The organism is Bradyrhizobium jicamae (genome assembly GCF_001440395.1).
In the GTDB taxonomy this organism is placed as follows: domain Bacteria; phylum Pseudomonadota; class Alphaproteobacteria; order Rhizobiales; family Xanthobacteraceae; genus Bradyrhizobium; species Bradyrhizobium jicamae.
Window position 1 is genome coordinate 118,734 of the sequence record NZ_LLXZ01000191.1, and the last position, 57,671, is coordinate 176,404.

The window sequence follows — 57,671 nt, forward strand, 5'->3', positions numbered from 1 at the left end:
TCTTTCTTCGCGTCGAGAGATGGATTGCTTCGCTGCGCTCGCAATGACGGGTTAGCGACGCCTACTTCACCAGCGGACAGCCGGAATCCTTCGCGGCCGGAAACGCCTTGTCGCCCGGCACCACGGCGAGCTGCTTGTAATAGTCCCACGGCTTCTTCGAATCCGCGGGCTTCTTGACCTCGAACAGATAGAGGTCGTGCACCATGCGGCCGTTTTCCAGCACCTTGCCGCCTTGCGCGAAATCGTCGTCGACCGGAAGCTCCTTCAGCTTCCTGGCCACCGCCTCGGTGTCCTTGGTGCCGGCGGCCTTCACCGCCTTCAGATATTGCAGCGTCGCCGAATAGGTGCCGGCCTGGATCATGTTCGGCATGCGGCCGGTACGCTTGAAGAAGCGTTCGCCGAGATTGCGGCTCCTGGGGTCGCGATCCCAGTAATAGCCTTCCGTCAGCACCAGGCCTTGCGCGGCGTCGAGCCCGAGGCCGTGCACGTCAGCCAGTGTCATCAGCAGTGCGGCGAGCTTCTGGCCACCCCTGACGATGCCGAACTCGGCCGCCTGCTTGATCGAATTGTTGGTGTCGAGACCGGCATTGGCGAGCCCGATGATCTTCGCCTTGGAGCTCTGCGCCTGCAGCAGGAAGGACGAGAAGTCCGACGCGTTCAGAGGCGTGCGGACCGAGCCGAGCACCTTGCCGCCCTTTTGTTTGACGAAGTCGCTGGTGTCTTTTTCCAGCGCATAGCCGAAGGCATAATCCACGGTCAGAAAGAACCAGGTGTCGCCGCCGGATTCAACCAGCGCGCCACCAGTGCCGACCGCGAGCGCGTGCGTATCGTAGGCCCAGTGGAAGCCATAGGGCTGGCAGGCGTCGCCGGTCAGCCGCGACGTCGCCGCGCCGACGACGATATCGATCTTCTTCTTATCCCTGGAAAGCTCGTGGATCGCCAGCGCGACCGAGGACGTCGTCAGCTCCGTGATCATGTCGACGTTTTCAACGTCATACCAGCGCCGGGCAATGGCGACGGCGAGATCCGGCTTGTTCTGGTGGTCGGCGGAGATGACTTCGATCTTGTGGCCGAGCACCTCACCGCCGAAATCCTCGACCGCCATCTTGGCCGCCTCGAACGACCACTTGCCGCCGTAATCGGCGTAAACGCCGGATTGGTCATTGAGAATACCGATCTTGACGCCCTGCGCCGACGCCGGCGCGGCAAGCAAGAGACCACCCACTGCAACGGCGGCCAACAATCCCGACTTCATTTTTTTCTCCCGGAATTTTTTGTCAGAGGAACGGGGGCGACATTATTCAATAACCCCGCGGGTGCCCATCCATTTCGGATAGGCCAAAAGTATTGGGAACTTTGAAGCGGGGGCACGCCAGAACCTGTCCGTCGTTCCGGGGGCACAGAGCGCGCGCCCGGAATGACGAGAGTGAATTCACACCGCAGCCGGCTTCTTGCCCTTCCCGTCCGCGAGATTGCGCACGATGACGTAGAAGATCGGCGTGAACACCAGTCCGAACAGCGTCACGCCCAGCATGCCAAAGAACACCGCGACGCCGACCGCCTGACGCATCTCGGAGCCGGAGCCCGACGAGATCACCAGCGGCAGCACGCCGAGGATGAAGGCGAACGACGTCATCAGGATCGGCCGCAGGCGTAGCCGGCAGGCTTCGATGACAGCCTCCAGCCGCGCTTTTCCTTCGAGCTCGATATCGCGAGCGAACTCGACGATCAGAATGGCGTTCTTGGCCGCGAGCCCCACCAGCACCACGAAACCGATCTGCGTGAGGATGTTGACGTCCTGCCCCATGATCCGCACGCCGACGGTAGCAGCGAGCAGGCACATCGGCACGATCAGGATGACGGCAAATGGCAGGCTCCACGAACCATATTGCGCCGCCAGTACGAGATACACGAACAGCACGCAGATCGGGAAGACGAGGAGACCAGTATTGCCGCCGGTAACCTGCTGATAGGAGAGATCGGTCCATTCGAACGCGAAGCCGGTCGGCAGTGTCTCGTCCGCCACCCGCTTCATGGTGTTGATGGCGGTTGTCGAACTGGTGCCCGGCAGGGTGTCGCCCTGCAATTCGGATGCGGGATAGAGATTGTAGCGCGCGACGCGGTCGGGGCCCGATACATCGCGGAAGCTGACGACGCTGCCGAGCATCACCATGTCGCCGGCGGCGTTGCGGGTGCGTAGCCGCGCCAGATCGGACGTCTCCTTCCGGAACGGCAGATCGGCCTGCGCGGTCACGTGGTAGGTGCGGCCGAACAGGTTGAAGTCGTTGACATAGGACGAGCCGAAATAGGTCTGGATCGTGTCGGTGATATTGGCGATGGGAACGCCGAGCTTCTGCGCCTTGACGCGATCGATATCGACAAACAGTTGCGGCGTGTTGGCGGAAAACGGCGAGAACACCTGCGTCAGCCCCGGCGCCTTGCGCGCCGCGCCGACCAGTTCGTCGGTCGCCGCCGCCAGCATTTCCGAGCCGCGGCCCTGGCGATCCTGGATCCGCATGGTGAAGCCGCCGCCGGTGCCGATGCCCGGCACCGCGGGCGGCGGGATGACGATGATGAAGGCGCCCTGGATGCTCGCCAGCCGCTTGCGCAGCTCGCCGGCAATCGCCGTCGAGGACAGCCCCTTCTTGTGGCGCTCCTCCGGATCTTCGAACACGGGGAATAACGCGGCCGCGTTGCTCGCCTGCGTACGGGTCGCGCCCGAGAAGCCGGCAAACGCCGCGACGCGAACGATGCCGGGCGTATCCAGCGCAATCCGCTCGATCTCGCGGACCACCTCGGTGGTGCGCGCCAGCGAGGCCGCGCCCGGCAATTGCACGGAGACGATGACGTAACCGCGATCCTGCGCCGGGATGAAGCCCTGCGGCGTGGTCATCAAGAGCCATCCGGCGCTGCCGATCAGCGCCGCATAGATCACCAGCATCACCACCGCGTGGTGGATGACGAAATCGGCGGCGCGGGCATAGCCGTGTGCCAGCCGGTCGAAGCCGCGATTGAACACACCGGTAAAGGCGTCCCAGCCGCGGGCGATGAAATTCCAGCGCGCCGGCGGCCTCTTGTCCGCATGTGGCTGCAGGATCAGCGAGGCCAGTGCTGGCGACAGCGTCAGCGAACAGAAGCAGGAAATCGCGGTCGCGACTGCGATCGTCACCGCAAACTGCTGGAAGAACTGCCCGGAGATGCCGCCGAGGAATGCCGTCGGCACGAACACCGCGCACAGCACCAGCGCGATCGAGACCAGCGCGCTGCCGACCTCGTCCATGGTGCGGAGCGCGGCGTCGCGCCGGCTCATGCCATGCTCGAGATGGCGCTCGACATTCTCGACCACCACAATGGCGTCGTCGACCACGATTCCGACCGCCAGCACGAGGCCGAACAGCGTGAGATTGTTGATCGAGAACCCGAGCGCCGCCATCACCGCAAAGGTGCCGACCAGCGAGACCGGAATGGCGATGATCGGGATGATCGCCGGGCGCCAGCCCTGCAAGAACACCAGCACGACGATCACGACCAGCGCCATCGCCTCGTAGATCGTCTTGATCAGTTCGCTGACGGATTGCGCAATGAATTCGGTCGGGTTGTAGCCGATATTGTAGTCGAGCCCTTTCGGGAAGCTGGTCTTCAACCGCTCCATGGTGTCGGAAATATTCTTGGCGGTCGCCAGCGCGTTGGAGCCCGGCCGCTGCGTCACCAGCATGGCGACGGCGGATTTTCGCAGTAGGAAGCTGTTGGTCGAATAGGCCAGCGCGCCGAGTTCGATCCGCGCGACGTCGCGCAGCCTGACCGTGCGCCCGTCCGCGCCGGCCTTGACCACGATCTCCTCGAACTGTTTCGGGTCTTTCAAACGGCCGGTAAAGGTCAGGTTCGGCGAGAAGGCGCGGTCGGAAATCGGCGGCTCCGCGATCTGGCCGCCCGCGATCTGCACGTTTTGCGAGCGGATCGCCGCGACCACCTCGGCCGCGGTCAGTCCCAGCGAGGAGATTTTCTCGGGATCAAGCCACAGCCGCATCGAATAATCGCGCGCGCCGAATATCTGGATGTCGCCGACGCCGTCGAGCCGGAGCAACTGGTCGCGGACCTGCAGCAGCGCGTAGTTGGAAATGTAAAGCTGGTCGAACGTGTCGTCCGGCGACAGCATGAACACGACCATCAAGATGTCGGGGCTGTTCTTGCGGGTGACGACGCCGTTGCGCTGCACCTCCTCGGGCAGACGCGGCTGCGCGATCGCGACGCGGTTCTGCACCAGCACCTGGGCCTTGTCGAGATCGGTGCCGAGCTTGAAGGTAACGGTGATCGTCAACTGCCCGTTCGAGGTGGCCTGGCTGTAGAGATACAGCATGTCCTCGACGCCGTTGATCTCCTGCTCGATCGGCGCTGCGACCGTGTCGGAGACGGTCTGCGCCGATGCGCCCGGATATTGCGTGGTGACCGTCACCGTCGGCGGCACCACTTGCGGATATTCCGAGACCGGCAGCGTGGTGTAGGCGATCGCGCCGACAATCAGCAGCACGATCGACAGCACCATCGCCAGGATGGGCTGGTTGATGGAGAGACGGCCGAGATTCATGTCTTGCCACCGGCCGGCTTGACCTCGGCCGTATGTGGGTTGACTTTCGCCCCCACCCGCGCCCGCTGCAGGCCGTCGATGATCACGCGATCTTCGGCCTTGAGGCCGTCGCGGATCACGCGCAGCCCCTCATCGAGCGGCCCAAGCACGACTTGCCGCTCCTCGACCGTGTTGTCGTCCTTGACGACGAAGACGACCTTGCGCGACTGGTCGGTCGCAATAGCCGTATCCGGCAACAGCAAGGCTTCGTAGGGCGAGCTGCCGATGATCCGGACGCGGCCGAACTGGCCGGGAAGGATCGAAAGATCCTTGTTCGGAATGACCGCGCGGCTGCGCAGCGTGCCGGTCGAGGCGTCGAGGCGATTGTCGAGGAAATCCATCTTGCCGTCATGCGAGGGCTTGGTCTCGCCCGTCAGCGTCACCTGCACCGGATTTGGCGTATCGCGCGAGCTCGGCCGCTTGCCTTCAAACCAGAGCTTGCTGTTGCGCTGGTAGGTCGCCTCATCGACGTCGAAATAGATGTAGATCGGATCGAGCGAGACGATCGAGGTCAGTAGCGTGGCGCCGCCCTCGGAGCCCTGCACCAGATTGCCCGGCGTGACGAGATGCCGGCTGACGCGGCCGGTGATCGGCGCCATTACGTGGGTGAATTCGATATTGAGCTTGGCGGCCTTGAGCGCGCCCTCGGCCTGCATCTCCGCTGCGCGCGCCGCCTGCAGCGTCTGGCGGCGTTGATCCACGATGGAATCAGACACGGCTTGTGTCTGGTTCAATGTCAGCGCGCGGTCGAGTTCGCGCCTGGCAAGCTCCCCCCTCGCGCGCGCGTCCGACAACTGGCCGTCGGCCTGCTCGGCGACCGCCTCGAACGGACGGGCATCGATCACGTAAAGCAGATCGCCTGCGCGCACGATGGCGCCGTCGCGGAATTCGACCGATGTCACGAAGCCGCCGACGCGGGCGCGGACCTGGACTTCCTGCACCGCCTCGAACCGGCCGGTGAATTCATCCCAATCCGTCACCGTGCGTTTCACCGGCTGCGCCACCGTGACCGCCGGCGCCGGTGGAGCCGCCTGTTGCGCCGGCTTGTTGTCGCAGGCGGACAGCCCCAGCGCGAGTAGCGGGGCTAACCACCTGAAATGGCGTAGTGAGTGAATGCTGATGTTGGCCGGTGCGGCCGGACTTTCCAATTGCTCGGTCGTGCTCAATCCCATCTCTCCTGCACTCACTACATCCTGATCGATGGAAGCGGCTGCCGTGGAACCTTGAAGGCGGAGGCCACAGATGTGATCGGTTCCCAGTCTCGTCAAGAACCCGGCGGGATCAAGCACAATCGTTATGCACCCTGGTAGACAACGCCCTGCGCGACGCGATTTCATGCTTTCCGCACTGCGGTGAAGGCGGGATCCGTTGCGACGAAGCGCCAGCTAACCGTCGCCTGATGACGAAAACGTGACAGATACAGGGGCATCTCGCAGCCCCGCCCTCTCGTCATTCCGAGAGAGCGACGGGGATGCTCATTCGCAGGATGGGTGGAGCCAACGGGTCGCGCGAACGCGCGCCCGATGACAGGCTCCGCGATACCCATCAGCACCGGTGCGCATGGCGATGGGTATCGCTGCGCTCCACCCATCCTACGAAACGTGCCCGCATCATCTTCGGGCATGACGCCGCGAATTTCCTCCGCTAACCTTGCTGGCCAAGGCCCGCGACAAGGGCCGGAAAATGTCCGGGGAGGACAAGCGTGTACAGAGGGCGTGTCGTGTTCGGCGCCATGGATGAGGTCGTGTTCGGGCGGCCGGCGTCCGAGGCGCTCGTCGAGCAGTTGAACCGGCTCGGCGCTACACGCGCCTTTCTGATGGTCAGCGGCACCCTCAACCGCCAAACCGATGTGATCGACAACATTCGCCGCGCGCTGGGGCCGCGCTGCGCCGGCACCTTCGACGCGATGCCGCCGCATACGCCTCGCTCTGCCGTCATCGCCGCGAGCGAACAGGCCCGCGCCGCTGACGCCGACCTCATCGTTACCATCGGTGGCGGCTCCATCACCGACGGCGCCAAGGCGGTGCAGCTTTGCCTTGCCAATGACATCCGTAAGCCCGAAGACATCGACCGGATCAAGGCCGGTCGCGGCGGCTCGCCGCAATTGGCCTCGCCGACCGTGCGCCAGGTCAGTGTGCCGACGACGATTGCCGGCGGCGAGTTCTCCGCCACCGCCGGCGTCACCAACGAGAAGACCCGGGTCAAGGAAGGGCTGCGCCATCCACTGATCATGCCGCGCGCGGTGATCCTCGATCCCTGGCTCAGCCTGCACACGCCGGAATGGCTGTGGCTCTCGACCGGCATCCGCGCCGTCGACCATTGCGTCGAGGGCGTCTGCTCGCGCGAGGCGCACCCTTATGGCGACGCGCAGGCGCTGAGGGGCCTGTCGATGCTGGCGCAGGCATTGCCGCGGGTAAAGGCGGATGCCAAAGACCTCGACGCGCGCATGGATTGCCAGATCGGAACCTGGCTTTCGACCGGACCATTGGCTTCGGGAGTGCCGATGGGCGCCAGCCACGGCATCGGCTACGTGCTCGGCGCCGAGTTCGGCGTTCCGCACGGCTACACCTCCTGCGTGATGCTGCCCTCGGTGATGCGCTGGAACAAGACGGTGAATGCCGAACGTCAGGCGCTGGTCGCGGCCGCCATGGGGCACCCGAACGAGGACGCCGGCGGCGTGCTCGACCGCTTCATTCGCAGCCTCGGCATGCCGCGCAGCCTGCGCGACGTCAAAGTCGGCTCTGAGCATTTCGACCGTATCGCGGAGGCCGCGATGGCAACGCCCTGGGTGCCGCGCAATCCGCGCAAGATCGAGGGACCGGCGCAGGTGCGCGAAATTCTGGACATGGCCGCGTAGGGAGAGCGAACTCGAGATGTACACCGGCAAGCACGTTCATCTTCGCCCGCTGCAGCCCGCGTTCATCATGGCGAGCACCGGCGAAACCGTTACCTATCGCGAACTGGACGCCCGCTCGAACCGGCTGGCGCATCTGTTTCGCCGTCGCGGCCTCAAGCGGCTCGACCACTATTCGATCTTCATGGAGAACAACAGCCGCTACTTCGAAGCCTGCGGCGCCGGCGAACGCTCGGGCCTCTATTACACCTGCGTGAACTCCTATCTGACGGCGAGCGAGCTCGCCTACATCCTGACCAACAGCGAATCGCGCGTCCTCATCACGTCCAGGGAAAAACTCGATGTGGCGCGCGAGGCGCTGAAGGAATGCGCCAAGGTCGAACTCTGCATCGTTGCCGATGGCGAAGGCGAAAGTGATCGCATCGTCGGCCTGCAAGAGGTAACGGCCAGCTTGCCGCACACGCCGATATCAGACGAGTGTGTTGGCACCGCGATGCTTTATTCCTCCGGCACCACCGGCCGCCCGAAGGGGATTCTGCGCCCGCTGCCGGAACTGCCGGCCGATCAGCAATTGCCGCTGTTCGATTTCCTGGTGAAGATCTGGCAGTACCGCGAGGGCATGATCTATTTGTCGCCGGCGCCGCTCTACCACTCGGCACCGCAGGCCGCCGTCAACCTCACGATCAAGATGGGCGGCACCGTCATCATCATGGAGCGGTTCGATCCCGAACATTATCTCGAACTGATTCCGAAATGGGGCGTGACGCACACCCAGCTCGTGCCGACGATGTTCTCGCGCATGCTGAAACTGCCCGCGGAAGTGCGCAATCGCTACGACCTCTCTTCCCTCGAGATTGCGATCCACGCGGCGGCGCCCTGCCCTGCCGCCGTAAAGGACGACATCATCAAATGGTGGGGCCCGATCATTCACGAATATTATGGCGCCACCGAAGGGCTCGGTTTCACCTCCTGCGACAGCGAGCAATGGCTGGCCCATCGCGGCACTGTCGGCCGAGTGCTGCTCGGCGACCTGCATATTCTCGACGAGAACATGAAAGCGTGCCCGGTCGGCACGGCGGGCACGGTGTGGTTCAAGACCGCCACGCCGTTCGAATATTTCAACGATCCGGTCAAGACCCAGGAGGCCCGGTCGGCCGATGGCACCATGAGCACGGTCGGCGACGTCGGCTATGTCGACGATGACGGCTATCTCTATCTGACCGACCGCGCGACCTTCATGATCATCTCCGGCGGCGTGAACATCTATCCGCAGGAATGCGAGAACCTGCTGATCACCCATCCCAAGATCGCCGATGCCGCGGTGTTCGGTGTGCCCAACCCGGATCTCGGCGAGGAGGTGAAGGCCGTGGTGCAGCCGATGCCGGGCGTTTCGCCGGGGCAGGAACTGGCCGACGAGCTGATCGCCTTCTGCAGCCAGTCGCTGTCGCGCCAGAAAGTGCCGCGCTCGATCGATTTCGAGGCGGAACTGCCGCGGTTGCCGACCGGCAAGCTCTACAAACGCCTGCTACGGGATCGCTACTGGGGCAACAAGACGTCGCGGATCGTCTGAAGATGCGACGATGTGAGATGCCCAGCGCAAACGTCGCGATATCACGTGGTGCGGTGCATCATCGGGTGAGGCATTTTGGCGCGAGCCGCGCGCGGCTGCACTGCAACGAGCCCGCCGGCTTCGCGGAAAACGGGCCAGACGGCGCGCACGTTCCGCCGCACGGATTTCGATTACGCCGAATTGCCAACTTCAGCACAGGCTTGCCCGGTTGCCCGGACGGATCGTCATGCTATCGTCCCGTGCAATCGGCCAGTTGAGACCGAAATAAAGTGGAGGAGACCATGCGGAGCGTTCATGCGCTTGCCGCCGCAGCGTTGTTGTTGCTGCCGGCTTACGACGTTGCTTCTGCCGGCGAGCCGAAACAGGGTGGCATTCTCCGAATGTATCACCGCGACAGCCCTGGCAGCGCCTCGATCCATGAAGGCGCGACCTATTCGATCAACGTTCCCTTCATGCCGATCTTCAACAACCTCGTCATGTTCAAGCAGGACGTGGCGCAGAACAGCGTGGATTCGATCGTGCCCGATCTTGCCGAGAGCTGGGCCTGGAGCAGCGACAATAAAAAACTGACCTTCAAGCTGCGGCAGGGCGTCAAATGGCACGATGGCAAGCCATTCACATCGGCCGACGTCAAATGCACCTTCGACATGCTGATGGGCAAGTCGCAGCAGAAGTTCCGGCAAAATCCGCGAAAATCCTGGTACGATCAGGTCAACGAGGTGACCGTCAACGGCGACTATGAGGCTTCGTTCGAACTGAAGCGACCGCAGCCGGCACTACTGTCGTTGCTCGCGTCCGGCTATACGCCGGTCTATCCGTGCCACGTTTCGCCGGCCGACATGCGTACCAAGCCAACCGGCACCGGCCCGTTCAAATTCGTCGAGTTTAAGGCCAACGAGTCGATCAAGCTGACCAAGAATTCCGATTACTGGAAGAAAGGCCTTCCGCACCTCGACGGCATCGAATTCACCATCATCCCGAACCGTTCGACGGCGATCCTCGGCTTCGTCTCCGGCAAGTTCGACATGACGTTCCCGACCGAAGTGTCGATCCCGCTGCTCAAGGAGGTCAAGGCGCAGGCGCCGAACGCGGTTTGCGTCGTCGAGCCGATCAACGTCTCGACCAACATCATCGTCAACTCTTCCTCACCGCCGTTCGACAATCTCGATATCAGGCGCGCACTGGCGCTGGCGCTGGACCGCAAGGCGTTCATCCAGATCATGTTCGAGGGACAGGCCGATATCGGCGGCACCATGCTGCCGGCACCGGGCGGCCTGTGGGCAATGCCGAAGGAGATGCTGGAATCTATCCCGGGCTACGGCCCCGATATCAACGCCAACCGCGAAGAGGCGCGCAAGCTGATGCAGAAGGCCGGCTATGGCCCCGACAAGCGCCTCGCCGTCAAGGTCGCCACCCGCAACATTCCGATCTATCGCGATCCTGCGGTAATCCTGATCGACCAGATGAAGAACATCTATATCGACGGCGAGCTCGACGTCGTCGACACCGCGCAATGGTTCCCGAAGGTCGCGCGCAAGGATTACTCGCTCGGCCTCAACCTCACCGGCAACGCCGTCGACGATCCCGACCAGTCGTTTTACGAGAACTATTCCTGCGGCTCGGAGCGCAACTACACCAACTACTGCAACAAGGAGATCGAGAAACTGTTCGACCAGCAATCGGCCGAGACCGACAAGGAGAAGCGCAAGAAGCTGGTCTGGGAGATCGACAAGAAGCTGCAGGAGGACGTGGCGCGTCCGATCATCTTCCACGGCCGTACCGGGACGTGCTGGAATCCCTACGTCAAGGGCATCACCGTGATGGTGAACAGCTCCTATAACGGCTATCGTTACGAGGACGTCTGGATGGACAAGTAACGTCCAGCCTCAAAAGCCGATGATTCAGGGAGAGTAGCCGGGTGTTTGCTTACATCGTGCGACGCCTCGCCTTGATGCTCGTGACCCTGATCGGGATCTCGATCATCATCTTCGTGCTGCTGCGCGTCGTTCCCGGCAATATCGTCGACATCCTGTTCGACGCTGCCGGCTTCGTCGACCCGACCGACAAGGCCAACCTGGAAAAGGAACTCGGCCTCAACCTGCCGATCTATCAGCAATATCTGAACTGGATCGGCGGGCTGCTGCACGGCGATCTCGGCTATTCCTACGTCTCGGAAAAGCCGGCGCTGCAGGAGATCCTGCCGCGCATTCCGATCACTGCGCGGCTGGCGGCGCTGGCGCTATTGTTCTCTGCCTCGATCGGCATTCCCCTGGGGGTTCTGAGCGCGGTGCATCAGGGCTCGAAGCTCGATTATACGCTCCGCGTCGTCAGCCTCAGCGGCCTGTCGCTGCCATCGTTCTGGCTTGGGCTGTTGATCCTGATGGCGTCGGTTTCGCTGTTCGGCACCATGCCGATCTACAATCCCAATCCAAAAACCTGGACGGAAGCGTTCGCGATCTATGCCGTGCCGGCGATGGCGGTCGGCTTTCGCAGCGCCGCGCTGACGATGCGCATCACGCGCTCCTCGATGCTGGAAATCCTGCGGCAGGATTACATCCGCACCGCGCGCGCCAAGGGCGCCTCCGAGACATCGGTCAATTATCGTCACGCGCTGAAGAACGCCATTCTGCCCGTCATCACCGTGATTGGCATCGAGGCCGCGTTCCTGATCGGCGGGCTGATCGTCACCGAAACCGTGTTCAATATTCCCGGCGTCGCCCGTTTCCTGGTCGAGGCGCTGCGCTGGCGTGATTATCCGATCGTCCAGAATCTCGTGATGCTGATCGCCGTGGTCGTGGTGGTCGCAAACTTCACCGTCGACATGCTTTACGCCGCGATCGACCCGCGCATCCGGTATGGGGACTAGCCGCGTGACCACGATCAATTTCGACAATGAACTGAGGCGGGCCGGCGCGCACTCCACGCATGGCTGGCGCCGGCTGCTGTTCCTGGCGCAGCGCTACATGCTCGGCACGTTCGGCCTCATCATCATGGTGCTGTTCGTCTGGATGGCGATATCGGCCGACCTGATATGCCGCTTCAGCCCGCTCAGCGTCGATTCCGCGCACCGGCTGGCGCCGCCCGACGCCGTGCACTGGATGGGCACCGATTCATTCGGCCGCGACGTCTGGAGCCGGATCGTGCACGGCGCGCGCATTTCGCTCGCCGTCGGCATCGGCGCCACCGCGCTCGGCTCCACGCTCGGCGTCATCGTCGGCCTCGCATCGGGCTATCTGTCGGGCTGGGTCGACCTGCTGTTCCAGCGCGTCACCGACATCCTGCAGGCCCTGCCCTTGCTGGTGCTGGCGCTGGTGATGACGGCGGCGCTCGGGCCGTCGCTGCCGAACGTGATCATCGCCATCGCGATCCCGCTGATCCCGACGGTTGCCCGCGTGATCCGCGCCAATACGCTGGCGCTGCGCGAACTGCCGTTCGTCGAGGCCGCCAAGTCGATCGGCATGAGCGAGACCCGCATCGCGCTTCGCCACGTGCTGCCCAACACGCTGGCGCCGCTCATCGTGCTGGCGACCGCGCAGCTCGGCTCCACCATCCTCACCGAAGCCTCGCTGTCGTTCCTCGGCCTCGGCATTCCCGAGCCCTATCCGTCGTGGGGGCGCATGCTGTCGGAATCGGCCGCCGAATATGTCCGCACCGCGCCGTGGCTCGTGATCTTCCCGGGCGTGGCGATCTCCCTTGCGGTATTCGGCACCAATCTGTTCGGCGATGCGCTGCGCGACATCCTCGACCCGAGGCAACGCGGCTGATGAGCGAGGCGCGTAAGGACGACACGATTCTGGACGTGAAGAACCTGCAGACGGTGTTCTTCACCAATTCCGGCCTGTTCCGGGCGGTCGACGACGTCTCGTTCAACGTCCGCCGCGGCGAGACGCTGGCGATCGTCGGCGAATCCGGCTGTGGCAAGAGCGTGACCGCGCTGTCGGTGATGCGGCTGGTGCCGGATCCGCCCGGCCGCGTGGTCGGCGGCACCGTGACGCTGGAAGGCACCGATCTGCTCAGTCTTGATGAAGCCGAGATGCGCAAGATCCGCGGCAACCGGATGTCGATGATCTTTCAGGAGCCGATGACCTCGCTCAACCCGGTGATGCGGATCGGCGACCAGATCACCGAGGTGCTGCGCCTGCATCAGGAGATGACATCCAGGGAAGCCTGGGCCAAGGCGGTCGAGATGCTGCGCCTGGTCCGCATTCCCGAGCCGGACCGGCGCGCGCAGGAATATCCGCATCAACTCTCCGGCGGCATGCGCCAGCGCGCCATGATCGCGATGGCGCTGGCGTGCCGGCCGGCGCTGTTGATCGCGGACGAGCCGACGACGGCGCTCGACGTGACGATCCAGGCGCAGATTCTCGCGCTGATCGTCGACCTGCAGAAGACGCTCGGCACCGGCCTGATCCTGATCACGCACGACCTCGGCGTGGTGGCGCAGACCGCGCAGCGCGTCATCGTGATGTATGCCGGCAAGAAGGTCGAGGAAGCGGCGGTCGAGGACCTGTTCGAGAACCCGAAACACCCTTACACGCGCGGACTGATGGCCTCGATGCCGGCAGTGATCTCATTCGGCGCCAAGACCGACGCGCGGCTGAACGAAATTCCGGGCATGGTGCCGTCGCTGACCAACCTGCCGCCGGGCTGCGCTTTTGCCCCGCGCTGCAGCCTCGCCATCGACCGCTGCCGCGCCGAATATCCGCCGCTGCAGGAAGTCGACGGCGACCATTTTGCGGCCTGCTGGCGCGCGGCCGAACTGGTGGGTGCGCCATGACCGACCAACGCCCGCTGCTTGAGGTGACCGACCTCGTCAAGCATTACGCGGTGCGCGGCGGCGTCCTGCGTCGGCGCGTCGGCACCGTGCATGCGGTGGACGGCGTCAGTTTCTCCGTCGCCAAGGGCGAGACGCTTGGCCTCGTCGGCGAATCCGGCTGCGGCAAGTCGACGGTCGCGCGCAGCGTGCTGCGGCTGGTGGAGCCGTCAAGCGGCGCGATCAAACTGAACGGGACAGATATCACCGGCCTCAGCAAGGCCGAGATGCGACCGCATCGGCGCTCGATGCAGATCGTGTTCCAGGACCCGTTCGCCTCGCTCAACCCGCGCATGACCGCCGGCGACATCGTCGGCGAACCGCTCGGCGTGCACGGACTGGCTACCGGCCGCGCGCAACAGGAACGTGTCGCCGAATTGTTCGGGCAAGTCGGATTGCGCGCCGACCAGATGAAAAACTATCCGCACCAGTTTTCCGGTGGCCAGCGGCAGCGCATCTGCATCGCTCGCGCGCTGGCGCTGGGGCCGAGCCTGATCGTGTGCGACGAGCCGGTCTCGGCGCTCGACGTCTCGATCCAGGCGCAGGTGATCAATTTGCTGATCGACCTGCAGCGCAAGAACGATTTTTCGTATCTGTTCATCGCCCACGACCTCGCCGTCGTCGCCCATATCAGCCACCGCGTCGCCGTGATGTATCTCGGGCGCATCGTCGAGATCGCCGACAAGACCGAGTTGTTCGCCAACCCGCGCCATCCCTACACACAGGCGCTGCTGGCCTCGGTGCCGGTCGCCGATCCCAAGGCGAAGAAACTGGCGCCGATGATCGACGGCGACGTCCCGAGCCCGATCAACCCGCCCTCCGGCTGCGCCTTCCACACCCGCTGCCGCTACGTGATGGACCGCTGCAAGGTGGAGCGGCCGACGCTGGTGAAAGCTGGAGGGCAGCACGAGGTGGCGTGCTGGCTGAATGACGGCACAGGGCGGGCGGAGAATTCGTAGGTCTCTTCACCCGCCCCTTGAGGGGGCGGGTCGCCTCACATGGCGCGCAGCGCGATGTGAGCCGGGGCGGGGTGACGGTCTCTCAACACGGGCGCTGTCAGACGTGGAGAGACCGTCACCCCACCTCGGTTCGCATTGCATGCGAACCGATCCACGAGCGAGCTTCGCTCGTCTCGGACCCCTCCAGGGGAGGATGAGATCAGAGCGCCGCCGCAATCTCCACAACGATCCTGCCCGTCGTCACCTGCTCGCCCTCGGCAACATCGATGGCCGATACCGTGCCCGCAACACCCGCGGTGTGCACATGCTCCATCTTCATCGCCTCCAGCGTCATCACCGGTTGCCCGGCGGCAACCTGATCGCCCGGCTGGACCAGCACCGCCACCACGCGACCGTTCATCGCCGCGCGCACCTTGCCGTCGCCGCCAGCCGCGGCAGCCGACGCGGGTGCCGCAAGAGTGAGGTCACGGACCGCAGTTGTGACGCCGCGATGCAGAACGTAGAGCCGGTCGCCATCGCGCAAAAATCTCGCGGATTCCATCACGCCGTCGGTGCGGAAGCGGATCGCGTCCGGGTCGAGTTCGTCGATCTCGAAGCGATGTTCGCTGCCGTCGAGGATGGCGGTGTAGCCACCATCGCGCTCACGCACGATGTCGACTTCAAGCACCCCACGGCCGAGATCGATCCGCATCGTCAAAGGAAACGTCGCCGCCAGCGACCGTCCGCTTCGCCAGGCCGGCGCATGCGGATTGGTGACATACAGCAACAGCGCCGCCAGTGCCGCCTCCGCCTTGTCATTCGCGCGCGGCGCCAGCAGCTCGTCGCGATGATTGCCGATGAAGGCCGTGGTCGCCTCACCCTTGGCGAAGGCGGGATGGCGGAGGCAGGAGATCAGAAATCCCTGATTGGTGGTGACGCCGAAAGCGGCGGTCTGCTCCAGCCCGCAAATCAGCCGGCCTCGCGCCTCGTTGCGGTCGGCGCCGTGGCTGATGATCTTGGCGATCATCGAATCGTAGAACGGCGGGATTTCGGAGCCGGATTGCAGCGCGTGCTCGGCGCGAATGCCCTCAGGCATCTGCCATAGCTTCATCGTGCCGGATTGCGGCATGAAGTCGTGGTCGGCGTCTTCCGAGCACAGCCGCACCTCGATGGCATGACCGGAGAATTTGACATCATCCTGCCTCAGCCCGAGCGGCTCGCCCGCAGCGATGCGCAACTGCAGTTCGACCAGATCGAGGCCGGTGATGGCCTCGGTGACGGGATGCTCGACCTGCAGCCGCGTGTTCATTTCCATGAAATAGAACTCGCCGGATGGATCGAGCAGGAATTCCAGCGTGCCTGCGCCCTCATAGCCGATCGATTTGACTGCTGATACCGCGACTGCGCCCATCCGCGCCCGCAATTCGTCCGTCACCTTCGGCGACGGCGCCTCCTCGATCAGCTTCTGATGCCGCCGCTGCACCGAGCAGTCACGTTCGCCGAGATGGATGGCATTGCCGTAGCGATCACCGAACACCTGGATCTCGATGTGGCGGGGATCGACGATGGCGCGCTCCAGAATGACGGCGGGATCGCCGAATGCGCCCTGCGCCTCCGACCGCGCGCTGCGCAGCGCATCCGGAAATGTCGCGGCATCCGCAACCAGCCGCATACCGCGCCCGCCACCGCCGGCGACCGCCTTGATCATGACGGGGAAGCCGATCTTATTGGCCTCGGCCAGCATCACGGCGTCGCTCTGGTCCGTGCCTTGATAGCCGGATACGACAGGCACGCCCGCCTCGCGCATGATGTCCTTGGCGCCGGCCTTGTGGCCCATCGCCCGGATAGCTTCGGGCGACGGGCCGATGAAGATCAGTCCGGCATCGCGGCAGGCCTGGGCAAAATCCTCGTTCTCGGCGAGAAAACCGTAACCCGGATGCACCGCAGTCGCGCCGCTGGCCTTGGCAGCGGCGATGATCGCATCGATCCGCAAGTAGGACTGCGCCGGCAGCGCCTCGCCGATCCGCACCGCCGAATCGGCCTCACGCACATGCCGCGCGTCGCGGTCGGCATCGGAATAGACGGCGACCACGCCATAGCCGAGGCGGCGCGCGGTGCGCATGATCCGCAGCGCGATCTCGCCGCGGTTGGCGACGAGGACCTTGAAGAACGGCGTCCGCTTCATTTGCATCCCGCTCATGGCCGGGCGACCGAGAATTGCATGCGCTGCGGCGTGCGGGCCTCGGCCTCGCGGCAGATCGCCAGCACTTCGGCGAGCACGCTGCGGGTATCGCGGGGATCGATGACGCCGTCGTCGAGCACGCGCGCGCTGGTCGAGAACACGTCCATCTGGCCGTCGAACACGCCGGTGATCTGCGCCTTCATCGCCTCCAGCTTTTCCTTTTCGATCGGCTTGCCGCGCCTGATAGCCGCCGCCTCGGTGACGATCGCCATCGTTTCCGCCGCCTGCTCGCCGCCCATCACCGCGGTCTTGGCGTTGGGCCAGGAGAAGCAGAAACGCGGATGGAAGCCGCGCCCGCACATGCCGTAATTGCCGGCGCCGAACGATGCGCCGCAATAGATCGTGATCTGCGGCACGGTCGCCGACGTTACCGCCTGGATCATCTTGGAGCCGTGCTTGATCATGCCGGCTTCTTCGTAGGCCTTGCCGACCATGTAGCCCGTAGTATTATTCATGTAGAGGATCGGCGTGCGTGACTGGCAGCAGGCCTGGATGAAGTGCGTCGCCTTGTTGGCGCCGGGCACGTCGAGCGGGCCATTATTGGTGATGATCCCGATCGCCTGCCCTTCGATGCGGGCATGGCCGCACACGGTGGCCGGGCCGTAATTGGCGCCGAACTCGGTGAAATCCGAGTCGTCGACGAAGCGCGCGATGGCCTGGCGCATGTCGACCGGACGCTTGTGGTCCATCGGCATGATGCCAAGCAATTCCTCCGCATCATAGCGCGGCGGCTTGAAGGACGCTTCCGCGGACTTCGGCCGGTCCCATTCCAGATTGGCCATGATGTCGCGCGCGATGCGCAGCGCGTCGCGATCGTCCTCGGCCAGATAATCGCCTAGACCCGAGATGGACGTGTGCATCTCGGCGCCGCCGAGTTCCTCCTCCGTCGCGATCTCGCCGGTCGCCGCCTTCAACAGCGGCGGTCCGGCGAGGAAGGCGCGGGTGCGGCCGCGGACCATCACGATGTAGTCCGACAACCCGGTCTGATACGCGCCACCGGCGGTCGACGAACCATGCGTCACGGTGACGACGGGCAAGCCCGCCGCTGACAGGCGCGCCAGATTGCGAAAGATGTTGCCGCCGCGAATAAAGTCCTCGACGCGGTAGCGCAGCAAATTGGCGCCGGCGCTTTCGACCAGTTGCACGTAGGGCAGCTTGTTTTCCAGCGCCAGTTCCTGCACCCGCAGCGTCTTGTCGAGACCGAATGGCTGCAGCGCGCCGGCATCGATGCCGGAATCATTGGCGCTGACCATGCAGCGGATGCCTGAGACGAAGCCTATCCCTGCGATCACGCCGCCGCCGGGAACGCTCTTCTCGGCGTCGGGCACGTCGAACACGTAGCCGGCGAGCGTCGACAGCTCGATGAAGGGCGAGCCGGGGTCGAGCACCAACGCCACGCGCTCGCGCGGCAGCAACTGCCCGCGCTTGTGGAAGCGGTCCTTGGCCGCGGCCGATGCGGCGCGCGTGCGGTTCTCCAGCGAGCGCATCCGCGCGATCAGCGCCAGCATGCCGTCACGGTTGGCCTTGAAGGCGGCGCTGGCGGGGGAGATGGTGGATTCGAGAATAGCCATAAACTAACTCACTCCGTCGTTCCGGGATGGTCCGAAGGACCAGACCCGGAACCGCGAGATTCCGGGTTCGCTTCGCGCCCCGGAATGACAGCTCAATGCCTTGTTCCAAAAATCTGCCGCGCCTCCGCCGGGCTCGCGATCTCGCGGCCGGCGCGCCGCGCGCAGGCGGCGATGGCTTCGACGAGTTGCCCGTTCGAGGTCACCTTGGTGCCGTCGGCGAGATAAAAAGTATCTTCCAGCCCGGTGCGCAAATGCCCGCCGAGATCGGCGCAGCGCTGGTGCAGCGGCCAGATTTCGCCGCGACCGATCGCGGTGACCTGCCAATGCGCTTCCGGCAATTTCAGCTTCAGCAGAATCGGCAGCAATTCTGGATCGGCCGGCATGCCGGAGGCGACGCCCATCACAAAGTTATATTCCAGCGGGCCGGAGTACATGCCGGTCTGTCGGTACATGCCGACGCAGCGGACGATGCCGACGTCGAAACATTCGAACTCCGGAATCGTGCCGGCTTCCTTCATGACGTCGAGATAGTCCTGCACCTTCTCGACCGCGTTATCGAACATCATCGGCGGCCAGGCCCAGGTGTTGTCGGCCTTCACCTTCAGATAGTTCAGCGAGCCTGCGTTGCAGGCCGCAATCTCGGGCCGCGTCTCGCGCACGCAATCGAGCGCGCCCTGATATTTCGGCCCCGAGGTGCCCGTGGTGTGGTTGATGATGACGCCGGGGCAGGCCTCGCGAATGGCCTGCTGAATTTCCTTGCTGACGCCGACGTCCCAGGACGGCAGGTGCCCCTTGTTCGGCTCCTGCTGGCGCAGATGAACATGCATGATGCTGGCGCCGGCGTTGAACGCGGCCTTGGCCTCGCGCGCCATCTGCTCCGGCGTCACCGGCACGTTATGCTGTTTCGGATCGGTCAGCACGCCGTTCAGCGCGCAGGTAATGACGGCCTTGTCGCCCATGGATCAGCCTTCGAATGCAAGACGGGATCGCGAAAAATCCAACGCGATCATGCGGTCCGCATCAGCCGGCTTCTTGCGTCCACCCGCTATCCGGCGCTCGCGTGGCGATGGCTATAGATCGCCAGGTCGCGCGAGCCGGAAAAGATCGCGCGCGGCTTCAGGCCGTAGAAGCGGCGGATCGAATGGCTGAAATGCGTGGAGTCGGGATAGCCGATATCCTGCGCGAGGTGCGCAAGGTTGATGTCCTGGTTGGCGAAATGCAGCAGATGCCGCGCACGCTTCCAGGCACGGAACGAGCGGAAGGAGATGCCGGTCTCTTCCTTGAACAGATGCAGGAAGCGCGACGGCGACAACCCCGCTTCCGCAGCGCAGCTCGCCGCCGTCACCGGCTCGCCGGAGAATTTTCCGATCTGCACAATCGCGCGCGCCACGCGGGGATCGAGCTCGCGCTGCGGCAGGGCCTCGCCGAGACAGAGGGAGTCGAATTCGGCGCTGGAGAAATCGTTAACGGCGTGATGCTCGCGCAGTTCGCGATAGGCGGCGCGGATGCGGCTGGTGAACGCCGCCCCCTCGGGCCCGGCGAGACGCTGCGCCAGTTCTTCGAGCGCACCGGGACGAACGCTCTCCGGTTCGATCACGACGCTGAGCACCGAGCGATGATCGCTGGCGATGGTGTGCCTGATGTTCGGCAACAACGCGACCATCTCACCATGGCTTTCCTGGCCGTCGGCGGTGGTGAGCCAGAGGCCGCCTTCGATCGCGACATAGATGTTGAACCCGCCCGAGCAGCGTTGCCGCGGCCGACCGAGCAGGCCGGCGTAGAACACGCGCTCCGGGGTGATCAGCATCAGATGGCCGGATTTGTGGCCGGTATCGTCCATGGCTCGTCCTCCTCGCGCGGCTCTTTGGCCGCTGCGACGGGGTCAACCATAGCGGAAATTCGGTCTCTGTCACGGACGGGGAAAGGTTAATTCGAGGCCCGAATCGGCACCATTTCAAGCCCGTATACGAGGTGCCACGTTTTGCTCGACGCCAGCCTTGCGTTCCGCCGCAACCGCCAGCTTGTACCCGTCGCGTTCCTGCAATCGGGCCCAATAGGCTGTGACATTCGGTCCGAAATCCTTGGCCAAGCCGATATTGCCGGCGAGCCGCAACGCATAGCCATTGACGATGTCGGCCGCAGTGAACCGTCCGGTGCAGAGGAATTCCGAATTCGCGGTCGCTGCCTCAACCGCGCGCAGCCGACCCAGGAACCACTTTGCGTAATCGCCGGCCACTTGCGGGTTCCGTCGCTCTTCCGGTTCGAGCTGGCTGTATCTCAGCACCAGCGTTTGCGGAAAGGTCAGCGTGGCATCGCTGAAATACATCCAGTTGAGGAAGGCGCCATAGGCCGGATCATCCATCCCCACCACCAGCGGCGTCGGGCCATATTTGGTGCCGAGGTAATAACAGATGCCTGATGACTCCGTCATTTTGGTCTCGCCGTCGATCATGAACGGAATCGTGCCGAGCGGATTGATCGCGAGATATTCCTTGGCAAATACGCGCGGCGGGAACGGCAGCATCTTCAGTTCATAGGGCAGCCCCATCTCTTCCAGCATCCAGAGCGGACGGAACGAGCGCGCGCCGTCACAGTGATAGAGCGTGATCATCAAGCTTTCCTTTTTATTTCTCTGGTCCGTTCTTATTAGCTTTTCGGCAGCGTGCCCATCATCTTGCTCAGCACCGTCAGCATCACCTCGTCGGCGCCGCCGCCGATCGAGGTCAGGCGGCTGTCGCGATAGGCGCGGCTGACCGGCGTCTCGTTCATGAAACCCATGCCGCCCCAGAATTGCAGGCAGGCGTCAGTTAATTCGCGGCCCAGCCGGCCGGCCTTGAGCTTGGCCATGGTCGCAAGCCGCGTCACGTCCTCGCCCGCGATCAGCGCCTCGGCGGCGCGATAAACCAGCGCGCGCAGCAGCTCGACCTCGGTTTGCATCTCCGCGAGCTTGAAGTGAACGGTCTGGTTATCGAGGATCGACTTTCCGAACGCTTTCCGGTTGCGGGTATATTCGATCGTCTCCGATATGATGAATTCATGCGCCCTGAGGCAGGCGGCCGCGCCCCACAGCCGCTCCTCCTGGAACTGCACCATCTGGTAGGTAAAGCCCTTACCCTCCTCGCCGATCCGGTTGCGCTTGGGCACGCGGACATTGTCGAAGAATATCTGCGCGGTGTCGGACGAGCGCATGCCCATCTTGTCGAGCTTGCGCGCGACCTGCACGCCCTTGCTCTTCATCGGCACGCAGATCAGCGACTTGTTGCGATGGACCCGATCGTCGCTGGTATTGGCGAGCAGGCAGATCCAGTCAGCCTGCACACCGTTGGTGATCCACATCTTGCCGCCGTTGATGACGTAGTCGTCGCCGTCGGAACGCGCCTGCGTCTTGATCGAGGCGACGTCGGAGCCGGCGCCCGGCTCGGAGACGCCGACGCACGCAACCGCATCGCCCGCGATCGCCGGGCTAAGAAACTCGCGGCGCACTTCGTCGGAGCCGAACCGCGCCAGCGCGGGCGTCGCCATATCGGTCTGCACCCCGATCGCCATCGGCACGCCGCCGCACGTGACCGCGCCGAGCTCTTCGGCCATCATCAGCGCGTAGGAATAATCGAGCCCCTGGCCGCCGAACTCGACCGGCTTGTTGAGGCCGAGGAAGCCGAGATCGCCGAGCTTCTTGAACAGCTCATGCGCCGGGAAGATGTCGTTCTTCTCCCATTCGTCGACGAAGGGATTGATCTCGGCGGCGATGAACTTCTGCAGGATGCGGCGAGGTTCGTCGTGGTCGGCGGTGAAGAGCATTTTCTTTCCCTGTCGTTCCGGGGCAGCGCGAAGCGCCGAACCCGGAACCTCGATGTTGTTTTTATTCATCTCCAGATTCTCCGATGTGCAATTGCACATCGTAGTTCGCGCTCTCGCGCGCCCCGGAATGACGGCACTAAAGTCCCATCTGCCTGGAGGCGAGATCCTTCATGATTTCCTCGGTACCGCCGCCGATGGCGTTGACCTTGACCTCGCGGTAGATGCGCTCGACCTTGACGCCGCGCATGAAGCCGGCGCCGCCGAAAATCTGCACGGCCTCGGAAGCGCAGAACGCCATGGTCTGGGTGGCCTGATTCTTCATCATGCAGATTTCGGCGACCGGGCTTTCGCCCTGCCCGAGCCGCCACGCCAGCATTTCCAGCATCGCCTGCGACGCCGCGACCTTCTGCGCCATGTCGACCAGCTTGTGGCGGATCACCTGATGCTGCGCGATCGGCTTGCCAAAGGTCTTGCGTTCCTTGGCGTAGGCAATCGCCTCCTCGACGCAGACGCGGGCATAGGCCGTGCAGCTAGCCGCCATGCCCATGCGCTCGCTGTTGAAATTATGCATGATGAGCTTGAAGCCCTGCCCCTCCTCGCCGATCAGGTTTTCGCACCTGACGCGGCATTCGTCGAAATGCAGCGTCGCGGTATCGGACGCCCACCAACCCATCTTCTTCAATTTCGTGCGTGACAGGCCCGGCGTATCGCCCTCGATCAGCAGCAAACTGACGCCGCCCGGCCCCTCGCCGCCGGTGCGCACCGCCACCGTCAGATAATCGGCCCGCATGCCTGAGGTGATGAATGTCTTCTCGCCGCTGACGACATAATGGTCGCCATCGCGCCGCGCCTTGGTGCGGAGGTTGGCGACATCGGAGCCGCCGCTCGGCTCGGTGATCGCGAGCGCTGAAATCTTCTCGCCCGCCAGCACCTGCGGCAGCACGCGCGCCCTGACCTCCGGCTTTGCGGCGCGGGCGATCGGCGGCGAGCCGATGGTGTGGCTCATCAGGCTGGAGCTGACCCCGCCGGCGCCGGCGCGCGCCAGTTCCTGCGACGCCACGATCTTCATGAACTGGTCGGCAGGCACACCGCCAAATTCTTCCGGGAAACCGAGCCCGAGCAGCCCGATCTCGGAAGCTTTCCGATAAAGCTCGCGCGGAAATTCGCCGGCCTCGTCCCATTCATGGGCATAAGGCTCGATCTCGCGCGACACGAAACGGCGCATCACGTCGCGGAACGCTTCATGGTCCGCCGTATAGAACGGGCTTTGCACTTTGGTGCGCTCCAGCATGTTTTCCTCCCGAGGGATTACGATGCCGCGATTTGGCCTGCGCAAACTTGCGTTGAGCGGCTGGCATTATCTTGCAGGCCGGCTCTGTTGCCCGTCGTTTTCCGGCGCATGCCGCGTCCAGCAACTGAACACAAGACCGATTTCCCGAGCATGCCCTAGCCTTGGCTTAAAACCAATAACATCATCGGCCATTCGCCGGGGAGGATGAAGCATGATCCGATCGAGCAAATTCGCCCCGGCCTTCTTCTTTTCGGCATTCCTCGCGGTCACGGCCGCGACGACAGCCTCGGCCCAGCAACCCGGCATCACGGATACCGAGATCAAGTTCGGCAACATCATGCCGTATAGCGGCCCGGCGTCGGCGCTCAGCGTCACCGGCAAGGCATTTGCGGCCTATTTCGACCTGATCAACGAGAAAGGCGGCGTCAACGGGCGCAAGCTCAACATGATCTCGCTCGACGACGGCTTCTCGCCGCCGAAGACGGTGGAGGCAACGCGCCGGCTGGTCGAAAATGACGGTGTCGCCTTCATGTTCGGCACCATGGGCACCGCGCCGAGTTCGGCGACCGCGAAATATCTCAACGGCGCCAAGGTCCCGCATCTGTTCCTGATCAGCTCGGCGTCGAAATGGAACGATCCGGTCAACCAGCCCTGGCTGATGGCGCTGCCCTGGGCGCCGAATTATGTCGAGGAAGCCGGCATCGAGGTGCGCTTCGCGCGCGCCAAAAATCCCAATGCGCGCTTTGCGATTCTTTACCAGAACGACGACGCCGGAAAGGATTATCTGCGCGGCGTCAGACAGGCGCTCGGCGCGGACGCCGACAAGGTGATCGCGCTGGCAACGAGTTTCTAGGTCGCCGATCCCACGGTGGATTCGCAGATCCTCACGCTCGCCAACACCAAGGCCGACGTGTTCCTGATCTACAGCGTGACGCCGCGGGCATGCGCGCAAGCCATCCGAAAGGCGCATGAAACCGGCTGGCGGCCGATGCGCTTCATCTCCTCTGGCTGCGCCAACAAGGAAACGGTGATGGTGCCGGCGGGGCTTGAAGCGGCAACCGGCATCATGTCGGTCGGCGCGCTAAAACCCTATTCGGCTGACTCGACCGATCCCGACCTGGTCGCCTACCGGGAATTCATGAAGGCGCGGCTGCCCAACATCGATCCTGCCAATCTGGCGGCGGGCTATGGCTACATGGTAGCCCAGGCGCTGGTCGTGGTACTGACACAGTGCAAGAACGACCTCAGCCGCGAGAACATCATGGCGCAGGCGGCCAACCTCAAGGGCGTAGCGCTGCCGATGCTGATGCCGGGCGTGACGCTCAACACCTCGCCGACGGACTACCGTCCAATCAAGGACGGCTACATGGTCGAGTTTCGCGACAACCAGTTCAACGTGATCAGCGAATTGCTGCGCGGATCCTGAACAGACGGCAGGGTCAGACCTCACCATCTCGCGGTTTATCAACCGCGATGCCCAACCCCGCCAGGTGTGTGTCCACGAATTGCGCCAACTGCTGGCGCAGCTTTTCCGGCGGCACCGCGACCATTCGCTCTTCCAGGCCGAGCGAAATGATGCCGTGCACGGCGGAAAACATCATGCGCGCCAGCAACGCCACCTCTTCCGGCTTCCGGTCGGGCAAGAGCCGGACCATCGGCTCATGCATCAGCGCAAACGCCTGCATCACCATCTTCAGGATGTCTTCGGGGAAAGGCCGGTCGTCCTCCATCCGGTGTTCGAACAGCGAGCGCAAAAGATTGGCGTGATCGGCCGCGAATGTCAGGTAGGCCTCGGCCAATCCGTGGAGCTGGCGTACCGGGTCTTCGGCAGGGACCGCGACCAGACGGGCGGTCAGAGCCTGAACCGTCTCGCGGTTAACCGTCAGGATCAGGCCGTCGAAGTCTCCAAACTCGTTATAGACGCTTCCGATCGAGCAATCGGCGGCCTCCGCCACGTCTCGAACCTTCAATGATCTCAATCCGTTAGCGGCAATTATGCCCCGTGCGGTCTCGATCATGAGATGGCGCCGCAAAGTTTTTTTGCGTTCCCGCAAAGATTCTTCTTGAGCATTGCTCACGTTTGGCCTATACATTTTGAACAATGTTCATTTTCAACCAGGAGGCTACCCAAATGCAAACCCTCGTTTCTCAGCTGACCACCACCTTCGTCGACGATGCCATCGAACTCGTGAAGGGATTTGGCAAGGTTATCGTTCACGTCGCCACCGCGCCGATCGAGCGCATTGCCAATGCCTGCGACGTCGGCGGCGTTCTGGCCCGCCGGCAATCGGCGCGTCGCCAGCGCGCGACGCCCTATCGTGCTCGCGGCCTGCGGAAGCTCTCGCCGTTCGCTTCGCTCCACCATTTGACCTGAGGCACGCCCATTTTGCTTCAAATGTGTCTCCGTTCGTAAGGAAGGGATCACTATGCCGCGGCAAATCCTTCACCACGTCCCGCGCAACAATGTCCGGATAACTTCCCATACAACCTTTCGATGCAAGCGTGCCCGCCGACCTCTTCGCGCGGCGGCTTGACCCTTCGCGCGACCGACGACGCTCACCTTACCAGCTCACGATTTGCAGACCACATCCCGGATTGCCCGGCCGAAGTAACAGGAAATAGTCATGATCAAGGAATTGCTATCCTCTCGCCGCTTCGCTCCGCTGTTCTGGTCGCAATTCTGTTCGGCATTGAACGACAATGTGCTGAAGAATGCACTCGTCATCATGCTGCTTTACGGCGTGGCCACTGAGGAGGGCGCACCACTGGTGACGTTGGCCGGTGCGGTCTTCATCTTTCCCTTTTTCGTGCTGTCGGCGCTCGGTGGCGAACTGGCCGACAAACTCGTCAAAATGACCGTCGCGCGACGCCTGAAATTCGCCGAAATATTTGCCGCCTGCTTTGCGGCCGCCGGCTTCTACATGCATTCGATCCCATTGCTGTTCGTGGCGCTCGCGCTGTTCGGCATCATAGCCGCGCTGTTCGGCCCGGTGAAATACGCGATCCTTCCGGACCAGCTGTCGGTTTCGGAACTCTCAACCGGCAACGCCCTTGTCGAGGGTGCGACCTTCCTGGCGATCCTGATCGGCACGGTCGCCGGCGCATTGTTGGTCGCAGGCGCCTCGCATATGGGATGGATTTGCCTGGCCGTGGTCGGGCTGTCGATCCTGTCCTGGGCGTTCGCGGCGCGGATCCCCGTGACCCAGCCTTCCGCACCTGATCTCTTGATCACAACCAATCCCTGGACCTCCACCATCAGTCTTTTGAAGACGCTCTACGCCGAACCGCGCCTGTGGGACGGCATGATCATCGTGTCCTGGTTCTGGATGGTCGGCGCGATCGTGCTGTCGCTGCTGCCCGCGCTGGTCAAAGGCGGCGTCGGCGGCACCGAAGGCGTAGTGACGATCTGCCTCGCCGTGTTCGCGATCGGCATTGCCGCAGGCTCGCTGTTTGCCGCGCAGCTCAGCCACGTGCGCCCGAATCTCGCGCTGGTGCCGATCGGCGCCATCGTGATGGGCATCGTCGGCCTCGACCTGGCCTGGGCCATCGGAAGCACGGTGCACGGAACAGACGTAACAGCCGCGGCATTCACCACTTCCTTCGCCGGTGTCCGGATGCTGGCCGACTTCTTCCTGTTCGCGTTTGGCGGCGGCCTGTTCGTGGTGCCGTCCTTCGCCGCCGTCCAGGCATGGTCCGCGCCGTCCGAACGCGCTCGCGTGATCGCCGCCGGCAACGTGCTGCAGGCCGCCTTCATGGTGGTCGGCTCGCTGCTGGTCGCGGGATTGCAGGCGGTTGGTCTTCCGGTCGCCTGGATCTTCTTCGGCCTTGCGGCCGCAAGCTTTGGCTCGGTCTGGTTCGTGCTCAACAAATGGGGCCGCGAGGGCGTGCGCGACTTCGGCGCGCTGCTGTTCCGTGCGCTGTTCCGTGTGGAAGTCCGCGGCATGGAGAATCTGCCGCCGGCCGGCACCCGCATGCTGATCGCGCCGAACCATGTCAGCCTGGTCGACGGCCCGCTGCTGCATGCAACGCTGCCGATCGACGCCAGCTTTGCGGTCGACACCGGGATCTCCAAGGCGTGGTGGGCGAAGCCGTTCCTGAAGCTGATCAAGCACTACACCATGGATCCGAGCAAGCCGCTGGCGGCGCGCGATCTGATCAAGCTGGTGGCATCGGGCGAGCCGGTGGTCATTTTCCCGGAGGGTCGTATCACCGTGTCGGGTTCGCTGATGAAGGTTTACGACGGCACAGCGATGATCGCCGACAAGGCCGACGCGGTCGTTGTGCCCGTCCGCATCGAAGGCGCGCAGCGTTCGCGGCTGAGCTACCTGAAGAATGGCGAGATCAAGCGCTCGTGGTTCCCCAAGGTGACGATCACGATCCTGCCGCAGGTGAAATTGTCGATCGACCCGGCCTTGAAGGGCAAGATCCGTCGCAACGCGGCAGGCGCCGCGCTGCAGGACGTCATGATCGATGCCGTGGTCAAGAACGCCATGCTGGACCACACCCTGTTTGAAGCGCTGGCCCATGCCCACCGCGACCGCGATACCGGCAAGCCGATCATCGAGGACGCGCTCGGCACGAAATTGACCTATCGCAAGATGATCCTCGGCGCCCAGGTTCTGAGCCGCAAGCTTGAGCACGGCACCATTGCCGGCGAGAATGTCGGCGTGCTGCTGCCGAATTCGGCCGGCGTCGCCGTCGTGTTCATGGCGCTGCAGACCATCGGCCGCGTGCCGGCGATGCTCAATTTCTCGGCCGGCCCGGTCAACGTGCTGGCGGCGATGCAGGCCGCGCAAGTGAAGACCGTGCTGACCTCGAAGGCGTTTATCGAGAAGGGCAAGCTCGACAAGCTGGTCGCCGCCATCGCCGGACAGGCCAGGGTCGTGTACCTGGAGGACGTGCGTGCCGGCATCGGTTCGCTCGACAAGGTCCGCGGACTGCTCGCCGGTTCAGCGCCGCGCGTGGCCCGCAAGGCGGACGATGCGGCGGTGATCCTGTTCACGTCGGGATCCGAAGGCACGCCCAAGGGTGTCGTGCTCTCCCATCGCAACATCCTGGCCAATGCGGCCCAGGCGCTGGCGCGCGTCGACGCCAACGCCAACGACAAGGTGTTCAACGTGCTTCCCGTATTCCACTCCTTTGGCCTGACGGGGGGAATGATGATGCCGATGCTGGCCGGCATTCCGATCTTCATGTATCCGTCGCCGCTGCATTACCGGATCGTGCCGGAACTGATCTACCAGACCGGCGCCACCATCCTGTTCGGCACCGATACCTTCCTCACCGGCTATGCACGCTCGGCCCATGCCTACGACTTCCGCACCCTGCGCCTCGTGATCGCTGGCGCGGAAGCGGTGAAGGACCGCACACGGCAGATCTACATGGAGCGCTACGGCATCCGCATCCTCGAGGGTTACGGCGTTACCGAAACCGCGCCTGTGCTCGCGATGAATACGCCGATGGCGAATCGTCCCGGCACCGTCGGCCGGCTGTCGCCGCTGATGGAAGCCCGCCTCGACCCCGTTCCCGGAATCGAGGAAGGCGGACGCCTGTCGGTGCGCGGGCCCAACGTCATGCTCGGATATCTGCGTGCGGAAAACCCCGGCGTGCTGGAGCCGCTCGCCGGCGGCTGGCACGACACCGGCGACATCGTCGCCATCGATGCGGCGGGCTTCATCGCCATCAAGGGCCGTGCCAAGCGCTTCGCCAAGATTGCCGGCGAAATGGTCTCGCTGTCGGCGGTCGAAGCCATGGCTGCAACGCTGTGGCCGCAGGCGATGTCGGTTGCGGTATCTATACCCGATGCACGCAAGGGCGAGCGGATCGTGCTCCTGACCACGCAGAAGGATGCCGAGCGCTCGGCGATGCAGCGCCAGGCCAAGACCGTCGGCGCGTCCGAACTGGCGGTGCCGGCGGATATCCGCGTGGTCGGCAACGTGCCACTGCTGGGCTCCGGCAAGACCGACTATGTCGGCGCGACCAAGCTTGCCAAGGAGCTTGCGACGCCTGCCGAGCCGGTGCAGCAACAGGAAGTCGCCGAACACGAAGTCGCATGAGGTTATCGCGTCGCCGCGGGATCAATGACGATCCTGCGGCGACGTGCGCCTCCATCACTGAAGTCGCCAGAGCCGATGCCAAGCTCGAAAAACTGCAGCAACTCTCAAGAAGACCGCTGAAGGAGCAGACTTCATTCCAAAAACAAAACTTGCTCTGTGAGATCTGAACAACTTTGGATCTTCCACCGTGCTTAAACAAAGTTTTAATGGCGACGGGGCGGCTGTCTCTTATCTAGAAAACAAAGGAGATAACCATGAAACTCGTGACCCTAGCACTAGCCTCTGCGTTCGCGCTCTCAAGTACGTTCGCACTTGCATACACAAATCCAAATCATCACAAGTCAGGTGTCAGGACCCACCACGCTGCGGTTGGCATGAGTTACGCCCCGACGTATGGGGGGATGATGAACTATGGTGGGTGTAGGGACAACGGTGGGTATCTGGACGGTTGGTGTGGGGACGGTGGTAGGTATGGGTTCGGTCCGAACAACAGACCCGGGTTGGTTGGCGGCGACGACTCCGGTACCTAGCCCTAAGCGCAGCGAAAGCTTTTTGGGCAATCTTCAATCGAGGTAGCGCGGCGCGCCCGCTTTCCAACGCTAGTTCAGCACGAGGTACGACTTCCGCATTTGTCCCATCAGGGAAGTGCGGCACCTCTCATTGAGGTCAGCTCACCTGGGCATAGCGGACCAGTTTTGCTCAGTTGGAGTTCTTCGCCTTTTGACCCGTTGCAGAAGTCAGGTCACCAATCTTTTTGTGACGCACAACGTTGCCTCTGCGGTGTGATACGGCACGCATCGTCGGCCTAGGAGTGGTCCATGGGGCAGATGAGGGATCAGGTGAGGCAGGTCAACCGCCTCCGAAGGTTGACGGGTCATGAGTTCTAATCGCCTCCGGAGGTAAGGGCGGATAGCCTGGAAACTTGTAGCAGCTCGGAGGGACGCACATACCTTGGCTGGGCTGAATGGTGACATGGTGGCTCGTGCGGAAGTGATGCACCGTTTCGGCGTTGGCAGAAGCACACAGGGTGATCAACAGGCCGAGGGCCAAAGCGGAACGCATCATAGTCAATCCTATCGAACGAGCCCCGTTCATGTGCATACGAGCGGCCACGATCCCAAGGTGTAGCGGCTTCACGACCGATCAAATTGGCGGGATCATGGGGCACGCCGCGGATGCGAGAGGAGATGTCTCTGATGGACGCTGTCGATTTCGCTTCTGGCCCGTAGCCGACATCCTAGCCTGCAGCCGTTATGTCGGCCCCAGAGGCAACCGGACGTAGGGCCGACAGCTTAGGAATGTCTACAAGTGATCGAGCCGAAGCAGACACGCGCCCGCCGATACTCTCGATGGTTTTGCTGCGATCGCCGTGATTCCGGGCCAAGAATTTCACTCCGGAATTACAAAGTACCGAACGGCTAACGGAATGTCACCGTCGGCAAGCGATCGCCAATTTTGAACGGCTGCCAGCCGGCCGTTTCTGGAAAGATTGCTGGATATTTTCGCGAGCCTTGCGACAAGCAGCATCAGACGGCAGCGCAATAGCTGCTCGCGCGGTCTCGCATAGTTTATTTACCAAACACCGCAAATTGCCAGAAACCACGTCGCCTAACCCGGGCTCAAGAAATTTTGCGCATGCTTTTCGATGACAGGGGAAATGGCTGTCCTCGCGGCTGATTGTGGTCTTCGTGCGCGGTCACGCCGCATCGCTTTTGCAGTATGGGAGTTCTCGCAGTTTAGGGGGGTGAAATGAAAGTGACGCAGCTCTACTGTGTTCGCCACTTGCCTACCGTTACTTGCAGTCTTGTCGGCGTGGCATTGCTGGCGATCGGCGCGAATGCAGCGTTGGATCTGCGCGCCTCGGAAGCCGCAAAGGTAGTGTCTACCCAGGAAAGAGCCGGCGCTCTCCAGCTCGCGCTCATCATCGGCAATGGCAATTACCCGGACGCCGCCGAGCCGCTGAACCAACCCATCAACGACGCAAGCGGTCTAGCACATGCAATGCGCCGCCACGGGTTCGATGTCGACATGGTGGAGGACGCCACCAAGGCAGATATGGCTCGCGCGGTCGAGCGGTTAAAATCCAGGATCAAGCCCGGATCTGTCGTGATGTTGTTTTTCGGCGGCTATGGGGTGCAGTCTCGCCAGGAAACCTACATGATCCCGACCGATGCGGTGATCTGGCAGGAAGGTGATGTGCGCCACGAGGGCATGTCCGTCGAAACCGTGCTCCACGCAATTAAGGAGCGGGGGGCTCGCGCCACGCTGGCCGTCCTCGACGCCTCTCGACGCAATCCCTATGAACGACGTTTCCGCTCCTACTCCCAAGGGCTTGCGCCAGTCAACGCGCCCAACAATACGCTTATCATCTCGTCTAATACGCCCGGCAAGGTCGCCGATGACAGGGACGGCGAGCACAGCGTGCTCGTTACCGAGTTGCTCAATGAGCTCCATGCACACGTTAGCGCTGAAGGCGTCTTCAACAAGACCCGTGTCGCCGTCTTTCGCGCCTCCAGTGGCGCGCAGATGCCGTCGGTATCCTCCTCGCTCTTGGAGGACGTGCACTTCAGTCCCAGCAATGATCCCGATTTGACGACGGCGTCCATCGCGCCGATTACCACCGAAAACGCTTCGCTCGTAGCACAGAAGTAAAGCCACCAGCTCACAGAGAGCGATTGATTTCGCTCAGCTCTCGTCAGACGTTGCTTGGCTAAGCGGAAACCAGCTGCCTTGCGGATGCCTCCGCTGAACCTGTATGCTCGTGTGCGTATTTTGCGCTTGTTGCACACGAGACCGCGGGTGCAGCGTGCACCCGGCATTCCCTGCGCCCTCTGACTGGAGGGTAGGAAATTCGATAGCAAGCCTCGGGCAAACAGGCCGCGAGATCGTGAAGTCGTATCGTGCCCCAGCTACTCCACGCAAGACAGCGCGCCCCATTGTGACCCCTCATCTGCTAGATAGAATGCCATCAGGCAAAAGCGGTGGCGCAAGACCGCTGGAGACGGAGGAAGCTTTGTCCGTTCGCTATTACGACTGGATCGCGCATTTCGGCCGCCGCACGCCGGACAAGATTGCGGCCATCGACCTCGCGAGCGACCGCCGGCTTTCCTATGCACAGTTCGACGCGCGCATCTCGCGTCTTGCCACCCATCTGCGCGACGCGCTCGGCGTCAAGCGCGGCGACCGCGTCGCGGTGCTGGCGCTCAATACGACCGATACGCTGGAGGTCCAGTTCGCCTGCGGCCGTCTTGGTGCGGTGTTCCTGCCGCTGAATACGCGGCTTACGGTTCCCGAACTGCAGTTCATCGTCGGCGACGCCTCGCCGAGCGTGATGATCCACGACACCGATCTTGCCGAAATGGCGCTGACGGTCGCCAAGCTCTGCAACGTGTCGTCGACACTGCTGCTCGGCGCCGGTGGCAGCTATGAAGCTGCGATCGCCGCCTCGAAGCCGCTCGACAAATTCGAACTCGTCACCCACGACGATATCTCGACCATCATGTACACGTCAGGCACCACGGGCCTGCCAAAGGGCGCGATCATCACCCATGGCATGACGTTCTGGAACTGCGTCAATCTCGGCGGCCCCGCCTACGTCTCGCCGTCGACGGTGTTGCTCACCGTGCTGCCGCTGTTTCATACCGGCGGGCTCAATTGCTACACCAACCCGGTGCTTCATGCCGGCGGCACCGTGCTGATCATGCGCGGGTTCGATCCCGGTGTGGCGCTGCAACTGATCAGCGATCCATCATGGGGCATTACCCAGTTCTTCGGGGTACCGTCGATCTACCAGTTCATGGCGCAGCACCCTTCGTTCGCGACGTCCGACTTCAGCCGCCTCGTGATCGGCGGCGTCGGCGGCGCGCCGATGCCGGTGCCGCTCCTGAAAGTGTGGGAGGAACGCGGCGTCGCCCTGCAACAGGGTTATGGCATGACCGAGACGTCGCCGGCGGTGCTGGCGCTCGACCGCGAGGACGCCGCGCGCAAGGCCGGCTCCTCCGGCAAGCCGGTGCTGCATACGGAAGTACGGATCGTGCGCCCTGATGGGACCGATGCGGATGTCGGCGAGCTCGGTGAACTCTGGGTCAGGGGGCCGAACGTCACGCCCGGGTACTGGAACCGGCCGGACGCCAACCAGTCCTCCTTCACCGACGGCTGGCTGCACACCGGCGACGCCACGCGCATCGACGAGGAAGGGTTTTATTACATCGTCGACCGCTGGAAGGACATGTACATTTCCGGCGGCGAAAACGTCTATCCGGCCGAAGTCGAGAGCGTGCTGCATCAGCTCCCCGCCATTGCCGAGGCTGCCATCATCGGCGTGCCCAACGAGCAATGGGGCGAGGTCGGCATGGCGATCGTGGCGGTGAAGCCGGGCCATACGCTGACGCCGGCCGAAATTCACGCCCACTGCGCGGCCAATCTGGCGCGGTTCAAATGTCCAAGGCTGATCGAGTTCGTCGATGCGCTCCCGCGCAATGCGACGGGAAAGATTCACAAGCCGACGCTGCGACAGAAATTCAACGCGTCAAAGGCCACCGACAAGCTGGCTTCGTAACTATCCCTGCACGAACAGCGCGAACGATTCATCCGTCGTTCGCCGCAAATGCTGACGGTACAGCGCATAATTGGGATCGTCGGAGGAGATCCTGCCAAAGGTCGGGTTAGCCACCATCTTGATCGGCAGATAGGCGATCGGTGCCGCGATCGGCGTCAGCAACGAGCCGCGACCCGCGAGCAGCGTCGTGATGATCCCGTACATCTCACCTGAAATCGCCAGGTGCGCCACCGTGATCAGGCGATGCTGGCCGTGCCTATTGGTGACGAGATAGATGTGTCTCGACTGGTTCGGCACCGCGACTTCGCCGAACTGGGTGAAGGCCGCGTCCTGACGTTCGCTCTCGTGAAACACCAGCGATGACGCCGCGGCATCCCAGGTGATCTCGGTGCGGTAGGCGAAGATCGCGTCCTTGTCGCCGAACGACGGCCGCACCGTGACATAGGTTCCTTCGATCCACGCCACCGCACGGCGCGAATAGGCGCCGAGGCTATCGGGCGCTACCTCGCCGTTGACGGCAGCGACCGGCGCTAGCGCCTCCGACGTCTTGCGCAGGGAAACGCCGAGCGCCTGTTCGAGGCGGACGGTGGTGGCCAGCGTGAACGGGCGGCGGCCGCCCAGCACCTTTTCCAGCGTCGAAAGGCTGAGTTTTGCGAGTTCGGCCAGAGACTGCCGGGAGATGCGGCGACGGGCGAGCTCTTCGCGAATGGTGTCGGCAATCTGCCGGCTCTGCTCGGCGGAAAGCTGCTTGTCCGGCACTGGCATCGTCATCCCTGCTTCAACTCCCCCCACTGTACCAGACGCACAATCCATCACAAACCCGCACAAAACCGCCCCGGTCGTGACGGCGCGCGGTGGCCGGCGACGGAACAAGGCCGATCATTCCGCTCGCGCCACATCGCTGAATTCCACACCCTCGCACCACGGCGAAATCGCCGTTCGGGAGTGAGCGACATGACGACGTCAGACGAAATTGAGGCCGACAAACGCCGCGAACAGCCCAGCCTGATCAGGCTGGTGCTGTTCTTCGTGATGCAGGGCGTTGCCGTAATCCTGGTCGGATTTGCGGCATTATTTTTGAGCTTTGAGCCGGCTTGGTCGACGGAGCGCCTGCAGTCGGCGTTCCTCAAGCCGGGCGACGCCCGCGCCGGCTCGCTGCTGCTGAAGATCGACGAAGGCTATGCCGATGCTTCGCGGCTCGGCGTCGATGTCGATCTCACCGTATCCGGCCCCACCGTTCGCGCCCGCGTCACGCAGATCTTTCGCAACCCGTCGAAGGACTGGGTCGAGGCGATCTATGTCTATCCGTTGCCGGCGGGCGGCGCAGTCGACTCGCTGAAGATGGTGATCGGTGATCGCGTCGTGGTCGGCGACATCAAGGAGCGGCAGCAGGCCAAGATCATCTACGAACAAGCGAAGCAGAGCGGACATAAGGCGGCGCTGACCGAACAGGAACGGCCGAACATCTTCACCAACTCTGTCGCCAATATCGGCCCCGGCGAAACCATGCTGGTGCAGATCGAGTATCAGGAGCCTGTCGCACAATCCGGCGGCGAATTCTCGCTGCGGGTGCCGATGGTGGTTGCCCCGCGCTACAATCCGGCGCCCGTCGTGCAGAGCGTCGATTTCAAGCCCGATGGCGGCGGCTGGGGTTCGGCCAAATCCGATCCCGTGCCGGATCGCGACCGCATCTCGCCTGAAGTGCTCGACCCCGCCACCAACGCGCCTGTTAATCCGACCCGCATCACCGTGCGGCTGCAGGCCGGCTTCCAGCTCGGGGAGGTCAGGAGCCACCACCACGCGATCAAGACCGAGAAGCCTGACGCCAGCACGAGCATCATCCGCCTTGCCGAAGGCCCGGTGCCGGCGGATCGCGATTTCGAACTGACCTGGAAACCCGCGGCGGAGAAGGCGCCGTCGGTCGGTCTGTTCCGCGAGCATGTCGGCGACAGCGATTACCTGCTGGCGTTCGTCACACCGCCCGCAGTCGAGCAGGCGCAGCAGAAGCCAATGCCGCGCGAAGTGATCTTCGTGATCGACAATTCCGGCTCGATGGGCGGTGTCTCGATCATCCAGGCCAAGGCCAGTCTCATCTATGCGCTTGGCCGCCTGCAGCCCGCCGACCGCTTCAACGTGATCCGCTTCGATCACACCATGGATGCGCTGTTTTCTTCAGCAGTGCCGGCGGACAAGGAGCATATCGGCCGAGCCACCTCTTTCGTCGGCGCGCTGCAGGCCAATGGCGGCACTGAAATGGTGCCGGCGATGCGCGCGGCTTTGTCCGACAACAGCGGCGATGCCGGGTACGTCCGCCAGGTCGTGTTCCTGACCGACGGCGCCATCGGCAACGAGCAGCAATTGTTCGAAACCATCAGCGCGCTGCGCGGCCGCTCGCGCGTCTTCATGGTCGGCATCGGCTCGGCGCCGAATACCCACCTGATGACGCGCGCCGCCGAACTCGGCCGTGGCACCTTCACCCATATCGGCGCGGTCGAGCAGGTCGAGGAGCGCATGCGCGGGCTGTTCGCCAAGCTGGAGAATCCGGCGGTCACCAATCTGACCGCGAAGTTCTCCGAGGCCACGGCCGACATTACGCCGGTTGCAATTCCGGATGTCTACCGCGACGAGCCGCTGGTGCTGGCCGCAAAACTCGACAAGCTCGCCGGCTCGGTCGAGATCAAGGGCCGCATCGGCGATCGCCCCTGGACCGTCATCCTTCCGCTGGCAAATGCGGCCGAAGGCAAGGGCCTGTCAAAACTCTGGGCGCGGCGCAAGATCGCGGATGCCGAAGTTGCGCGCACCACGCGGCAGGCGAGTCCGGAAGATGCCGACAAGGCCATCCTCGCGCTGGCGCTCGAGCATCAGCTTGTCACGCGGCTGACCAGCCTGGTCGCCGTCGACAAGACGCCGAGCCGTCCGCAGGGCGAGCCGCTCAAGGTTTCGGAACTGCCGATCAACCTGCCCGCGGGCTGGGACTTTGAAAAGGTGTTCGGCGAGCGCCCGCGCATTCCCGCAACACCGACAGAGCGGCGTGCCGATACGGAAGAGGCGCGGGTTCAGGTCGCGGCGCTGAAGCGGGTGCAGCCTGTTGTCACCCAGGCGCCCAACACGGTGACGCTGCCGAAGACGGCAACCGACGCCGAGTTGAAGATGATTGCCGGTGTGATCCTGCTCACTTTCAGCCTGATCCTGTTGGTGTTCAATCGACGTCAGATGTCACGATGTTGACGTCGGCTGAAAGGAGGAGGCCCCCCTACCTTCTCTTTCCAGTGCGCGCGCGGCTCCGCCCGTCCCCCCAAGGCCGCGCGCGCCCCCTTTTTCTTCCCCACAGACGTCATTGCGAGGAGCGAAGCGACGAAGCAATCCATCTCTCCGCATACGCGGCCCAATGGATTGCTTCGCTTCGCTCGCAATGACGGAGGTGCCCACAATGCCCCGCTTTATCCTCCCTCTCCTTCTCGCCATCATCGGCCTGATCCTGTTCGGCCAGGGCGCCTACATCCACGCCAAGGCGCTGGTTGCACAGGTGCTGCTGGAACGCGCATTCGAGAAAACCATCGCTACCGGGCGCGAAACAAAACCGTGGTCATGGGCCGACACGTGGCCGGTCGCGCGCATCGAGGTGAAGCGGATCCATGCCAGCACCATCGTGCTCGCAGGCAGCAGCGGCCAGGCGCTCGCCTTCGGCCCGGGTCATGTCGAACGGACGCCGGATGCCGGCGAACGCGGCGTCGCCGTCTACTCGGCGCATCGCGATACGCATTTCGCTTTCCTGAAGCACGTCGTCACGGGTGATGAAATCGAGGTGACGCGAAGCGACGGCAAGCGCTTTCGCTACCGGGCCGATGCGACCTCGGTGGTGCGCTTCGATGCTTCCGGCATCGATCCGCTCGCGGATGGATATCATCTGGTGCTGTCGACCTGCTGGCCATTCGAGGCGCTGACACCTGGGCCGGAACGCTATCTTGTGCACGCCACCATGATTGAGTCCGCACTGCAGCCGCACTGAATTCTCCGCCAGCCGGGATATCGTGCGCGGCGCGAATGGCGCTGCGCGCGCAACGCGTGTTGCCACCCCTGCCAAGTCTCAATAAAAAGGTCTCAATAAAAAGGTCGCAATCATAAGAGGTCATGGCGCAGCGTTCGCCGACGAACGTCGACGGCCAAAGAAACAACAAAGTTTAAGGGATATCCATGGACGCTCAGGCAAGCACCGCGCATCACGCCGAACAATGGTCGCCCTCGCCTGACGCCAGCGACCTCGTCAAGAGCATCCATGCGATGCTGCACCCGCGCAATATCGTGCTGGTCGGCGCCACCGACAAGCCCGGCAACTATGCCGAGCGCATCTGGAACAATCTGATCAAGTACAAATACGAAGGCGGGTTGTTTCCGGTCAACGCCAAGCGCGAAACCATCTGGGGCGTGCCCTGCTACAAGGATTTTGCGAGCCTCCCCGAAAAGCCCGATCATGTGCTGGTGCTGGTGCCGGCGCGTTTTGCCGTGCAGGTGATCCGTGACGCCGCGGCGGCCGGCGCGCGCTCCGCCACCATCGTCACCTCGGGCTTCAGCGAGTTGCAGGACGAGGAAAGCCAGCGTCTTGCGGTGGAGCTGAAGCAGGCCGTGAAAGAGACCGGCCTTGCCGTCACCGGCCCGAACTGCCTCGGCAATTTGAGCGCGGGCGAAAAGCTGTTCACCAATATCGACGACCGCATCGTCACCATGGAAGCGGGTCCCGTGGCGATCGTCGGGCAATCCGGCGCGATCGTGATGGCGATCCGCCAGACGCTGGAAGATCGCGGCGTCGGCGTCGGCTACATGGTGACGACCGGCAACGAGACCGGGCTCGAAACGCCCGACCTGATGGCCTATTTCGCCGCCGATCCCTCGATCCGCGTCATCGTCGTCTATCTGGAAGGCGTGCGGAACACGAAAGTGTTCCGCGAGGCCTGCAAGGCCGCGCGCGCTGCAGGCAAGCCGGTGATCGCGCTCAAGCTCGGCGCCTCCGAAGGTGGCCGCGCCGCCGCGATGGCGCATACCGGCGCGCTCGCCGGCTCGATCGAAACCTTTGACGCGATCTCGACCCGCGAGGGTGTGATCCGCGTCCGCGGATTGGACGAACTGATCGAGACCACCGAGTGTTTCGTCCATGCCGATCCGCCCAAGGGCAACCGTCTCGCGGCCGTGTCGCTGTCCGGCGGCAAGCGCGGCCTCTTGATCGACGCGTTCTATTCGGCCGGCATGAACTTCGCGCCGCTCAGCGCGAATGCGACAGCCCAACTGGCGCAGATGCTCGGCCCCGGCAGCATCGTCGGCAATCCGCTCGATGCCGGCTTTGCCGCCGTCGTCGATCCTTCCGTCTACATGAAGTCGATCAAGATCATGATCGACGATCCCGACACCGACATCGTCATCATCGACGCCGAACTGCCCAAGGCGCCACATGAACTGCGCGAGCGCAATCTGCGGATCGTCAACGAGATGGCGGGCGATGCCAACAAGCCCGTGGTCTATATCAGCGCGATGTCGATCGGCTTCACCGAGTTCACCAAGGCGCTGCGCAAGTCATTGCCGAACATCGCGGTCATGCAGGGCCTCGACCGCGCTGTCGGTGCGATCAAATCGCTGATCGAGTATTCCTCGCTGCGCAAGGAAGTGCCCGACATCGTGTCGAGCTCGAAGGCTTCCGCGCGCGCGATGCTGGAGAAGACGCTCAAGGCCGCGGGCGGCGCCGCGGCGCTGGACGAGGTCGCGTCGAAGAAGCTGCTCAAGGCTTACGGTATCCCGGTCTCCAAGGAAGAGATCGCTCAGACGGCGCCAGAGGCGGTGAAGATCGCCAAGAAGATCGGCTTTCCCGTCGTCGCAAAGGTCGTCAGCGCCGACATCCTGCACAAATCGGACATCGGCGGCGTGGTCTTGAACCTCAACAGCCCGGCCGAGGTGAAGAAGGCGTTCAACGACATCACCGCACGGGTGAAGAAGATCAAGAGCAAGCCGAAGCTCGAAGGCATTCTGATCGCGCAGCAGGTCAAGGCCGACCTCGAGCTCGTGGTCGGCGCCTCGCTCGACGCCGAGATGGGGCCGGTGGTGTTGTTCGGCACCGGCGGCGTCGATATCGAACTGCTGAAGGACGTCGCGCTTGCCGGCGCGCCGCTGGACGAGGCCGAGGCGAAGCAGTTGATCGCCAAGACCAAGGCCGGCGTGAAGATGAAGGGCTATCGCGGCAAGCCGGCGCTGCACGAGGCTTCCGCCGTGAAGGCGTTGGTCGGCCTGTCCAATCTGATGGCGGATGCCGACACCCGCATCGCCTCGATCGATGTGAATCCATTTTTGATCAACAGCAAGCTCGGCGTCGCCGTCGACGGCCTGATCGTGCTCAACAACGCCGCCGCGAACAAGGCGGCGGGGCATTAGGCCCGAAAGCCGTAGGGTGGGCAAAGCGAAGCGTGCCCACCATTCAGTACATCGACTTGGAAAGATGGTGGGCACGGCGCTAACGCGCCTTTGCCCACCCTACGGCACCGCGCAAGCTTACAACCCCGCGCCCCACTTCTGCGCCGCCTGCAGTACCCAGTCGCGATAGAGCGTCAGCGGCGTGACGCCGGTCATGCCGCCGCAGCCTGCGTTTCCGTTCGGCCCGGTCGACCAGCTCACGACGCCCACAATCACAGGGCCGCCTTGCTTGTCCTCGAAGACCGGCGCCCCTGAATCTCCCGTGCAGGCGCCGAGCCCGTCGCGCATGCCCTGCCCCACGGGATCGACCAGCCTGATCTGCAACGTCCCCGGCCTGCCCGTTGCAACCAGGCCGGCGACGCGGATGGTGCCGCCGCTCTTGCCGTCGCCGCGCACCGTCACGCCGATGCCTGCGATGGTGAAACGGCTGCCAACATTGATCGGGATATCAGGCAATCCGAGCACGGCCGGCGTCTTGCCCTTGGGCGGCACGGCCAGTTGCAGCAACGCGACATCCGCCGTCGCGCGATGACCCGACATCGCCTGCATGTTGAAGCCGGGATGAATCGCAATGCTCTTCACATCCTGCAGCGTCGGCTGCCGGTCGGCGCCATATTCGACGATCTTGTAGTCCGCGCCTGAAGGCACGCAGTGCGCCGCGGTCAGCACCAGCTTCGGCGCGATCAACGCCCCGGTGCAGAAATTGCCGCGCGAACCGACGATGGTAATGACCGAGCGGGCCACGCCTTCCGTCGACGGCGCACCGCCGCCTACAATGGCGTGCGCGGGAACGGAGAGCAGTAGCGCGAGGGCGGCGATCATGAGCGGCGGGATCTTCATCGCTGCAGCAATAGCCTTTGGCGCGCATATCGCCAAGCGCCGGATCGGGCTGGTTCTGTGGGGCATTCCGTGTTAGCCGCTCCGCAAAGATACTTTTTCAGGCGGGGAATGATGATCGAGGCAGTGATCTGGGATTTCGGCGGCGTGCTGACCACCTCGCCCTTCGAGGCCTTTGCGCGGTACGAGACCGAGCGCGGGCTGCCGGCCGACATCATCCGGCGCACCAACGCCGCCAATCACCTGGAGAACGCCTGGGCGAAATTCGAGCGCGCCGAAGTCGACATCGAAGCCTTTGACGAATTGTTTGCAGCCGAGTCGCTGGCGCTCGGCGCGGCGGTTCGCGGCAAGGACGTGCTGCCGCTGCTGTCGGGCGATCTGCGGCCGGAAATGGTCGAAGCGCTCAAGCGCGTGAAGGCAAGGTTCAAGACCGGCTGCATCACCAACAACCTTCCCGCCAACGCCATCGGCAGCCACAGCGGCCGCTCGCTGTATATCGCAGAAGTGATGGTGCTGTTCGACCATGTCATCGAGTCCGCAAAGATCGGGCTCCGGAAGCCCGATCCGCGCATCTACCGGATGATGGTCGAAACGCTGAAGGTCGATCCCAAAAACTGCGTCTATCTGGACGATCTCGGCATCAACCTGAAACCGGCGCGCGAGATGGGCATGACGACGATCAAGGTGGTCAGTGCGGCGCAGGCGATCGGGGAGCTTGAGGCGGCCACCGGACTGGCATTGCGCTAGGCGGAAAATACCGGAACTTGCGCCCTCCTTATGCCCAAACGGCGCTTGTCCTTTGCCCGCAACAGGGGCAGAACATTCTGAAATCCATCGAATTCGGAGTTGAAAACCCGTGGCTGACACCAGGCCCACCGCCTCGATCGAGGCCGTGGAAAGCGGCCTCGCCGCACAGGGCTATATTGCGAGCCGCCAGATCGCGACCGCGGTCTATCTGGCGCAGCAGATCGAAAAACCCATCCTGGTCGAAGGGCCCGCCGGCGTCGGCAAGACCGAACTGGCGAAAGCGATCGCTGCCTGGCGCGGCATGAAGATGATCCGCCTGCAATGCTACGAGGGGCTCGACGAAGCCAAGGCGCTCTATGAGTGGAAATACGCAAAACAGCTTCTGTACACGCAGATCCTGAAGGACAAGCTCGGCGAAGTGCTCGGCGGCGCGCCGACGTTGGAAGCGGCGCTGAACCAGCTTCATGATTTCGGCGACGTGTTCTTTTCCAAGGAATTCGTCGAGCCGCGGCCGCTGCTGCAGGCGCTGGAACAACCCGCCGGCTGCGTGCTGCTGGTCGACGAAATCGACAAGTCGGACGCCGAGTTTGAATCCTTGCTGCTGGAAATTCTCAGCGATTTCCAGGTGACGATCCCGGAACTCGGAACCGTGGTCGCGGTATCGCCACCGACCGTGATCCTGACCTCGAACAGCGAACGCGATCTCGGCGACGCGCTGAAGCGGCGCTGCCTGCATCTGCACATCGGCTTCCCCGAACAGAAGCTCGAAGAGCGGATCGTCGAAAGCCGCGTGCCCGGGATTTCGCAGACATTGCGCCGGCAGATGGTGGGCTTCATCAACGAAGTCCGCACGCTGGACCTCAAGAAGCTGCCGTCGGTCAGCGAAACCATCGACTGGGCGCGCGTGCTGGTGTTGCTGCAGGCGCCCGAGCTCGGCCACGAGGTGGTCAAGGACACGCTCAACGTTCTCCTGAAATACGAGGCGGATATCGAGGCCACCATGCCTCAGGTCTCCACCTTCATCGCCAAGGCCTCGCGGCAAGGCGTCTTCGGGTGAGGCGCGAATGAGGGAGAACCTGCATCGGTTCTTTCGTGCGGCGCGGGGCGCAGGCGTCAGGCTCTCGCCGGCCGAAAGCATCGATGCGATGCGGGCCGTCTCCAAGGTCGGCTTTGCCGACCGCGCCATCCTGCGCGACACATTTCTGCTGACGCTCGCCAAGACGCAGGACGAGAAGAAGGCGCTCGGCGATTGCTTTGATCTGTTCTTCGATCAGCCCGAACCGGAATCGCCGCCTGAAGATGGCAAGGCGGAAGAGCAGGATACGCAAGGATCCAGCGCAGCATCCGATTCACCCGGCGAGACAGGCGGCGGTGACGAGCAGCCCGAAGGACTCGGCCAGCTCGCGCAGATGCTGCTGGCGCAGGACCGTAACCAGATTTCCGCGGCAATAGCCACTGCGGCGAGCGCGGCCTCGCTGTCCGATATCCGCTATTTCACCCAGCGCGGCATCTTCTCTGGGCGTATCCTCGACCAGATGGGCCTCCAGCGGCTGCGCGACGATCTCGACAATCTCACGGCGACCAATCCGGCACTGGCGGAACGGCTGACCAACGCGCTGGACGGGCTGCGCGGCACCGTGCGCGACACCGTTTCGCAGGCCTTGATGCTGTATGGGCGCGAGGAAGCGGAAAATTTGCGCAACGAGATCCTGCGCAATGCGCCGCTGTCGCGGATCGAGCCGCGGCAGGTCGAGCAGATGCGGCATCTGATCCGCCAGATCGCGCGCCGCCTGCGCGAGCGCTACTCCAAGCCGCGCAAGCGCCAGCGCCGCGGCCATCTCGACGTTCGCCGCACCATCCGCCGCAACGCCGCCTGGGGCGGCGTGCCGTTCCTCACCGCCTGGAAGCGGCGGCACCGCGACAAGCCGAAAATCGTAGCCCTCTGCGACGTCTCGGGATCGGTGGCGCGGGTTTCCGATTTCTTCCTGCTCCTGATCCACAGCCTGCACGAGGTCGTGGACGATGTCCGCTCGTTCGCCTTTTCGGGCCATCTGATCGAAGTGAGCGACATCCTGGAATCCAAATCGCCGGAAGAGGCGATGGCCGAGATCATGTCCAAGGTCGGCTTCGGCTCCTCCGATTACGGCAGCTCGCTCGACGACTTCGAACACGGCTGGATGAACGCGATCACGCCGCAGACCACCGTGATCGTACTCGGCGACGCCCGCAGCAACAACCTCGATCCACGCGCGGATATCCTTCGTCGCATTGCCGAGCGATCGAAGCGGCTGGTATGGCTCAACCCGGAGGGCCGCATGGCCTGGGGCTGGGGCGATTCCGAAATGCCGCGCTATTCGACCTTCTGCACCGTGGTGCGCCAATGCGCGACTGCGAAACAGCTCGAACGCGCGGTATCCGATATCGTGGCGAGCTATCAGTAATGTCGCCTTCGGCAGTTCTTCCCCGTGACAATGCCCCCGATGCGCTGTCGGTGCTGAACTCCGTGTTCGGCCTGCCCGCCTTTCGCGGCGCGCAGGAGGAAATCGTCCGGCACGTGACCAGTGGCGGCAATTGCCTGGTGCTGATGCCGACCGGCGGCGGCAAGTCGCTGTGCTATCAACTGCCGTCTTTGTTGCGCGAGGGCTGCGGCATCGTTGTGTCGCCGCTGATTGCGCTGATGCGCGACCAGGTTGCGGGACTGCTGGAGGCCGGCGTCAACGCGGCCGTGTTGAACTCGACACTGTCGTTCGACGAAGCTTCCGAAGTCGAACGCCGACTGCTCGCCGGCGACCTCGACCTGCTCTATGTCGCGCCCGAGCGGCTGTTGACGCCGCGCTGCCTGTCCCTGCTCGGCCAGGCCAACATCGCGCTGTTTGCGATCGACGAGGCGCATTGCGTCTCGCAATGGGGGCACGATTTCCGTCCCGAATATATCGGCCTGTCGGCGATTGCGGAACGCTTCCCCGACGTGCCGCGCATTGCACTGACGGCAACCGCCGACGAGATGACGCGCAAGGAGATCGTGACCCGCCTCGGGCTCACGGGCGCGCCGAGCTTCATCTCGAGCTTCGACCGCCCGAATATCCGCTACGAGATCGTCGAGAAGCAGAACGCCCCAGCGCAACTCAAGGCCTTCATCAGCGAGCGTCATGCCGGAGATGCCGGCATCGTTTATTGCCTGTCGCGCGCCAAGGTCGAGGACACTGCGCACGCGCTGACCAGCGCCGGCATCCCGGCGCTGCCCTATCACGCGGGCCTCGACGCCGGCGTGCGCGCCCGCAACCAGGACCGCTTCATCAACGAGGACGGCGTCGTGATCGTCGCCACCATCGCCTTCGGCATGGGCATCGACAAGCCGGACGTGCGCTTCGTGGCGCATCTCGATCTGCCGAAGAGCATCGAGGCCTACTACCAGGAAACCGGCCGCGCCGGGCGCGACGGCAAAGACTCCAGCGCCTGGATGGCCTATGGCCTGTCGGACATCGTGCAGCAGCGTCGCATGATCGACGAATCCACCGGCTCCGATGCATTCAAACGCGTGTCGATCGGCAAGCTCGATGCGCTGGTGGCACTGGCGGAAACCGCCGGCTGTCGGCGCGGCCGCCTGCTCGGTTATTTCGGCGAGGAAGTCTCAGGCAGCAATTGCGGCAATTGCGACAACTGCCTGTCGCCGCCGCAGCTCCGCGACGGCAAGGTCGCCGCGCAAAAGCTGTTGTCCACCGCCTATCGCACCGGGCAGCGCTTCGGCGCCATGCACCTGATCGACGTGCTCGTCGGCCGCCTGACCGAGAAGGTCACGCAGTTCAATCACGACAAGCTGTCCGTGTTCGGCATCGGCCGCGATCTCAACGAGAAGCAATGGCGCGCCGTGATCCGCCAGCTGGTCGCCATGGGCCATCTGCGCGCCGACAGCGAGGCGTTCAACGCGCTGAAGCTGACCGAGAGCGCGCGCGGCGTCCTGAAGGGCGAGACCGAGATCATGCTGCGCGAGGCGGCGCCCGGCACGCGCATCCGTGCCAACCGCGCCAAATCAAGGCGTGGCGATCTGGCACCGCGCGCCGAAGCCAAGCCCGCCGATGCTCCCCTGCAGGCCGCGTTGCGGGCATGGCGCGCCGACATCGCGCGCCAGCGAAGCGTGCCGGCCTATGTCGTGCTTCACGATTCCACCATCGACGGCATCGCCGCCGCGCGTCCAATGACGCTCAACGATCTCCGGAACATCCCCGGCATCGGCGACAAGAAGCTCGAACATTACGGCGACGAGCTGCTCGCGCTGGTGCGCTCGGCGGACGCTTGAGCTTCATCCGTTGCGGAACGTATAGGCGTAGCCGTTGATCGCGGGCGCGCCGCCGAGATGGGCGTAGAGCACCTTCGATCCCTTCGGGAAATAGCCCTTGTTCACGAGGTCGATCATGCCCTGCATGGATTTTCCCTCGTAGACGGGATCGGTGATCATACCCTCGAGGCGGGCGCAGAGCCGGATTGCTTCCTTGGTCTCCTCGGAAGGCACGCCATAAGCCGGATAGGCATAGTCCTCGATCAGGACGACATCGTCCTCGACGAGCTCGCGGCCGAGTTCGACCAGCTTTGCAGTATTGCGCGCGATGTCGAGCACCTGCGCCTTGGTCTGCGCCGGCGTGAAGGACGCATCAATGCCGACCACCTTGCGCTCGCGGCCGTCCTTGGCAAATCCCACCAGCATGCCGGCATGGGTCGAGCCGGTGACCGTGCAGACCACGATATAGTCGAAGGCGAAGCCGAGCTCCTTCTCCTGCGCCCTCACCTCTTCGGCGAAGCCGACATAGCCGAGCCCACCAAATTTGTGCACGGAAGCGCCGGCCGGAATTGCATAGGGCTTGCCGCCCTTGGCCTTCACGTCCGCAATCGCCTCTTCCCAGCTCTGGCGGATGCCGATGTCAAAACCTTCGTCGACCAGCCGCACGTCGGCGCCCATGACGCGGCTGAGCAAGATGTTTCCGACGCGGTCATAAACCGCGTCCTCATGCGGCACCCAGCTCTCCTGCACCAGCCGGCACTTCATGCCGATCTTGGCCGCTACGGCCGCGACCATGCGGGTGTGGTTGGACTGCACGCCGCCGATCGAGACCAGCGTGTCGGCATTGGAGGCGATCGCGTCGGGAACGATGTATTCGAGCTTGCGCAGCTTGTTGCCGCCGAAGGCGAGGCCGGAATTGCAGTCCTCGCGCTTGGCGTAGAGCTCGACCTTGCCGCCGAGATGCTGCGACAGCCGCTCCAGCTTCTCGATATGGGTGGGCCCGAAGGTGAGCGGATAGCGTTCGAATTTTTCCAGCATCGGTGTCCCCGTTGATTGTCGGATGTCTGGGAACGCCCCCTATCATTGAGAACTGGAAAGGTGCTCTCTAAATTATCGCCTATCCTTCACAAAGATTGCACCCATATTCGATATAATTACTATTCCATCCGCTATCTGATACAATTTCGAGAGATTCTTCCATGGCCGGCAGGCTGGACCGCACCGACCTTAAGATATTGCGTTTGCTGCAGAATAGCGGCCGGCTGACCAATGCCGAACTGGCAGAAATGGCCGGCGTCAGCGCCGCAACCTGTCACCGCCGCACCCAGCGCCTGTTCGACGAGGGCTATATCCCCCAAGTCAGGGCGATGGTAGCACCGCGCAAGGTCGGCAAGGGGGCGCTGGTCATGGTCGGCGTCGTGCTCGACCGCTCCACGCCGGAAAGCTTTGCCACGTTCGAGCGGGCGATCGCGCAACTGAAATTCGTGCTGGATTGCCATCTTGTTGCGGGCGATTTCGACTATTTCCTCAAGATCCGGGTCGGCGACATGGAAGACTTCAACCGCATCCACGGCGAGCAGTTGATCGCGCTGCCGGGCGTGCGCCAGACCCGAACCTTCTTCGTCATGAAGGAAGTGGTCGACAACGCACCGCTCGATTTTTGATGGGAAGCCTGCCGCGGAACTGGGCGAGATGCTGGTCACATCGCTCGCCATGATCTATCAACCGGGCATGACCAGAAAGCTTTGCCGGCAGGCTTTCGCGCTTGCCACCATTCTTATTGCGATGCCGGCCTTCGCCTCGGACGAACTGCAGCGGCAACAGCCCGATACCGTCATCTTTGCGATGATGTCCGGCAAGTGCGCGACGCTCAAGGTCGCGGGCCGGGACTTTGGCTGCCGTGCCGTGGCCTTCTTCCAGACCGAGGAAGGCAGGGCGAATTTTACCGTGGCGCTCGACGACCCCAGCGACGACAGCCACATCATCACGTTTTCCGGCGACAACGGGCGACGGCCCGAGGCCAATCTGTACGAACTGCCGATCGACCGGATGCTGCTGAAATCCAAGGACAGACCGAAGGCCGACGGCCTGCCGGTGCCTGCGGTGGAATCGACCGCGGGCCTTTGCAAACAGGTCGGCAACTTCGTGACGCTGGAGCTTTCCACCATCTCCTGCACCGCGGTCGACAAGAACGGCAAGAAATACGAGTTGCAGTATCAATCCGACGGCGCGCCGATGGCGGTACGCCGCATCAAGCGGATGCGCGTCGGCAGCCCCGCGGTGTCGCCGTTCGACGACGTCAAATGAAAGGCCGCCGACGGTAAACCGACGGCGGCCAGTGTCGATCCACGCATTGGCTCGCGACTGCGCAGACAGCGTCAGGCTAGTTCGAAATTCCTCTCAAGCGGTGCCGGCGATCGGTCAAAGTCGAGCGATTGCCCTTCACACCGGCTTTACCGTGAACCGCCGCGCTCGCGCCCGCTCCTTGTCGGCAGGATGGAGGCTGCTATTTCAAACGCGATGGCCCATCTCGGCTTTTCTTCCTCGGCGCCGGGCACGTTGATCTGCACGCCACCACCATCCGTGACGGTGTCGGACGCGGCGAGCACCGCGGCTTCGAGCGCGGCGCCGCGCGAATCGTAGACGCCGCCGATCTTGATGTTATCGGCAAACACCGACCAGCCCAGCGGTGCCTTCACGACTTCGAACACCGATCGTTCCATCAGGTCTCCTGTATCGGTTTCACCTGTATCGCTTCCGCGCCTCGCCGACGCGACGAATCCGGGCGAAGGAAGCGTGGTGCCGGGACGCCGGCTTGTCGTCGGCGACGGCCTTGGTCCGCCACTCGAAAGCCCGCAACCCCGTCGGTAAATTCACCACCACCGGTGCCAGCGCGACTTCCTTCCGCACGGCATCGACAATCCGATCGAACTCAACTTCGCTCATCGCACGCTCCATTGCGCCAGGCCGGCATTCTGCCGCCAGGACGATAAGAGGGGACCGCGCTGAGCACAGATCGCCATGCAAGTTTGTTGTTTGCAGGCTCGCCCGCGGTCGCTTCGATGGCAAAAACGGGCCGAAATCGGGAAGGCTCGAATTGTTCCGTGCGAAACCAGTGGCTCTCGAGGAACCCGCCGGTGGCCCCCTTGGCCGAACTTGCCCCTTGCGTGTTAGATTCGGCCGCGAATCAGGAGGGTTTGCATGCCGGTAGACAGTGACAGCGCCATTGCGTGGCACCGCGCCCAGCTCAAGAAGCTTCGCGAGACCTTGAGGAACATCGAGCCCACGAGGTTCATGGTCGGCGAGTCCGCCCAGGCAAGCAGGACCGGCAAGACCCAGAAGACGATCGCCGAACTCGAGCAGAAGATCCGGCAGTCGCAGCACATCATCGCGGCCTATGAGCGGCAGACCCGGCGGCCGTTGGCGACCGACCAGCGCAGCCTCGCCAGCGTGAGCTGGAGTAGCTGGACCGCCCAGGCGGCGCACGGCCGGGGCAATTCGCGGTAGGCGTTGGGTGGCGGACTTGCAAACTCGGCCAACGCGCCGTCACCCGTTGTCTTGATTAGTCGCCCTTCGTGGCGGGAGAGACTAGGCTCGATCAATTCTCGCTTGAGCCGTTCGAACTCCACGTAGGTGGCTACCTCAGCGCGCTGCATCAACGCGGAGTAGCCGACCACGTCGGCAGCCAGGATTGCCGCTAATCGCCTATGAACCTGCTGCTCGATCACAGCGCCCTCCGAACGGCCCAGGCCGCTGGGACAAGGAGGAGCTTAGCACTTTGTTGCGGACCTGTGATCGGTATCGTAGGAGGCCCGATCGCCTCAAGTGGGCATCTTGCCGGGCCGACCCTGGCACGGCGGCAAAGCGTGTGCGTCAACAGGCAGGTCCGAGTTGGGTCAAAGACGCCGTTTTGACCTTCCGCCGAATCTTGAAGTCGCGGAATTCGCCCTGCGAGACGCATATTGCGTTGCACGATCACCGATCATGGTTGGGGACCCATTCCTCCGCGGTTGAGTCCCAATGATGGGTGTCGTCGAAGTGTTTCCAGAGTGGCCGCCCAGTTTTGCTTTCACCCTTTTGTTTTGCTTTCAGTGCGCTGAGTTGGACGACGAGCGCCCCAGCCATCATCACCCATTCGCGAGCGTTATATCGGGAGTTCCATTTAATTGTCGCGAACATCAGATGCCTCCTTCAAAGTAAGAAGCTTCGCCATCTTAGCCCGGACCAAGAACACAGGGATGTAAAGTACTTCACAGTCAGCCGACATCTTCGACATAGCGGCGGGCGATCCTGTCAGGGCATGCGTCTGGTGGGGCTACCGGAGGGCTGAGTGTCCGAGATCAAGTCCACTTCATCACAATGACCGGACATCATCGGCGAAATCGGCCAGATCCGAAAAGGGCCAATAACCGACATAGCGGATTCTTTCGCAGGCGGTATCGAACGCTGCAACTCAATCCGCAAATAGCAACCGGTAGACAGATTTGAACCGAAAGGATTGCTTACCAGCTAGTGCCGTGGCTTCGAACTCTGCACCGTCATCCCAATAGGTTCCGGTAAATCCAATGGTAAGTACCTTTCGTGCCCATGGATACGTGCCAGAAATAGGTGAATGCTCTCGGCTCGTCATTTCACCTTTCCACTTGCCGCCAGAACAAGTGTAGCTTCCGACTGTATAATAATATCCACCGCCCCCACGCATCGTGCCATCACGCAGCACCATGACATGTCGATTGTAGGCGTCCACGCCGTCCAGAAATCTTGTCTCAGCTAGATAAAGTCCGTTCCGAATCATGATTGATGCCGCGCAATCGAGAGCTTCGCCAAGGCCCTGCTGCCCAAGGGGCTACGCAAAGACAAAACTCCCCCAATGCAGCGCATAAACCGCTCACTAAAGATAAGTCTGTTTCAACCCCTCGACACAATCTTCAGCCCTGGCGGGCTCACTAAAACTGCTGATCACCAGGCGGCGGAAATGGGCCCTTTCCCGCGGCGTAGATCGCAATAAGCCGATCCTCCTGCCAAAGCTCGGCATTGCGGTCAGATACGAATTTCTTGGCGCATTCCTTTGCTTGTTCGTCGTCGGTGCATTCCATATCGACCGCATTCGAAATATGCCCATCCTGATCAAGGAAATAGGCCCGGTAATGCTGCATTGCGCCGCTCCGAAATGATGCTCTATCTGACGCTTCGCTTGGGGAGCCGTCAATCTGCGGTGAAAAACAGCCGCCGGATATGAATATCCGACTGAGGCCGAAAAGTGGTCGTTAGCGCCTTCCAAATTGGAACGGCAGCCAGTCGCTCTGCGCGCGCAACTGGCGACATCACGACAATGATTGCGCATGTCGCCTATGGGTCATGCGCGACGGAGTCGGGCGGCAAGCAAGCCCGGCCATGTCCGCTACGCTGCCGAAACTGGAGCAAAATTTCAGCGCATGAGCGGCTCCGCGAGCTCGCAGCCAATTATCTGGCATTCGTCAAACTCGCATCAATCCGAATTTGGCTGCGCGCTAATGCGCCCCTAATTCTTCGCCGTCTCTTTCTCCTTCGCCTTGGCCTTGCAGGAAATCAGAAACGTAAACGCCCGCGCGTTGCGCGCGATGTCTGCCGTCTTCAATTCGGCCTTGGCGTCGGAGATCTGGTACGGCACCACGCTGTTGTCGAGAAAATCCCGCAAGGCGCCCGTCTTGATGGCGAAGTTGATGTTCTCGGGGATGTTACCCGTGGCCCTAACGAACTTGATGGCATTGAGTTTCGCCGCGACGACGCCGACCACGTCGCCGCTGGATGCCAGCAAGGGTCCGCCGCTGTTGCCGGGTTGAACGGCCGCGCTGATCTGCAGGAAGCGCGTATCGTTGAGGATGCCGCTGAGCGAACTCACGATCCCCGTCGTCACCGTGAAATCGGACGTCAGCAGTCCGTGAAAGGGATAACCGATCGCCACCACGCTGTCGCCGGACTGGATCGCCTTGTCGCGGATCCTGGCAACGTCCTTGAACGAGCCCGTCACCTGCAGCAGCGCCAGATCGTTGGTCTCGTCGCTCGACACCAGGCGCAATTTGGCGGGCGCCTCGCCGGACAGACTGCCCTGGATATCGCCAACGCATCCCTGCACGACATGGGCGTTGGTGACGAGGTGGCCATTCGCGCTCACCAGAAAGCCGGTGCCGGTCTGGTCGAACAGTTTGTCGGGCTTGCCCGGCGCAGCCTCCGGCGCTGCCGCTGCGGCGACCGGCTTGGCCACGGGAAGGACTGAGAAATCGCCGGCACCGGCCAATCCCGACTGCTTGATCCTGGCGACGCAGTTCACCAGCACCGGCAATAGCTGTCCGGTCTGGTCGAGGTTGAACTGGAAGAGCTGTCCCTGCGTATAGGCAGTCATGGCTTTCGCCCGCCGGAACTGGCTGATCAGCGAGGAGTTGCTCGGCATCGGCACGCGGACCAGCTTGTCGGCGATCGGGATGCCGTGAACGTTGAACGGTTGCTGGCCGTCGAATGTGAGGGTCAGCGGAAAGGCCTGCCCGGTCGTCAGCCGCCATTCTTCATGCATGAAGCCGAGGCTCCAGCCGCCGGTATGATCGATCATCACGAGAAAATAGATGCCGCTTGCATATGAAGCGCCTGCCGCACAATGCGAGAAGGATCCGGTCTGGTCGTTGGTGTAGGCCCCGCCCTTCCAGTTGCCGACGCTGATCGAACCATAGGGCCCGCGCGCCTGCGCATTCGAACCGGCAAAAATCGTACACAGCAAAACAGCGACCGCAGCAGCACGGCATTTCATAAGCATTTTCCCCACATTCCCAGGGCGAGCATATTTGCCTTTGCAACCGGAGTCTATTTGGGCCGGCACGCGGGCCGAAAATTCTTCCGCGGCAGCACGAAAATAGGCTCGCCATCGGTCGTTCGCGGCGCGGCAGCAGCGGCCTGAATCTCACTTCGTTAAGTTCTTTGCCGGATACTCCGTCCATCGTCCGATCGTCGTAGGATCGAGACCGATTCGCGTCCGCCGGTCGCATGGCGGCTCATCGCTTGGCAGGACAACGCATGGACTTGGCATACGGCGGAGGCCGCTTCGAGCATGGGGCCGAGTTGCGGCCGCCTGCGGTCGTGCTGATTCCTGCGCTAGCGATGTCGTTCTACATTTGGCTGATTCTCGTCACGACCATTCCCTACCCGGGCAAGATCGGGCTCGACTACAATACCCTCGGCACCGACTGGATGGTGTTCTACGGCGCGATCCGCTCCGTGCTCGACGGCAACGCGCCACTGATCTTCGACGGCGATCGCTTCACCGACTTCATCAACACCGCGTTTGCAGGCTGGCTATCCGCGCCGCTGGAATTCCGGCCATGGGCCTATCCACCGAGCTTTCTCCTGATGCTGCTGCCGTTCGCGCCGTTGGGTTTCTTCGGCTCCTATGTGGCATTTCAGATCGTGACCGCGGCCGCGCTGGCGGTAGCGCTGCGTGCGTTCGCGGCAAACAGCCTGACATCGGGTGCCCTGTTTGCGGCCGTACTGATTTGTCCGGCGTCGGCCATCAATGCGATCAACGGTCAGGCCGTCTTCCTGGTCGCAGCCCTGATCGTCGGCGGGTTCGCCCTTTTGGAACGGCGGCCTTATCTCGCCGGATTGGTGCTGGGACTGCTGACGTTCAAGCCTCAATTCTGCATCCTGGTCCCGATCGCACTCGTCGCGGCCGGGCAGTGGCGCGCGCTTTTGGCGTCGGGGCTATCCGCGCTCGCCATGATGATCGCGAGCGGACTGATTTTCGGATGGGACCTGTGGCTGCGCTGGCTTCCCCTCATCATCGAAAATCTCGTCAGTCCGAACGAGAAGTGGATCGAGTACGGCCGCATGTGGGGCCACAGCGTCTATACCTGCGCGGTTCTGATCGGCGTGCCGCAGCGGCTGGCATCGTGGGCCCAACTGCTCGCCACGTTGGGCGCGGCCATCTCCGTCGTCATCGCTTTCCGATCGAGATTGGGGATACGGGAAAAGATCGCGATTTTTCTGGCGGCCACTGTCCTCGCCGCACCGCATTCCGGCCCCTATGACGGGACGCTATTGGTGATAGCTGCAGCCTTCTGGTTGATGGCGCGGGCCGCTCCCCTGCCGCTGTGGTGTTGGACCCTGGCTTTCATGGTCTGGTTGCTGCCGATCCTGAGCCCACCGCTGGTGTTTCCCGTGGGCCGAACCGCGCCGCTTTTCCCCGTGCTGCTGATCGGGCTTCTGCTTCGTCCCGCAGGCCCCGTCGAGGGCGTAAAAGCGCCGGTTCCCGCCGGATAGTTTTGCGCGCCCCCTCTCTGGAACGATGGCACGGAAATGTCCATCGGCAGCGACCAAACGCCCCGGTGCCGCCCTCTTTTCGGCCGATCATTTTGATGGATCAGGCTTGGCATCTTGCATACGGTGGGGGCCATTGCCCTATCCGTTCCGGGCGAACGCCGGAACCAGCAAGGCAAAATCAGTCGCGCCGCCGATGGCGGACGCCAATCTTTCAATAACCGGAGGAAAATGCCGTGAAGCCAAGAGTTGTCCGGTCCGCCCTGTTTACACTTCTGGCGGTCGTATCCGCCATGGCCGGCCAGGCGCAGGCCCAATCATGGCCGGAGAAGCCGATCACCTTCATCGTGCCGTTCGCAGCCGGCGGCGGCACCGATGCCTTTGCCCGCCCGCTGGCGGCCCAGCTTGATGCCCAACTGGGCAAGCGCGTGCTGATCGAAAACCGCGCCGGCGCCGGCGGCACCGTCGGTGCGTCCGCTGCGGCAAAGGCCGCGCCCGATGGCTACACCTTCTTCATGGGCGCGGCGCATCATGCCATTGCACCCTCGCTCTATCCCAACCTCGACTACAATATCGAGAAGGATTTTATTGCGGTGGCGCTGATCGCACGGCCGCCGCAGGTAGTGGTCGTCAATCCGGACAAGGTCGCCGCCAAGACGCTGGCCGAGTTTATCGCCTATGCCAAGGCCAATCCCGGCAAGCTGAACTACGGCTCCGCCGGAGCCGGCACCACGCATCACCTCGCAGGTGAGCTGTTCAAGATCCTGACCAAGACCAACATCCAGCACGTGCCCTATCGCGGGGCGGGACCTGCGATGCAGGATCTCATCGCCGGCCACGTGCCTGTGGTGTTCGACGGGCTCGGTTCGTCGGCCGCACCGGTCAGGGCCGGACAGTTGCGGGCGCTGGCCGTCGCCGCGCCGAAACGCGTGGCGGCATTCCCCGATCTTCCGACCGCCGCGGAAGCGGGTCTGGCCGGCTATGAAGTGTCGACCTGGTACGGCCTGTTCGCGCCGAAGAACACGCCGCCGGCGATCGTCGAGCAGATGGTCAAGGAATTGCAGAAGGCCATGCAGACCCCAGCGATCAAGGAAGCCTGGGAGCGCAACGGTTCCGACGTTCCCGATGTCACGGGTCCTGCGTTCGCCAAAATGGTGTCCTCGGAAGTCGAGCGATGGCGCAAGGTCGTGACCGAGGCGAACGTGAAGCTGGATTGAGCTGGAGCATGATCCGGAAAAGTGTGTAGCGGTTTTCCGAAAGGATCATGCTCAAACAAAAAGATAAAGCCTGGTGCGGCACCGTCTCATGACGGGTTGTCGCGCCAGGCTCGCTGATTAGTTGCTGTTGCGCACGCCGTAGCGCGTGAAGTCATCATCGATCCCGGCCTGGATCGTCCGTGCCGCGGACATATCGGCGTCGCCGCCGGTCTTGTCCCCGCGCTTTAGCCTGGCGAGCCCGCGCCCATAGAGCGCACTCGCCAGCTTCGGATCGGCCCGCAGCGCTGAACTGAAATCACTGATCGCCGCATCGGCCTGCCCCATCTTCAGGTGGATCAATCCACGCGAGTCATAGGTGGCGGCGTCGTTCGGCCACGACTGCAGCGCCTTGTTGCAGTCCTCAAGCGCCGCCTGCAACGAGCCGAGGATGGCCCGGGTCCAGCAGCGTCCGCTCCACGCGCCTTCCAGATTGGGCTCGAGGCGAATGGCCTCTTCAAAGTCTTTCGCCGCGCGATCGTATTCATTCTTCCTCAGGTAAACCCTGGCCCGGTTGACGAAAGCCCTGGCGTAATTTGGATTCAGCTTGATCGCCTCGTCCAGCGCCTTGAGGGCGAGGTCGTATTCACCTTTTCTCAAATAAGCCGCGCCGCGGTTGTTGAAGGGTCTTGCGGAAGACTGATCGAGCCTGATCGATTGGTCAAAGTCCTGAAGGGCGCGATCAATGTCTCCCTTTGCCGTGTGAGCATTGCCACGATTGTTGTAGGCAATCGCAAGCGCCCTCGTCGTACCCTGGCCGGAAGCAATGAACGCCGTGCAACCATCGATACGGGCCGTAAGCGACGTGCGATCCGAGCCGTTGCACAACGCAATGTTCTCGATGTAGCCGCCCTTCCTGGGGCTCTGTGCAGCAGCCAGCGACCCGAACAGCAGCAAGACAAGGCCGGGCGCGAGACCCCGAATAACGCGCCGGCTCGCACAGCATTTCATTTCAGGCTCTCCGTTCCCGACGCCGGCAGAGGGCCGGCCATCGATTTGAAGTCCGGACCTGGTTTGCTGACGAGCCTCCGCACTGCGAACGGGCCTAGCATCCCCGACAGATGTTCAGATTCGATTTTGGATCCGGTTTTTGGCCGGGTTGCTGAGCTGCAGGCGATTCCGGCTTTCGCGGTCCCTTGCCCTTGCCTTCTTCAATGAGCGTCGAAAATCTGACTGTCCCGTCATCCGAAATTTCGACCCTTGGCGTGGTGCCTCGAATGCCCATGGTCGCAACCGGAGTGTCGATCTTCATGTCCCCGGTCTTCGCGACTTTGCCTGCGACAAAGGTGAAGGTTCCCTTGGTCAGACTGAAGACGGTCGAGTTGGATGCGCTCTTTGGATCGTAAACGAACTCGTCCAAGGCCATTCGCGCGTTGCTTGACAGATTGAAGGACGAGCCATCGGTGAAGTTGATGCCGACCTTGCCGTCGGCGCCGGTTGCCACGACATCGCCCTGATAGACGAGATCGCCTACGTTCGCCTGACCAGCCTGGCCTGAAGTGCTCGC

At 63.0% G+C, this 57,671-nt stretch carries 44 protein-coding genes and 1 pseudogene (1 of these 45 only partly in view); 24 read left to right on the forward strand and 21 right to left on the reverse strand.

Features of this window, described 5'->3' with window-relative positions:
* Positions 1-61 precede the first annotated feature (61 nt).
* The 3 genes from CQ12_RS32720 to CQ12_RS32730 all read right to left on the reverse strand — a co-directional run bounded on the left by CQ12_RS32720 (position 62) and on the right by CQ12_RS32730 (position 5,745).
* Positions 62-1,255 (reverse strand): ABC transporter substrate-binding protein, encoded by a 1,194-nt coding sequence (locus CQ12_RS32720; RefSeq protein ID WP_057839395.1) that lies wholly within the window; start codon positions 1,253-1,255, stop codon positions 62-64.
* Positions 1,256-1,432: 177 nt separating this feature from the next.
* Entirely contained in the window at positions 1,433-4,585 is a 3,153-nt protein-coding gene (locus CQ12_RS32725; protein ID WP_057839396.1) for an efflux RND transporter permease subunit, read from the reverse strand.
* Positions 4,582-5,745, reverse strand: a complete 1,164-nt coding sequence (locus CQ12_RS32730; RefSeq protein ID WP_063799860.1) for an efflux RND transporter periplasmic adaptor subunit — start codon at positions 5,743-5,745, stop codon at positions 4,582-4,584. The genes CQ12_RS32725 and CQ12_RS32730 overlap by 4 nt, the downstream gene beginning before the upstream one ends.
* A 581-nt stretch (positions 5,746-6,326) precedes the next feature.
* On the opposite strand from CQ12_RS32730, the gene CQ12_RS32735 reads away from it, so the two are divergent.
* From CQ12_RS32735 to CQ12_RS32765, 7 genes are all read left to right on the forward strand, one after another.
* The gene (locus CQ12_RS32735) at positions 6,327-7,481 is read left to right on the forward strand and encodes an iron-containing alcohol dehydrogenase (RefSeq protein ID WP_057839397.1); all 1,155 of its coding nucleotides are present in this window, start codon (positions 6,327-6,329) and stop codon (positions 7,479-7,481) included.
* 16 nt (positions 7,482-7,497) lie between these two features.
* The gene (locus CQ12_RS32740) at positions 7,498-9,048 is read left to right on the forward strand and encodes an AMP-binding protein (protein ID WP_057839398.1); all 1,551 of its coding nucleotides are present in this window, start codon (positions 7,498-7,500) and stop codon (positions 9,046-9,048) included.
* A 281-nt stretch (positions 9,049-9,329) separates the two neighbouring features.
* Positions 9,330-10,925 carry an ABC transporter substrate-binding protein gene (locus CQ12_RS32745; RefSeq protein ID WP_057839399.1) on the forward strand — a complete coding sequence of 532 codons (1,596 nt, stop codon included), beginning with the start codon at positions 9,330-9,332 and terminating at the stop codon, positions 10,923-10,925.
* A gap of 41 nt (positions 10,926-10,966) precedes the next feature.
* Positions 10,967-11,914 carry an ABC transporter permease gene (locus CQ12_RS32750; RefSeq protein WP_057839400.1) on the forward strand — a complete coding sequence of 316 codons (948 nt, stop codon included), beginning with the start codon at positions 10,967-10,969 and terminating at the stop codon, positions 11,912-11,914.
* The gene (locus tag CQ12_RS32755) at positions 11,904-12,812 is read left to right on the forward strand and encodes an ABC transporter permease (protein ID WP_057839401.1); all 909 of its coding nucleotides are present in this window, start codon (positions 11,904-11,906) and stop codon (positions 12,810-12,812) included. The genes CQ12_RS32750 and CQ12_RS32755 overlap by 11 nt, the downstream gene beginning before the upstream one ends.
* The gene (locus CQ12_RS32760) at positions 12,812-13,825 is read left to right on the forward strand and encodes an ABC transporter ATP-binding protein (protein WP_057839402.1); all 1,014 of its coding nucleotides are present in this window, start codon (positions 12,812-12,814) and stop codon (positions 13,823-13,825) included. The genes CQ12_RS32755 and CQ12_RS32760 overlap by 1 nt, the downstream gene beginning before the upstream one ends.
* Positions 13,822-14,820, forward strand: a complete 999-nt coding sequence (locus CQ12_RS32765; RefSeq protein WP_057839403.1) for an ABC transporter ATP-binding protein — start codon at positions 13,822-13,824, stop codon at positions 14,818-14,820. The genes CQ12_RS32760 and CQ12_RS32765 overlap by 4 nt, the downstream gene beginning before the upstream one ends.
* Before the next feature lie 199 nt (positions 14,821-15,019).
* On the opposite strand, the gene CQ12_RS32770 is transcribed toward CQ12_RS32765, so the two are convergent.
* From CQ12_RS32770 to CQ12_RS32800, 7 genes are all read right to left on the reverse strand, one after another.
* A complete protein-coding gene (locus CQ12_RS32770) occupies positions 15,020-16,984 on the reverse strand; it encodes an acetyl/propionyl/methylcrotonyl-CoA carboxylase subunit alpha (RefSeq protein WP_198164309.1) in 1,965 nt (654 codons plus the stop codon).
* A gap of 11 nt (positions 16,985-16,995) precedes the next feature.
* A complete protein-coding gene (locus CQ12_RS32775; RefSeq protein WP_057839405.1) occupies positions 16,996-18,612 on the reverse strand; it encodes an acyl-CoA carboxylase subunit beta in 1,617 nt (538 codons plus the stop codon).
* A 92-nt stretch (positions 18,613-18,704) separates the two neighbouring features.
* Positions 18,705-19,571 (reverse strand): beta-keto acid cleavage family enzyme, encoded by an 867-nt coding sequence (locus CQ12_RS32780; RefSeq protein WP_057839406.1) that lies wholly within the window; start codon positions 19,569-19,571, stop codon positions 18,705-18,707.
* Positions 19,572-19,657: 86 nt separating this feature from the next.
* A complete protein-coding gene (locus CQ12_RS32785; protein WP_057839407.1) occupies positions 19,658-20,452 on the reverse strand; it encodes an AraC family transcriptional regulator in 795 nt (264 codons plus the stop codon).
* A gap of 114 nt (positions 20,453-20,566) precedes the next feature.
* Positions 20,567-21,223: a glutathione S-transferase family protein gene (locus CQ12_RS32790; RefSeq protein ID WP_057839408.1), complete on the reverse strand. Its 657-nt coding sequence runs from the start codon at positions 21,221-21,223 to the stop codon at positions 20,567-20,569.
* A gap of 35 nt (positions 21,224-21,258) precedes the next feature.
* Positions 21,259-22,410 (reverse strand): acyl-CoA dehydrogenase family protein, encoded by a 1,152-nt coding sequence (locus CQ12_RS32795; RefSeq protein WP_057839470.1) that lies wholly within the window; start codon positions 22,408-22,410, stop codon positions 21,259-21,261.
* Positions 22,411-22,546: 136 nt separating this feature from the next.
* Positions 22,547-23,701: an acyl-CoA dehydrogenase family protein gene (locus CQ12_RS32800; RefSeq protein WP_057839409.1), complete on the reverse strand. Its 1,155-nt coding sequence runs from the start codon at positions 23,699-23,701 to the stop codon at positions 22,547-22,549.
* 211 nt (positions 23,702-23,912) lie between these two features.
* Here CQ12_RS32800 and CQ12_RS32805 point away from each other — a divergent pair.
* Positions 23,913-25,127: pseudogene (locus CQ12_RS32805) on the forward strand (ABC transporter substrate-binding protein).
* 13 nt (positions 25,128-25,140) lie between these two features.
* Here the strand turns inward: CQ12_RS32805 and CQ12_RS32810 are convergent.
* A complete protein-coding gene (locus CQ12_RS32810) occupies positions 25,141-25,719 on the reverse strand; it encodes a TetR/AcrR family transcriptional regulator (protein WP_083519566.1) in 579 nt (192 codons plus the stop codon).
* Positions 25,720-25,832: 113 nt separating this feature from the next.
* Between CQ12_RS32810 and CQ12_RS32815 the strand changes: the two genes are divergently transcribed.
* From CQ12_RS32815 to CQ12_RS32830, 4 genes are all read left to right on the forward strand, one after another.
* Positions 25,833-26,075 carry a hypothetical protein gene (locus tag CQ12_RS32815; RefSeq protein ID WP_057839471.1) on the forward strand — a complete coding sequence of 81 codons (243 nt, stop codon included), beginning with the start codon at positions 25,833-25,835 and terminating at the stop codon, positions 26,073-26,075.
* Between the two features lie 250 nt (positions 26,076-26,325).
* Positions 26,326-29,757, forward strand: coding sequence for an acyl-[ACP]--phospholipid O-acyltransferase (locus tag CQ12_RS32820; protein ID WP_057839411.1), 3,432 nt, complete (start codon positions 26,326-26,328; stop codon positions 29,755-29,757).
* Between the two features lie 1,749 nt (positions 29,758-31,506).
* Positions 31,507-32,409 carry a caspase family protein gene (locus CQ12_RS32825; protein WP_063799857.1) on the forward strand — a complete coding sequence of 301 codons (903 nt, stop codon included), beginning with the start codon at positions 31,507-31,509 and terminating at the stop codon, positions 32,407-32,409.
* Between the two features lie 361 nt (positions 32,410-32,770).
* On the forward strand, positions 32,771-34,315 hold the full coding sequence (locus CQ12_RS32830) for an acyl-CoA synthetase (protein WP_057839472.1): 1,545 nt from the start codon (positions 32,771-32,773) through the stop codon (positions 34,313-34,315).
* Here the strand turns inward: CQ12_RS32830 and CQ12_RS32835 are convergent, their stop codons facing one another.
* Entirely contained in the window at positions 34,316-35,080 is a 765-nt protein-coding gene (locus CQ12_RS32835; RefSeq protein WP_057839473.1) for a helix-turn-helix domain-containing protein, read from the reverse strand.
* A 189-nt stretch (positions 35,081-35,269) separates the two neighbouring features.
* On the opposite strand from CQ12_RS32835, the gene CQ12_RS32840 reads away from it, so the two are divergent.
* From CQ12_RS32840 to CQ12_RS32850, 3 genes are all read left to right on the forward strand, one after another.
* Positions 35,270-37,543: a marine proteobacterial sortase target protein gene (locus tag CQ12_RS32840; RefSeq protein ID WP_057839412.1), complete on the forward strand. Its 2,274-nt coding sequence runs from the start codon at positions 35,270-35,272 to the stop codon at positions 37,541-37,543.
* Positions 37,544-37,745: 202 nt separating this feature from the next.
* Positions 37,746-38,324: a class GN sortase gene (locus CQ12_RS32845; RefSeq protein WP_057839474.1), complete on the forward strand. Its 579-nt coding sequence runs from the start codon at positions 37,746-37,748 to the stop codon at positions 38,322-38,324.
* Positions 38,325-38,509: 185 nt separating this feature from the next.
* Complete coding sequence (locus CQ12_RS32850) at positions 38,510-40,729, forward strand: acetate--CoA ligase family protein (protein WP_057839413.1); 2,220 nt, start codon at positions 38,510-38,512, stop codon at positions 40,727-40,729.
* 117 nt (positions 40,730-40,846) lie between these two features.
* On the opposite strand, the gene CQ12_RS32855 is transcribed toward CQ12_RS32850, so the two are convergent.
* On the reverse strand, positions 40,847-41,590 hold the full coding sequence (locus CQ12_RS32855) for a S1 family peptidase (RefSeq protein WP_245310260.1): 744 nt from the start codon (positions 41,588-41,590) through the stop codon (positions 40,847-40,849).
* Between the two features lie 126 nt (positions 41,591-41,716).
* Here CQ12_RS32855 and CQ12_RS32860 point away from each other — a divergent pair, with 126 nt between their 5' ends.
* From CQ12_RS32860 to recQ, 4 genes are all read left to right on the forward strand, one after another.
* Positions 41,717-42,352, forward strand: coding sequence for an HAD-IA family hydrolase (locus CQ12_RS32860; protein ID WP_057839415.1), 636 nt, complete (start codon positions 41,717-41,719; stop codon positions 42,350-42,352).
* A 109-nt stretch (positions 42,353-42,461) separates the two neighbouring features.
* The gene (locus CQ12_RS32865; protein ID WP_057839416.1) at positions 42,462-43,409 is read left to right on the forward strand and encodes an AAA family ATPase; all 948 of its coding nucleotides are present in this window, start codon (positions 42,462-42,464) and stop codon (positions 43,407-43,409) included.
* Positions 43,410-43,416: 7 nt separating this feature from the next.
* Positions 43,417-44,793: a vWA domain-containing protein gene (locus CQ12_RS32870; RefSeq protein ID WP_057839417.1), complete on the forward strand. Its 1,377-nt coding sequence runs from the start codon at positions 43,417-43,419 to the stop codon at positions 44,791-44,793.
* Positions 44,793-46,649, forward strand: coding sequence for a DNA helicase RecQ (recQ, locus tag CQ12_RS32875; RefSeq protein WP_057839418.1), 1,857 nt, complete (start codon positions 44,793-44,795; stop codon positions 46,647-46,649). Before CQ12_RS32870 ends, recQ begins: the two co-directional genes overlap by 1 nt.
* Positions 46,650-46,652: 3 nt before the next feature.
* Here recQ and CQ12_RS32880 read toward each other — a convergent pair whose 3' ends face one another.
* Entirely contained in the window at positions 46,653-47,666 is a 1,014-nt protein-coding gene (locus CQ12_RS32880; RefSeq protein WP_057839419.1) for a 1-aminocyclopropane-1-carboxylate deaminase, read from the reverse strand.
* Between the two features lie 161 nt (positions 47,667-47,827).
* Here CQ12_RS32880 and CQ12_RS32885 point away from each other — a divergent pair, with 161 nt between their 5' ends.
* The gene (locus tag CQ12_RS32885; RefSeq protein ID WP_057839420.1) at positions 47,828-48,292 is read left to right on the forward strand and encodes an Lrp/AsnC family transcriptional regulator; all 465 of its coding nucleotides are present in this window, start codon (positions 47,828-47,830) and stop codon (positions 48,290-48,292) included.
* 28 nt (positions 48,293-48,320) lie between these two features.
* Positions 48,321-48,935 carry a hypothetical protein gene (locus tag CQ12_RS32890; protein ID WP_245310261.1) on the forward strand — a complete coding sequence of 205 codons (615 nt, stop codon included), beginning with the start codon at positions 48,321-48,323 and terminating at the stop codon, positions 48,933-48,935.
* A 146-nt stretch (positions 48,936-49,081) separates the two neighbouring features.
* Here the strand turns inward: CQ12_RS32890 and CQ12_RS32895 are convergent, their stop codons facing one another.
* Both CQ12_RS32895 and CQ12_RS32900 read right to left on the reverse strand, forming a co-directional pair.
* Positions 49,082-49,351, reverse strand: a complete 270-nt coding sequence (locus tag CQ12_RS32895; RefSeq protein WP_057839421.1) for a hypothetical protein — start codon at positions 49,349-49,351, stop codon at positions 49,082-49,084.
* A 19-nt stretch (positions 49,352-49,370) separates the two neighbouring features.
* On the reverse strand, positions 49,371-49,574 hold the full coding sequence (locus tag CQ12_RS32900) for a hypothetical protein (RefSeq protein ID WP_157088628.1): 204 nt from the start codon (positions 49,572-49,574) through the stop codon (positions 49,371-49,373).
* Between the two features lie 255 nt (positions 49,575-49,829).
* Here CQ12_RS32900 and CQ12_RS32905 point away from each other — a divergent pair, with 255 nt between their 5' ends.
* Positions 49,830-50,135: a hypothetical protein gene (locus CQ12_RS32905; protein ID WP_057839423.1), complete on the forward strand. Its 306-nt coding sequence runs from the start codon at positions 49,830-49,832 to the stop codon at positions 50,133-50,135.
* Between the two features lie 468 nt (positions 50,136-50,603).
* Here the strand turns inward: CQ12_RS32905 and CQ12_RS44435 are convergent, their stop codons facing one another.
* The 3 genes from CQ12_RS44435 to CQ12_RS32915 form a co-directional block, all read right to left on the reverse strand.
* Positions 50,604-50,807, reverse strand: a complete 204-nt coding sequence (locus CQ12_RS44435; protein WP_157088629.1) for a hypothetical protein — start codon at positions 50,805-50,807, stop codon at positions 50,604-50,606.
* Positions 50,808-51,574: 767 nt separating this feature from the next.
* Positions 51,575-51,784, reverse strand: a complete 210-nt coding sequence (locus CQ12_RS32910) for a hypothetical protein (RefSeq protein ID WP_057839424.1) — start codon at positions 51,782-51,784, stop codon at positions 51,575-51,577.
* A gap of 365 nt (positions 51,785-52,149) precedes the next feature.
* The gene (locus CQ12_RS32915) at positions 52,150-53,409 is read right to left on the reverse strand and encodes a S1C family serine protease (protein WP_157088630.1); all 1,260 of its coding nucleotides are present in this window, start codon (positions 53,407-53,409) and stop codon (positions 52,150-52,152) included.
* A gap of 263 nt (positions 53,410-53,672) precedes the next feature.
* On the opposite strand from CQ12_RS32915, the gene CQ12_RS32920 reads away from it, so the two are divergent.
* Together CQ12_RS32920 and CQ12_RS32925 are read left to right on the forward strand one after the other, a co-directional pair.
* On the forward strand, positions 53,673-54,914 hold the full coding sequence (locus CQ12_RS32920) for a glycosyltransferase family 87 protein (protein WP_157088631.1): 1,242 nt from the start codon (positions 53,673-53,675) through the stop codon (positions 54,912-54,914).
* Positions 54,915-55,147: 233 nt separating this feature from the next.
* Positions 55,148-56,128, forward strand: a complete 981-nt coding sequence (locus tag CQ12_RS32925; protein ID WP_245310262.1) for a Bug family tripartite tricarboxylate transporter substrate binding protein — start codon at positions 55,148-55,150, stop codon at positions 56,126-56,128.
* A gap of 117 nt (positions 56,129-56,245) precedes the next feature.
* On the opposite strand, the gene CQ12_RS32930 is transcribed toward CQ12_RS32925, so the two are convergent.
* Positions 56,246-57,061, reverse strand: coding sequence for a tetratricopeptide repeat protein (locus CQ12_RS32930; protein ID WP_245310263.1), 816 nt, complete (start codon positions 57,059-57,061; stop codon positions 56,246-56,248).
* Positions 57,062-57,209: 148 nt separating this feature from the next.
* Positions 57,210-57,671 carry the 3' portion of a FecR family protein gene (locus tag CQ12_RS32935; protein ID WP_057839428.1) on the reverse strand. It continues 186 nt past the right edge of the window, so the window shows 462 of its 648 coding nt (coding positions 187-648); its start codon lies off the right edge, out of view; its stop codon occupies positions 57,210-57,212.

Coding starts and splice junctions, on each gene's coding strand:
- CQ12_RS32780 (WP_057839406.1), bottom strand. CDS start 19,571: ATGGGCGACAAGGCCGTCATTACCTGCGCGCTGAACGGCGTGCTGACC.
- CQ12_RS32840 (WP_057839412.1), top strand. CDS start 35,270: ATGACGACGTCAGACGAAATTGAGGCCGACAAACGCCGCGAACAGCCC.
- CQ12_RS32845 (WP_057839474.1), top strand. CDS start 37,746: ATGCCCCGCTTTATCCTCCCTCTCCTTCTCGCCATCATCGGCCTGATC.
- CQ12_RS32860 (WP_057839415.1), top strand. CDS start 41,717: ATGATGATCGAGGCAGTGATCTGGGATTTCGGCGGCGTGCTGACCACC.
- CQ12_RS32760 (WP_057839402.1), top strand. CDS start 12,812: ATGAGCGAGGCGCGTAAGGACGACACGATTCTGGACGTGAAGAACCTG.
- CQ12_RS32890 (WP_245310261.1), top strand. CDS start 48,321: ATGCTGGTCACATCGCTCGCCATGATCTATCAACCGGGCATGACCAGA.
- CQ12_RS32900 (WP_157088628.1), bottom strand. CDS start 49,574: ATGAGCGAAGTTGAGTTCGATCGGATTGTCGATGCCGTGCGGAAGGAA.
- CQ12_RS32775 (WP_057839405.1), bottom strand. CDS start 18,612: ATGGCTATTCTCGAATCCACCATCTCCCCCGCCAGCGCCGCCTTCAAG.
- CQ12_RS32720 (WP_057839395.1), bottom strand. CDS start 1,255: ATGAAGTCGGGATTGTTGGCCGCCGTTGCAGTGGGTGGTCTCTTGCTT.
- CQ12_RS32835 (WP_057839473.1), bottom strand. CDS start 35,080: ATGCCAGTGCCGGACAAGCAGCTTTCCGCCGAGCAGAGCCGGCAGATT.
- CQ12_RS32855 (WP_245310260.1), bottom strand. CDS start 41,590: ATGATCGCCGCCCTCGCGCTACTGCTCTCCGTTCCCGCGCACGCCATT.
- CQ12_RS32800 (WP_057839409.1), bottom strand. CDS start 23,701: ATGCTGGAGCGCACCAAAGTGCAAAGCCCGTTCTATACGGCGGACCAT.
- CQ12_RS44435 (WP_157088629.1), bottom strand. CDS start 50,807: ATGTTCGCGACAATTAAATGGAACTCCCGATATAACGCTCGCGAATGG.
- CQ12_RS32870 (WP_057839417.1), top strand. CDS start 43,417: ATGAGGGAGAACCTGCATCGGTTCTTTCGTGCGGCGCGGGGCGCAGGC.
- CQ12_RS32765 (WP_057839403.1), top strand. CDS start 13,822: ATGACCGACCAACGCCCGCTGCTTGAGGTGACCGACCTCGTCAAGCAT.
- CQ12_RS32790 (WP_057839408.1), bottom strand. CDS start 21,223: ATGATCACGCTCTATCACTGTGACGGCGCGCGCTCGTTCCGTCCGCTC.
- CQ12_RS32915 (WP_157088630.1), bottom strand. CDS start 53,409: ATGAAATGCCGTGCTGCTGCGGTCGCTGTTTTGCTGTGTACGATTTTT.
- CQ12_RS32725 (WP_057839396.1), bottom strand. CDS start 4,585: ATGAATCTCGGCCGTCTCTCCATCAACCAGCCCATCCTGGCGATGGTG.
- CQ12_RS32910 (WP_057839424.1), bottom strand. CDS start 51,784: ATGCAGCATTACCGGGCCTATTTCCTTGATCAGGATGGGCATATTTCG.
- CQ12_RS32895 (WP_057839421.1), bottom strand. CDS start 49,351: ATGGAACGATCGGTGTTCGAAGTCGTGAAGGCACCGCTGGGCTGGTCG.
- CQ12_RS32815 (WP_057839471.1), top strand. CDS start 25,833: ATGCAAACCCTCGTTTCTCAGCTGACCACCACCTTCGTCGACGATGCC.
- CQ12_RS32885 (WP_057839420.1), top strand. CDS start 47,828: ATGGCCGGCAGGCTGGACCGCACCGACCTTAAGATATTGCGTTTGCTG.
- recQ (WP_057839418.1), top strand. CDS start 44,793: ATGTCGCCTTCGGCAGTTCTTCCCCGTGACAATGCCCCCGATGCGCTG.
- CQ12_RS32785 (WP_057839407.1), bottom strand. CDS start 20,452: ATGGACGATACCGGCCACAAATCCGGCCATCTGATGCTGATCACCCCG.
- CQ12_RS32755 (WP_057839401.1), top strand. CDS start 11,904: ATGGGGACTAGCCGCGTGACCACGATCAATTTCGACAATGAACTGAGG.
- CQ12_RS32880 (WP_057839419.1), bottom strand. CDS start 47,666: ATGCTGGAAAAATTCGAACGCTATCCGCTCACCTTCGGGCCCACCCAT.
- CQ12_RS32820 (WP_057839411.1), top strand. CDS start 26,326: ATGATCAAGGAATTGCTATCCTCTCGCCGCTTCGCTCCGCTGTTCTGG.
- CQ12_RS32920 (WP_157088631.1), top strand. CDS start 53,673: ATGGACTTGGCATACGGCGGAGGCCGCTTCGAGCATGGGGCCGAGTTG.
- CQ12_RS32795 (WP_057839470.1), bottom strand. CDS start 22,410: ATGCTCTTCACCGCCGACCACGACGAACCTCGCCGCATCCTGCAGAAG.
- CQ12_RS32770 (WP_198164309.1), bottom strand. CDS start 16,984: ATGAAGCGGACGCCGTTCTTCAAGGTCCTCGTCGCCAACCGCGGCGAG.
- CQ12_RS32825 (WP_063799857.1), top strand. CDS start 31,507: ATGAAAGTGACGCAGCTCTACTGTGTTCGCCACTTGCCTACCGTTACT.
- CQ12_RS32850 (WP_057839413.1), top strand. CDS start 38,510: ATGGACGCTCAGGCAAGCACCGCGCATCACGCCGAACAATGGTCGCCC.
- CQ12_RS32810 (WP_083519566.1), bottom strand. CDS start 25,719: ATGATCGAGACCGCACGGGGCATAATTGCCGCTAACGGATTGAGATCA.
- CQ12_RS32740 (WP_057839398.1), top strand. CDS start 7,498: ATGTACACCGGCAAGCACGTTCATCTTCGCCCGCTGCAGCCCGCGTTC.
- CQ12_RS32905 (WP_057839423.1), top strand. CDS start 49,830: ATGCCGGTAGACAGTGACAGCGCCATTGCGTGGCACCGCGCCCAGCTC.
- CQ12_RS32745 (WP_057839399.1), top strand. CDS start 9,330: ATGCGGAGCGTTCATGCGCTTGCCGCCGCAGCGTTGTTGTTGCTGCCG.